Below are 55,595 nucleotides of genomic sequence, written 5' to 3' on the forward strand. Positions count from 1 at the left end.
GAACAGGCCGCGGATGCCGTGCAGACCCTCGTCCAAGCAGGCATGGCCAAAGCCGTCTCCATTACCGTTGAGCCCTAGACATCCCCCGAAGCACCTCGGAGAGAGACTGTGAACCCCGACGACCTCATTCTGATCAGCGTTGACGACCACATCGCCGAGCCGGCGGACATGTTCGAGGCCCATGTGCCCGAGAAGTACAAGGAGCACGCCCCCAAGGTGGTCACCGACGAGCACGGGCGTGAGCAGTGGTATTACGGCAAGCTGCCTGGCCGGAACCTGGGCTTGAACGCGGTAGCGGGCAAGCCCCGGGAGCACTACAACATCGACGCCAGCCGCTACGACGAGATGCGACCCGGCTGCTACGACGTACACGAGCGGGTGCGGGACATGAACGCCGGCGGGCAGTTGGCCGGGCTGAACTTCCCCAACTGGACAGGGTTCTCCGGTCAAGTGCTCAACGAGGGGCCCGATCCCGATCTCAACGAGATCATGATCAAGGCCTACAACGACTGGCACGTCGACGAGTGGGTGGGGGCCTACCCGGACCGGTTCATCCCCTGCGGCATCCTGCCCCTATTCGACGTCGACCGGGCAGTGGCCGAGGTGAAGCGCCTAGCCAGCAAGGGCTGCCACGCGGTGACCTTCTCAGAGAACCCGGCGATGCTGGGCATGCCGTCGATCCACTCCGGGGCATGGGATCCGCTGTTCGCGGCGTGCAGCGACTTGGGCACCGTGCTGTGCTGCCACCTGGGTTCATCGTCTCGCTCGGTGGGCGCCTCGGCCGACGCTCCTCCCAGCGTGCCCATGACCCTGTCGTCGGCGCTCACCATCTCCACGCTGGTGGAGCTGGTGTGGGCCGAGTTCTGGGACCGCTTCCCCGACCTCAAGTTCTCGCTCACCGAGGGCGACATCGGCTGGATCCCCTACTTCCTGTGGCGGGCCGAGCACGTGCAAGACCGCCACTCGGGCTGGACCAAGCACGAATTCGGCATCGACGGCAGCCCCACCGGCGTGTTCCGCAACCACATCCTGTGCTGCTTCATCAACGACCGCATCGGGGTGAAGCTGCTGGACGAGTTCAACGTGGACAACCTGTGCTGGGAGTCGGACTACCCCCACTCTGATGGCACCTGGCCCCAGGCTCCCGAATACGTGGCCAAGCTGATGGGCGAACTGCCCGAAGACGTGGTGGCCAAGATCACCCACCAGAACGCCATGCGCCACTACCGATTCGACCCCTTCGCCCACCGCCCGCCGGAGAAGTGCACCGCCGCCGCGCTGCGGGCCGAATCCCCCGACGTGGACGTGGTGACCCATGTGGGCCGCCCGGCCGACGAACGCGACGCCGCATTTTGGAACCAGATTCAGTCGGGCGGCTGGAAGCGCGAGTAGCCAGCCTCAGCAGCTAGGCCAGCGGAAGGGCAAAAAACGCAATAGCCACGTAGTGGATGGCTACCGCGGCAATTACCAACAGATGGAAGATCTCGTGGTAGCCGAACCAGCGCGGCCATGGATCAGGACGGCGGAAGGCATAGATGAGGGCGCCCAGGGTGTACAGGCCTCCGCCGATGAACAGCAGCGTTGACCCGGCTACGCCCATGTTGCGCCAGATGTCGCCAATGACCAGCAGCGCGGCCCACCCGACGATCGGGTAGGGGGCGACCAACACCCAACGGGGAGCGTGGAGCCACATCAACCTACCGAAGACGCCGAGGGCGGCGCCCGACCACACCACGCTCAGGACAAGGGTTGCTGAACCGGTTCCAAGCGCAAAGAAGCCCACCGGGGTGTAGCTGGCCGCGATGAACACGAAGATCATCGAGTGGTCCAGGCGGCGAAATGTCTCTTTCACCCTTGGGGTCCAGGTGCCTGCGTGGTAGGCCGCGCTCACTCCGAAGATGAAGACCACGGCGATGGCATAAACCGCTACAACCGCCCGGTCGGCGCCGCCCGGACCCAAGGCGACGACAATGGGACAGAGGACCGTGGCGGCCACCGCGGCCAGCGCGTGAGACCAGCCCCGGAAAACCGGCTTGAGAATAAAAGATCTGGCAACCGTCAGACGGCCACCCTACACGGGTGCCGCCCCGAATAGAGCTAGCTGCCTAGTTCAGCAGCCTCGTACTCCAATAGACGGCCGAACAAATCCCGCAGCTCAGACCGCCGAGAGCGGTCGTTGGCCAGGTTTACCAGTTCGTGGGGGTCGTCGGCCAGGGAATACCACTCGTGGTCGTGGTCGTCGAAGTCGGCGTCGGTGTCGAACAGCTTCGGCTCAGGGGCGGGGTTGCCGGTGCGGTCGATGCCGCCGCCCACGCCGTAGTAGCGGGCGTACTTGGTCTCGCCGTCGAAGAAGCCCCGCACCGCGTAGCGGCTGTGGCGCAGCAGCTCCGACTGGGCGCTGTCCTGGCTGAACAGCACGTAGTCGCGCACCGACGTCGACGGGTCGGCCAGCGACGGCCTGAGGTCTTTGCCCGACAGGGTGGGCGAACTGTCGATGTCCACCCCGCCGAGCGCGGCGATGGTAGCGGCCAGATCCACGTGGGTGGCCAGCGCATCGGTGGCCTGGCCCTGCGGGGTGAGCCCGGGCGCTTTGACGATGAGCGGCACCCCCATGACCTCCTCGTACACGCAGGGCAGCTTGGCCCGCAGCCCGTGCGATCCGCAGGCATCGCCGTGGTCGGAGGTGTAGATGACGACAGTGTCGTCGTAGGCCCCGATGTCGTCGAGCGCCCCCAGAACCGAGGTGATGCTGTGGTCGAGTAGTTCATGGAGCCAGGCGTAGTAGTCGAGCTGGCGCAGCCAGGAGTCGACATCGTCGAGGGTCATGTGGCCCACCATGTGCTCTCGGTTGCGAACATGCCGCCAAGCCCGCTGGACCTCGGGCTTGGTGTGGAGGTCGTCGTCGAAGTTGTCGGGCAGCTTGGTGAAACGGCGAGGGTAGATCTCTTCTAGGGGTTCAAGATCGACCTTGCCGCCCAGCATGTGCTCGTGGAGGAAGTTGAACAGGGGTACCAAGTCGGGATGGGCCTCTTGGTATGTCGGATGGTCGAGGGGATACCACATGATGTCGTGGGGGTTCACCAGCGCCACGGTGAGGAACCACGGGCCGGCTGATGGGTCGGCACCATGGGTTCGCAGCCAGTCCACCGCTTGGTCGGCGATTACCGGGTCGAAATGCCGCCCGGTCCACGGTCCGCCGATGTAGTGGCGGTCGTCGCCCTGCCAGCCGCTGTAGCCGAAGGCTTCCATGTCGGGCATCGGCTCGTGGGTGAGGTGGTATTTGCCCAGGTAGGCCGATTCGTAGCCCACGTCTCGCATCAGCCGTCCCACCGTGGGAATGGCCGGGTCGAGCGCGGTGTGGGCCGGGAAGCTCACGTTGTCCACCACGCCGTGCTCGGCCAGGTAGCTGCCGGTGTACAGGCTGGCCCGAGAAGGCGAGCACGGTGAGGAGTGGGTGTAGTAGCGGTTGAAGTCCAGGCCGTCGCGGCGCAGCCGGTCGTGGGCGGGCATGTCCACCACCCCGTCCAGCCACGGGTTGCGCCGCTCCTCGTCGGACACGATCAACAAGATGTTGGGCTGTGCAGTTGACATGGCAGTTACCCTCCGTAGGTCTCCCGGAGCTCCTTTTTGAGCACCTTGCCCACCGGGTTGCGGGGCAGTTCGTCGACGATCTCGAGTTGCTCGGGGATCTTTTGGTTCATCAGCCCGACTTCCTTGCAGTGCTCAACCATCTCGCCGAAGCCGAATGACTGGCCGGCCATGGGCGCCACCACCGCGCAGCACCGCTCCCCCGAGACCGCATCGGGCAGGCCGATGACGGCCACATCAGCCACCTTGGGATGGGAGAACAGCACGTCCTCCACCTCTTTGGCCGAGATGTTCTCCCCCTTGCGGATGATCACATCCTTCTTGCGGCCGACGATGGTCACGAACCCCTCATCATCGACTTCAGCCAGGTCGCCGGTGAAGAAGAACCCGTCGTCGTCGAAAGCGGTCTCGTTCAGCGCCTCATCCAGATAGCCCCGGCACAGCGTCGGACCCTTCAGCAGCAGTTCTCCGCCGATCAGCTTCCAGTCGGTGTCGTCGAGGATCCGCCCTTCGGTGCTGGCCAGCTTGTCGTCGGGATCATCGAGGAAGCAGTAGGTGACGATGGGGCATTCGGTGAGCCCGTAGCTGGAGATGATGCCCACGCCGCCCATCTCGTTCTTGACCTCCATGTGCAGCCCGGCCGGCTTGGGGGCGCCCCCGCCGATGGCCGCCCGCATCTTGGGGAAGATGGGCTGGTCGGGGGTCTTGCGCTGCTCGGCCAGAAAGGCGATGAAGAACGGGGTGCCCGAACCGGCCAGAGTCAGGCCGTGCTCTCGGAAGAAGCGGGTGTCGGCTTCGGGGTTGAAGCTCTCCACCATCAACATGGGAGTGCCGCACACCAGGGTGGCGATGAGCAGGCTGATGCCGCCGATGTGGGTGTAGGGAAAGGCCAGGGGCCACACGTCGTCGGCCCGCAGTTCCAGGTTCTCCCACACGTGGCGGGCGGCGGCGATCACCGAGTCGTCGCCGTGCTTGGCCCCTTTGGGGTCGGCGGTGGTGCCCGACGTGTAGTAGATCCACCGCACTGGGAGCCGTCCCTCGTCGTCCAAGGGCGCCTCGAACGGGGCCAGCGTGGCGGGGTCCCCTTCGGGAAGGTCGCCGTCGCACACCAGCACGTCGCAGTTATCGGTGGTGGCCACCACGGTGTTGGCCATGGCCTGGTAGTCGAAGCCCCGCCACACCGACGGCACCACCAGGAGCCGGGCCCCGGTTTGGCGGACCACAAAGCCCACCTCCCGCTCCCGGTAGATCGGGATGATCGGGTTCTGGACGGCTCCCAGCCGGGCCAGAGCGGCCGACAAGATGAGCGACGCCCGCCCGTTGGGAAGCTGCCACGACACCCGGGTGTCGGCGGCAATGCCCAGGGCAGCCAGCCCCGCGGCGGCCCTTTCAGCGGAATCCCGGAACCCGGCGAAGGTCATCACCGTGCCGTCGGGCTCGATGGTGAGCGGGGCATCGGGGGTGGCGGCAGCCCGGGCCTCAATCGCCTCCCAATAGGTTCTGGGATTTCCTATCACCGGGTCATTCTCCCAGGTCGGTGGTCGGGGTCTCGAAGCCCACCAGCAACTCCACCAGCTGTCCGGCGGGGGTGCGAATCATCACCGCCACGTCCCATAGGCGGGTGTCTTCCAGCACCTCGCCGCCGTGGGCTTTCACCCGCTCCAGCGCAGCATCCATGTTGGCGACGTTCAGAGAGAGGTGGGTGAGTCCGGGTTCGTTCACCACCCGGGCCGGCCGCTCCACCAGGCCAGCGCCGCGGAAATTCAGCAGCTCGAGCACGAAGTCGCCCTTGCGCAGATACACCGCCCGCAACCCTGGTCTCTCCATCCGCAAGAGCTGGCCGGTCGACGCGTCGTCGGCATCCAGCGCCCCAACCCGCTCAAAATCCAGCGCCCCAGTCCAGAAATCAACCTCGGCTTCCAAGTCGGCCACTGCCAGCCCCACGTGGTTGACCTTCTCGCTCATCGAGGCTCACCCCCCATCGGCCATGCAGCGTAGGCTGGCAGCAGGTCGCCCGACGAGAAGAACGAACGCAGTGCTATCGCTAGTCGCGGTCGAGGCCGTAGGCGGCGGCTGAGACTCTCTCGTACTGGTAGGGGGCCCACTGGGTGGTGTCGAATGCCGGCTCGGGGTTGTCGCCCAGGATGGTGACCCGGCTGATGGCCCGGGCGCCGTCGAAGTCGTTTACCGCGAAGTGCTGGGTGGCCCGGTTGTCCCAGATGCCGATGGTTCCCTCACTCCAGCTATAGCGGCAGGTGAAGTCGGTCTTGCAGGCGTGAGCGGTGAGCAGGTCCAGCAGCGACTCGGACTCATCCCGGCTGAGTTGGGGGATGCGCCGGGTGAACTGCTTGTTCACGTATAGCGACGGGCGGCCGGTGCGGGGGTGGCGGCGCACCACCGGGTGCTCGGCCTTATGGTCGGGCTGCCCATAGTTGGCCGCGGTGTGGATGGCGGTGAGCCCGTTGATCATCTGCTTCATGGGCTCGGCCAAGGTCTCGTAGGCCTTGTACATGTTCGACCACATGGTGTCGCCACCCGCAGGGGGCATCACCATGGCATTGAGCACCGAGCAGATGGGCGGAGAGTCCTCGAACGTGCAGTCGGTGTGCCACACGTCGGCCACATAGCCCGACTCCCCCTTCAGCACCACGATCTCGGGATGGTCCTCATCCAGCTTGGGGATGTAGGGGTGGATCTCCGGCTCGCCAAAACGGACGGCGAACGCCCGATGCTCGTCGGGGCTGAGGTGCTGGTCGGGGAAGAACAGCACCAAGTGCTCGTCCAAGAGCTCTTGGATGAGGGCGAACTCTTCATCCGACACCGAGGCCAGCGACAACCCCCGAACTTCGGCGCCCAGCGCGCCCGCTACCCGGCGCACATCCAGATCAACAGCATCGATGACAGCCATAGCCGCAGCCTACTCTAGAGAAATGTCTGATCGAGATGCCCTGGCCGACCTCGCCGCTGATTACGCCCGCTGTGTGGACCGGGGCGATCCCGAGGGGGTTGCCGCCTGTTTCGCCCCCGACGGGGTGCTACGCCGGGTCGATCTGGCCGCCGGAGGGAAGCTGCTCAGCGAGCGTACGGGCCGAGAGGAGATCGCCAAGGCCATCTCCCGGATGACTTACAACGCCACCTTTCACTTCGTGGGCCAGCAACAAGCAGAGATCGACGGCGACACCGCCACCGGCGAGACCTACTGCCTGGCCCACCACCTGACGGTGCCCGACGACGGCAGCCCGGCCACCGACTTCATCATGTTCATCCGCTACCAGGACCAGTTCGTGCGCCTCGACGAGGGCTGGCGCTTCGCCGCTCGCGAGTTGCACATCGACTGGACCGAGAACCGCCTGGTCGAGAGCGTGTAGGAACCGATGGACGACGTAACCCGCTTGCTGGCCTATGAGGAGATCCGGCAATTGGCCGCCCGGTATGCGGTGGCGATTGACCGCCGAGACGTGGACTCATTGGTCGCGCTGTTCATCGACGACGTGCGGGTGGGACGGGACAGCTATGGCCGGGACGCTCTGCGGGCCAACTTCGAGGAGTCGCTGGGAGCCATTGGGCCATCAGTCTTGAACATCGGCACTCACCAGATCGACCTCATCGACGACGACCACGCCACCGGCCACGTGTACTGCAAGGGCGAGATCGCCGACGGCGACCGGTGGATCCACCAGGCCATCCGCTACGACGACACCTACGAGCGCCGCGACGGCCACTGGTACTTCGTGCGCCGCCTCCACAAGCTGTTCTACGGCGCCGAGGTGGGAATAAACCCGCTGGGCCTCCCGCCGGCCAACTGGCCCGAAAACCCCGACGGCCTCGGCACCCTCCCCTACGAAGAGCCCACCTGGCAGGCCTTCAACGACGGCTAGCCCGCAGGGCGGAATCCCAGCAGGGTGGTGTCGTCCACATCTTCGTAGGCAGCCTCCACGGCCATCCCCACGGTGATGTCGCCCACGTCGCAGTCCATGATGTTGCCCACTAGGCGGGGCCCTTCGTCGAGGTCCACCAGGGCGATGGCAAAGGGGATGCGGCTGGCCAGGGCAGGATCGTGGCCGGCCCGGTCAATGGTGAAGGAGTACACCGTGCCCCGTCCGCTCAACTCCTCCCACTCCCAGTCGTCGCCCAGGCAAACTGGGCACCGGCCTCGGGGGTAGAAGAAGTACCCGTGGCGGGGACAGCGCTGGAGAACCAGCCGATGCTCCCGCAGCCCCTCAAAATACGGCGCAGTGATCGGGGTGGGGGTGGGTAGGGGTCGGCCGTCAGTGGAGAAGTGAACCATCAGGCCCCCTCCAGGATGAGGGCCACCTGCTCGGCCAGCATTCCCCCGGTGCCGTTGGCGTAGGCGATGTTGCAGTCGGGCACTTGGCGTTCGCCAGCTCGGCCCTGCACCTGGCGCACCGCCTCGGTGATGTGGCTCATGCCTCCGCCCAGCCCGGCCTGGCCCATGCCCAGCTGGCCGCCGTGGGTGTTGAGGGGCCAGTCGCCGTCGTAGCGCAGGCTGTGCTCGTCGATGAACCGCCCGCCTTCGCCCTTGGGGCAGAACCCGGCATCCTCGATGGTCAACAGCACGGTGATGGTGTAGCAGTCGTACATGGAGGCCATGTCCACCGCGTCGCGCGACACCCCGGCCATGGCGAACGCCCGGTCGGCGGCCAGCCTGATGGGGGTGTCGACGATGTCGGGGGCGTAGGTAATGCTCTTGTGGGTGAGGTGCTCGCCGTAGCCGCTCACATACACCGGCCGGTGCGGGCCTCGGGCGGCCCGCTCGGCGCTGGTCACCAGCACCGCGGAGCCGCCGTAGCACGGCATGACGATCTCCAATAGTTTCAGCGGATCGGCCACGTAGCGGGAGCTCATCACGTCGTCGATGGTGATTGGCTTGCCGTAGAACACGGCCATGGGATTGGCCTGGGCGTTGTAGCGGGAGTCCACCGCCACCTTGGCCAAGGTCTCCTCGCTCACCCCGTAGGCGGCCATGTAGCGCTGGGCGGCCATGGCGAAGCTGGGGGTGGCTGCCACCAGCCCGGCGGGAATCTCGAACTGCCCCTGGGGGGAGCCCCACACCTCGCCGCCCAGGTAGGCCCCCATCTGCATCTTCATCGGGCCGCCGTTGGCCCCCGGCTGGGGCGGGGCGGGCACCGACGGGGTGAACACCAGCACCGTCTCGCAAATCCCCACCTCGATGGCGGCCGCCGCCCGCCACACCATGCCCGCCGGGGTGGCCCCGCCGAGGTCGACCACCTCGTTGAAGTTGCTGCGGACGCCCAGGAACTCGGCCAGCGCCGAGGGGGCGAACAACGGCGACTCCCGCAGGCCGTTGATCACCAGCCCGTCCACCTCGCCCTTGTCCACCTCGGCATCGGCCAGCACCTCAGCGGCCAGCCGGGCACACGCCTCCATGGTGAACATGGGCTCGTCCCACACCCGTTTCGGCGCCCACTCGGTGAGCCCCGCAATCGCCGCCGCTCTCTTTCCCATGTACCTCACCCTAGTGAGCAGCCTGCCAGCAGCTTTGGTCGACCAACCGCGTCAGGTGCAGAGCGGTTCGAAGCGGTAGCCCCGGCTGGACAATTCGCTGAGCGCAATGTCGAGGCCGATTACCGTTTGCGACCGGTCGCCGCCTCCGTCGTGAAGCAGCATGACCACGCCGTCTCGGGCGTAGTCCACCAGGTGTTGGGCAATCTCCTGCGCTGAGATCTGGAGCCAGTCTTTGGGGCTCGTGTCCCATGTGACCACGGTCAATCCGTGCCCGGCCGCCCAGTCCCGAGTGAACGCATTCATCGACGCAAAGGGGGGCCTCAAACAGTCGGTGCCCCGAGCACCGAGCAATGCCTGGGTCCTGCCGACCGTTTCATCGAACTCCTCGCGGGTCAGATCGCCGAGAGCCTCGTGGTTCCAAGTGTGGTTGCCGAGGGTGTGCCCTTCGTCAACGATGCGCTGGGTGGTGTTGGGATAGGCCTCGACCAGCGATCCGACAACGAAGAACGTGGCCCGAGCCCCATAGCGGGCCAGCACATCGAGCACCTGCGGGGTATAGACGGGATGAGGACCGTCGTCGAACGTGAGGTACATGACCGGAGCAGACTCGTCGAGAATCGGCGGCGGGGGCGGGCTCGGAGTTGCGGTCGGGGAAGGGGTCGGAGAAGGAGACGGCGAAGGAGACGGCGAAGGGGTCGGAGACGAAGTTGGGTCCTGGGTCGGAGACGGCGACGGAGTCGGGGCCAGAGTTGGGTCCTGGGTCGGAGACGGCGACGGAGTCGGGGCCAGAGTTGGGTCCTGGGTCGGAGACGGCGACTCGGTGGGCACCGGCGTGGCCGAGGCAGTGGCTGACGGGGCTCCTGAAGTAGGAATCGACGGCGAGGAAGCGGGCAACGAAGGGGTGTCTTGACCGCACCCGGCGAGGAACACGAACAGAGCGAGCACCGCGGCCGCACTCTGGAACATGCATCTATTCAACTAGTCGACATCGGCAGTTGGGGGGACCCTTCGCTCCAGCAGTGCGTCGTAGCGCACCTGGAGTTGGTTGGCGTAGCTGGGCTTGGTTGGGATGAGGAAATCGCCGGCCCGGATCCCCGCCATGACCGGCCCGACCACGTCGGCCGGAGAGATCCCGGACGCTGTCATCTTCGACAGCGACTCCACCACGAAGGCATTGTCCTCGCTCTCGTCGGTGCCGTAGCGGTCACCTCGCACTCGGGCGGTGTGGGCAATGGCGGTGTCGATGGCGCTGGGGGTCAGCACCGAGGCGCCAATCTTGGCCCCCACCCCCGCCAGATCCAGCGCCAGGCACTCGGTGAGCGAGAAGGCGGCGCACTTGGACACCACGTAGGGGCTGGAGAATCCGCCGGCCACGAAAGCGGCCACCGAGGCGGTGTTCACGATGTGCCCCTCGGTGTCCTGGGCGATCATCCGGGGCACGAATGCGGCCACTCCGTTGATGATGCCGTACACGTTCACCCCGAGCACCCAGTCCCAGTCGGCCTGGCTGCGCTCCCACATGAGGCCGGCCTGGAACACGCCGGCGTTGTTGAAGAGCAAGTCGACCTGTCCGAAGGCATCCCACGCGGCGTCGACCAGCGCCTCGACCGATCCCCGATCGGCAACGTCCACCTCGACGGCTACGGCATTGGCCCCGATGGCATCGGCGGTGGCGGTAGCTCCCGCGATATCAATGTCCGCGGCCACCACCTTGGCGCCCTCAGCACTGAACCCGGCAGCCAATCCCGCTCCGATCCCGCTCGCCGCCCCGGTTATCACTGCCACCTTGTCGTTGAAGTCCTGCATAGTCCCATGCTGGCATGACTCCGACTCAGATGTCGGAGCGGAGGAACTTTGCGGTCCGCGCTTTATCCCGCTTCTGGCCAGATCTCAGGGTCGTGGACGCCGTCGCCTTCCCGTCCGCAGAAGTGCTCGCGATCTTCGGCCACAAAGGCGTAGATCCGGCAGGCAGCCAGCGACACCCATTGATTGGTCAGGTCGAAGAACTCCCCCCGAGCGCTCATGATTGCCATAGCAAACCAACTGCCGTCAGGAAGCACGATGATTCCGGCGTCGATCATCTGCCGATACTCCGCGGGGCAGCAGTTCGGTCGAAGCCAACCCGCCTTGTGCAGCGACGATTCAGCCACTTGCGAAGGCAGCCGATCAAGCAGAACCCCGTCGAGATCTCTGGGAGAAGTCAGCGAATGCGAAGTATCCAGCAGCCACTGCTGAAGGGCAGCGTTCTCGTCGGGATCCAGCAGCTCACCCTTGTAGAGTCGGGCAAAGAACAGGGCCATGTCAGCCATGGTGGTGCGGTTGCCCAGGGGATTCTCGGGCTGGAAATTGCTGGCCACCCGATTGGGGTCTTGGAAACGCCAGGCCTCCAGCCGGGTGTCGTCCAGTCCGGCCACGTTCCAGGTCCAGGCGTTCACTGCGTCCACCCCTCCGGCCAAATCGATCAACCTTCCCCCGGCCAGGTTGTCGGACAGGATCAACGCGGAATAGGCGATGGGCCTCGCCGCCTCCACCCCGGCCGCATCGAGAGCGGCTGCCGCCCACAGTGGCTTGACCGCGCTGGCTGAGATCCGCGACTCAGTGGCTTGGTACCCGTGGAGTGTTTCGTCGGGAAGCACCACCGCCATCGAGATTCGAGAGTCGGGATTCCATTCTGCTGAGATCTCGGCCAAGAACTCGAACTCCTCGGCCAGCACGAAGTGGAACTCATCGGCCAGGGAAGCCAGGAACTCCTCAGCGGAGCGATCGGGGGTGGGGGTTGGCTCAACCGTTGCTTCGGGGGTTGCTGCCGGCGGCACCTCGGTAGTCGGAATTGGGGTGGGAGGCGGTGTCTGAGGCGGCTGCGTGGGCACCGAAGTCGCGACCTCGGTGGACGTGGCCTCAAGCTCCACTGTGCTCACTTCCAGCACCGTCTCGGGGTCGCCATCACAGCCCGCAGCTCCCACCAGCACTCCGATGGCTAGCAGTGCCAACAGCAGCCGCCGTGAAGCACCCAGCACCCTCATCCGCACTCAACATCGTTGGGGGGCAGAATCAGGTCAATGAGGTAGTTGTCCACCACTTGATCCACGCACGGGTGTCGGCCGTAGCTTGTGTGGCCCTGGCCGTTGTAGGTCAACAACACTCCATTTTCCAGCGCCTCGGCCACGGCCACCGCCCACTCATAGGGCGTGGCGTTGTCGCCTCGGTTGCCAACAACCAGCACTGCCGAAGCCTCGGGCGCTCGGATCGGGCCGACGGGCAGCGGATCGGTATCAGCCCAGTACACGCACGGCCGGGCTGACGACGCCGATGAGCGCCCGAAGTCTCCGGCTTCATTTCCCAGCCGCTGTATCAGCCGATCCAGCTCGGCCTGGCTTATTCGCCCCGCGTCGGTACACCCGATGCTGATAAACGAGCCGGAATCGGTGGATTCCAAGTAGAAATTGGCCAGCCGCTGCAACATCTCCCCATCTCCCTCCAGCGCCGAGGCCAGGCCCTGATGGAAGAACGTCCAGACGTCAGGTGCATAGGCTGCCGTGACCAAGGACAACACCAGTTCGGCCGGGCCGAGCACCACGTTTCCGCCGGCATCGACCAGCGGAGCGCCCTCCACCTGCTGGGCCAAACGGTCATAGGCCTCGGCAGGATCGCCGGGAATCGGGCACGCTGTGTCCTGTCGGCAGGCATCGAACAGATCCTGAATCACCCGGGCGAAACCCCTGATCTGGCCAACTGACTGCTCCTCGTAGTCCAAGGCAGGGTCGACGACCCCGTCGACCACCACCGCTCGAGCGTTGGGGCCGAACTGATCGGCGTAGAGCAGGCCGAGCAGCGAGCCGTAGCTGAAGCCGAGATAGTTGATCTGCTCCTCACCGAGTGCCTGGCGGATGAGGTCCATGTCGGCCACCGTCTGCTCAGTGCCAATCAGGTGGACGCTCTCGCCCAAGCCGCCCAAACAGGCCTCAGCCATCTCTCGGGCCGCTTCGTCCAGCGCAGCATCTTCCTCGTCGGTGTCAGGAATCGGATCGAGCAGCATGAGATGCTCGGCCTCCTCCCGGCAGCCGTGAGGAACGCTGCCCATCACCCCCCGAGGGTTCCACCCCACCACGTCGAACCGCTCCAATAGCCGATCTGACAGCCCCGCGCCGTAGTCCAGAAAGCTGTTCATATCGCCACCGGGACCGCCGGGATTCACCAGCAGAGCGCCGATCCTGCGGTCGGAATCGCCCGCAGGAAGCATCCCCAGTTCCAGGGTCACTGTTCCAGCATCGGGATTGCCGTGGTCGGCGGGCACCTCAAGCTCAGCGCACTGGTAAGCCTGCCCGCAGTCCCGGAAGGCCAGCGCCGCTGGCGCAGCGGGTTCTGCTGACGGACTCGGAGACGGCCCGGATAGACCGCCCCGTGACGGGTCGCTTTCACTGCACGCTGAAGCCAAGAGCCCGGCCACAGTCAATAGCGCGACTACGCGAAAAAACACACTGCAAACTACCCGCTCTGGCACAGAATCCGTGGGCAACCCTGGCTTGCTCAGCGGGTGTCGTTGACCCAGGTCATGTTGGTGCTCTCGCCGGCTTCCAGTAGAGGAGCGTCGTAGTTGGGGGAAGTCATGACCGAGGCGTCGCGGCGGTAGTTGATGAAATGGACGCCGTCGTCGCCGCTGTAGAGCTTGTAGCGGCGGTCGGCGGCCACCCACAGGGTGTCTCCCTCGCCGACTACTCGACGCCCCACGCGGATCTCCCCCCGCAGCACGTGGATCAGCTCGTCTTGGGAGTGGCTGTGAGCCGACGACTCAAAGTACTGGGGGCGGTCGGTGGCCAACAGCCACAGCCGGTTGGTGGGTGCCGAGGCGTCGGAGAAGAACCGGGTGCGCTGGGTGTCGTCCACCGTGGCCCAGATCCCATCGGGGCCGACAATCCGAAAACCCCGGCCCTCGGATTCGGCCGGGCCCCTCAGCCCATTGGCCGGCGGAGCGGATTCGGCTGGTCCCACATGCACGATCCTGGTGTCGGATTCCGCAGTCACGGTGGCGGATACGCCCGCCTCAACGACTATCGCCCCATCGGCGGGGCAGACCCGCCCGTCAACAACCAGACTGCCGGAGCGCACATACACCGCCTCGTCACCGTGCTCGGTCCCCCACCGCATCTCGGTGCCCGCGGCCAAGTCCGCGGCCACCAGCCACAGCGTCGCCCCGTCAGGGCTCACCAATCGAGCGGTGCAGCCGCCGATGATCTCGACCGTGGGCCTCGGATAGCCCGCGGCCGCCTCGATCTCAACAGCGTGAATGACATCGACTGCGCTCACAGCACCTCATCATCGCGCCTAGTGCGTTGGCGGCGACGGACGCGGCGGGTTGACGCCAGTTCGACGGCTTGGTCCATGGCCGTTTGCATGGCCTCCCGCAAGCGGATGGTGAACTCGTGGCGTTGGTCGGATGACAATCGGCCGTTCTCCAAATCGGGAGGCAGCAGCGGTTCGGCCACCACGATGGTTATCGGCACCCGTCGGGGGAACTTGGCCCCTGGCGGCATGGCCTCTTCGGTGCCGGCGATGCCCACCGGGAGAATCGGCACCCCCGAGCGGGCCGCGAGGAACGCGGCACCGCCGAAGATTTCCCCGATGTGGCCGCCCGACTGCCGAGTGCCCTCGGGGAACACCAACAACGGCTCTCCCCGCTTCATCAAGTCAGCGGCGGCCTGGAGTGAACGGCGGTCTCCCACCCCCCGGTGCACCGGGAACGCGCCCAACATGGCGCTGACCCAGGTACCGACCCCGGCGGGAAACATCTCCTTTTTGGCCAGCGACCGCACGATCCGAGGGCACCGGGAGTTCACCAGCGGAGCATCCAGGTTGGACCGGTGAACCGGGGCGATGATGAATGCTCCCTTTGCCTTCAAGCGCTCGGCACCGACCACCTTGGTCCGCAGCCAGATGAGTCCGATCAGCCAAACCAGCCGGCTCAGCAACCGGAACAGCACTCGGGCCCGACGGGTCTGCCAAATGGCCAGCACCCGCTCTTCCAAATGCTGTTCAGACATGGCGGTGTATGGCCTTCCACACTCGCTCGGGTGACAGCGGCATGTCCAGATGAGTGATGCCGTAGGGCGTTAGCGCGTCGATCACCGCATTTTGCACTGCGGCTGTGGCTCCGACCGTGCCCGACTCGCCGACGCCCTTGGCCCCGAGCAGGTTCCGGTCGGTGGGGGTCTCGGAGCGAACCAGCTCGAAGCTGGGCAGCTCGGCCGCCGAAATCACCAAGTAATCGGCGAAATTGGTGGTGAGCGGGATGGCGTCGGCGTCGTAGGCCACCTCCTCCATCAGAGCCTGGGCGATGCCGCCGGCGATGCCCCCATGGATCTGGCCGTCGAAGATCAGCGGATTCAACACGGTGCCGGCGTCGTCCACCGCCACCAGACGCACCAACTCTGTCCGGCCGGTCTCGGCATCCACTTCCACCACCGCCACATGGGCGCCGAATGGGAAGGTCTGGCCCCCAGACTCGAATTCCGACTCCACGACCAGCGGGCCATCCAGGGCGGCGGCCACCGCATCCCATCCCACCGACACCGCCGGGGTTCCGGCCACATGAAAGCACCCCGCCTCCTGGTCGTGGATTACATCGTTGGCCGCGGCCTCCAAAAGATCGGCTGCCGTCGGCCGCGCCTGCTCCACTAGCCGCTGGGAGGCATCGACCAGCATCGACCCCACGATCTGGGCCGATCGGGATCCCCCGGTGACCTGCCCTCGGGGGATGCAGTCGGTGTTACCGCCGACCGCCACCACCCGACTCATTTCGATGCCCAGCACATCGGCCACGATCATCGGCCACACCGTCTCGTGGCCTTGGCCGTGGGGGGTGGAGCTGGTCACCGCTCTCACCGTGCCGTCAGTGTCCAGCTCCACCGAAGCGAAATCCCCCGCTCCAGTGGTGGCGGTGACCTCCACATAGGTGGACAGGCCAATGCCCAGCAAGGACTCCGACCCGTTGGCCCGACGGGCAGCCTGCTCGGCCCGCAAGTCGCCGTACCCGGCCGCCTCCAGCGCGAGATCTAATGCCCGGCCGTAGTCGCCAGAGTCGTAGCTCATACCCGACACCGTGATGTGGGGGAAGGCCTCGGGATCGAGGAAGTTGCGGCGGCGCACTTCCGCGGGGTCCATTTCGATCTCGGCGGCGAACAGGTCAACGGCCCGTTCGATGGCCGAGGACGCCTCGGGCCGGCCAGCGCCTCGGAATGCCCCGTTCGGAGTGGTGGAGGTGGGCACCGAGACCGCTTGGTACCCGGCTCTAGCGATGTCGTAGACGCCGGTGAACATGGCCATGGTCATCCGGGGCAAGAATCCGGCGATCAGCGGATAGGCCCCACTGTCTTGGATCACGTCGAGCTGGTAGGCGGTGATACGACCGTCCCGGCTCCCGCCCACCACCACATCTTGGATCTGGCCCCGGCCGCTGCCCAGCCCGGTCATCGACTGGGTGCGGGTCTCAACCCAAGCACACGGACGGCCCAAGCGGCGGGCCAGCCATCCCAAGAGCGCCTCTTCGGGGTAGCAGCGGAACTTGGCCCCGAAGCTGCCGCCCACGTCGGGGGTGATCACCAGCACCTGCTCGGGATTCAGCCCGTAGATGGCCATCAGCGCCGTCTTCACGTTGTGGCTGCCCTGGGTGGCGGTGTGGTGGATCAGCCGGTCTCCCTCCCAGTAGGAGAAGCCCGTCCGAGCCTCGATGGGCGCAGCCGACACGCGCTGGTTGTGGAACCGGGTCCGCACCACCACCTCGCACTCCTCGAAATCGGGCGCCTGGCCCACCCCACACCGGTACACCGTCTGATCGTCAATGCCCTCGAACAGCGCCACATCGCCCCGCAGCGAGGCCTCCAAGTCGACCAGCGGGGGCCGCGGCCCGTAGTCCACCGCCACCATGTCGGCGGCATCCGCGGCAAGCTCCGGCTCATCGGCAACCACCGCAGCGATCGGCTCGCCCACGTATCGGACCACCTCGCCAGCCAGCATGGTCCGGGTCATCTGATCGTTCATGCCCGGAAACGGCGGAGGGTACACCACCACTTCGGGGTCGATGTCGGCCGCGGTGAACACCCCGAGCACACCGGGAGCTGTTGCGGCGGCCTCCACATCCACAGACAACAGCCGGGCGTGGGGCTCGATGGAGGTCACATAGGCAACGTGGGCGGCTTCGGATGGGATCAGGTTGGCCACATACGCGCCCTTGCCGGTGAGAAAACGAGGATCTTCCCGCCGCAGAACCGGGTGGCCGAGAATCGAGGGCATAAGTCCTATTTGGTCCGGGCGCGGACCCCCGTCACTCGAACAGGGCGACGTCGGTGAACTCGATGAGGTTCCCGTCAGGATCCCGGGCGAAGGCCGAACGCACCGCCACGCCGAAGTCGTCCCTCTCGTTCGGCTCGATGAAGAACTCCACCCCCCGCTCGGCCAGCTCTGCCATCGTGGCGTCGAACTCGTCGGCGGGAATGTAGAGGGCGAAGTGGGACATAACCCCGGCGGAGTCGGGCATCTCGTCCACCTTGCTCAGATGGAGCTGCGAAGGACCCAACCGCAGCCACGACCCTTCAAACCCCCCGAAATCGGGCCGGGGGAGCTTTTCCAGCCCCAGCTTTTTGATGTAGAAGGCATCGGCGGCCTCCACATCGGTCACTGGGATGTTTACGTGGGCGTAGGCAACCAAACCCTTGACAGCAGTGCTCATCCCCGTGACTCTATTTCAACGCGGGGGCCGGCATGCCCCCGGGCTGGGTGCAGCGCACTCCCAGCACCGCAGTCACCGCGCCCCCGGCAGCCAGCATGATGTAGCTGGTGCCGAGGTTGCCGATCTGGCCCACGGCCAAAGTGGTGCCAATAATGGTCACCGCGATTGCCACCCCGAAGGCGTTGCCCACCCGCATCATGGTCTGAGACACGCTAGAACCCGAGGCCAGGAAGTCGCTAGGCAGGTCGGCCACCATGACCGCGAATAACGATCCCCACACCAATCCCGATCCGATGCCAGCCAGCGTCACGCTGAGCACCCACACCACCAGGTCCTCCTCACCGCCCAGCGTGGCCCACTGCCACACCATGCCCCCGGTCCACATGATGCTCCCGGCCACCACGAATCTGGCTGGTCCCCACCTATCGGCCCACCGACCCGACAAAGCCGACAGCAGTCCGGTGAACACGAACACCGGGGTCAGCAGCATTCCGGCCTCGAAGATGGTCAGCTCCCACACGATGGTGAGGTAGTTCACCCCCACCAACTGGTGCCCGAAGAAGGCGATAGAGAACACCAGCATCCCGTAGTTGCCCAGCCGGAAGCTCTTGAATCGGAACAGGCTGGGGTCGATCACCGGCAGCCGATGGCGCATAGACCGCCAGGCCAGCAGCACAAGCACCAGCGGCCCTCCGATCAAGGCCGCCAGCACCACCGGATCGGCCCATGACCACTCCCGGCTCTGCACTAAGGCGAACACCACCCCGCCGACGCCGGCCAACACCATGAGCGCTCCCAGCCGATCGGGCAGCTCCGGGGTCTGTGCACTGCGGTGCTCTTGGATCACTTTGCCGATGAAGGCCAGGGCGATCACCCCGAAGGGCACGTTCAGCCAGAACGCCCACCGCCAGTCGCCCACATGCACCAGCAGGGCGCCCACCGAGGGTCCCATGGCCGCGGCCACCGCGCCGTTGGCCGACCATGCGCCCACCCCGGTTCCCCGGCGGGCTACCGGGAATGCCTCGATCACGATGGCCGCCCCCATGGGCAGGCTCAGCGACGCTCCGAATCCTTGGAGAGCTCGGGCCACGATGAGCACGCCGGTGCTGGGGGCCAGCGCGGCCCCCGCCGATGCCAGGGTGAACACCGCGACGCCGGCCATCAGAGTTCGTCGCCGTCCCCACCGCTCGCCCAGGACCCCGCCGATAACCAGGGTGGCCGCTCCAACGATGGTGAAGGAGTTGATGACCCACGACAGCTCGGCCTCGCTGGCGTTGGGGAAGGACTCCTTCAGGTCGGCGTAGACCACGAAGATGATCGACAGCGCCATGGCTGTCTGGAAGCTGGCCAAGCTCACCACCACCAGCACCAGCCAGGCCCGGCGCATCACCGCCGGGTCCACGGCTGCTTGCTGCATCACCAGGTGACTGTAACCCCCTGGCCTCCCGCCAAACGGATGGCAGCAGGGGCAGGGGCGATAGCTAGCCTTCTGGCGTGGTTTCGTTCTATGACACTCGGCTTCGGCAGATCGTGCCGTTCGAGCCGCTGGTCGACGGCCGGGTGTCGATGTATGTGTGCGGGCCCACTGTGTACGACGACCCCCACGTGGGCCACGCCCGTACCGCGCTCACTTTCGACATGATCCGCCGCTACCTCCAGTGGCGGGGGTTCGAGGTCACCTTCGTCTCCAACATCACCGACATCGACGACAACATCATCAACCGGGCGCTTGAGACGGGAACCTCCGAACCCGAGCTTGCCGCCCGCTACGAGCAGGTCTATATCGACCAGATGGACCGGTTCGGCATCGCCCGGCCCGACCACCGTCCCCACGCCACCGAATACATAGCCGAGATGCTCGACTTCATCAGCGATCTGGTGGACCGGGGCGCGGCCTATCCCATCGAGGGCAAGGGCGTGTATTTCTCGGTGGCCGCCCACGAACGCTACGGCGATCTGATCGGGCGCACCCCCGAGGAGCTGCGAGAAGGCGCCGGCGCCCGGGTGGAAGTGGACGTCGAAAAGGCCGATCCGCTGGACTTCGCCCTCTGGAAGGCGGCCAAACCGGGCGAGCCAGTGTGGGACTCCCCGTGGGGACCGGGCCGACCCGGCTGGCACATCGAATGCGTGGCCATGGCGACGGACTTGTTGGGCGAGACCTTCGATATCCACGGCGGGGGCGACGACCTGGCCTTTCCCCATCATCAAAACGAAGTGGCCGAAGCCGAGGGCGCAGAGTTGGAATTCGCCCGTCATTGGGTCCATGGGGCCATGCTGAACGTGAACGGCGAGAAGATGGCCAAGTCGCTGGGCAACTTCACCACCATGTCTGATCTGCTCGATGTTTACGAGCCTCAGGTGCTGCGGCTGCTGATGCTGCAAACCCACTACCGAACGGTCATGGAGCTGAGCGACGACGCTTTGACCGGGGCAGCCGGAGCGCTAGAACGGCTACGGGCCTGGCACCGCCGGGCAGATGCCGCCGGGTTGGACCCCTCGGCGGACCCCGACCCCGACGCGTTGGCCCGGTTCACCGCGGCGATGGATGACGACTTCAGCACCCCCGCCGGATTGGCGGTGGTGTTCGACCTGGTCCGGGAGGCCAACGCCGCGCTGGACGCCGGAGACACCGACCGCGCGGCCGCGGCCCACGCCACGGTGGGCGACCTGGCTGGGGCCTTGGGCCTCACCTTGGTGAGCGACGACCAAGCGGGCGATGACGCATTGGCTGCTGAGGTGGAGAAGCTGTTGGCCGAGCGGGACGAGGCCCGCAAGTCCAAGGACTTCGCTACCGCCGACCGCATCCGCGATGAGCTGGCCGCCCGGGGAATCGTGTTGGAAGACACCCCCGGCGGCACGATCTGGAGAACATCCTGAGGAAGTACACGAGTCAGTTGCTCGGTCGACCTGTAGTGGGGATCGAGATCCTCAACGTCCAGTCGGGCACCACGCGAAGAACCCGGGCTCGGCTGCACTTGGACGGTGGCAAAGAACTGGCAGTGTTCGTCAAGCAACCATCCCGCTCGCTGGCCGCTCGGGCGTTTGTCGCCATACCTCGGCTGAGTCGGGCCGAAGTCAGGTTCTACACCGAATTGCGCGACCAGGTTCCCATCGCCACTCCCCGCTGCTACGGCGCCGGCCACTTCCGGCGCGGCTTCATCGTGATCCTGGAGGACTTGGTTGACACCGGCGCGACCCTGCGGAAATCCGCCGACACCCTGAGCGCCGATGAGGCCGCGTCGCTACTGGCGTCATTGGCCGACTTACACCGCCAATGGTGGGGACGCACTGAGTCGCATCCGTGGCTCGCTCTCAACCCCCGACGAGAACTGATGCTGGGCGCATTGCTGAGCCCTTCGCTGTGCCGCCTGGGGTTCTGGCGGGTTGGCTCGGCGGTTCCCGAGACGCTGCACCAGCCCATCGCCCGGTACGCCCGCACCCGCCGGGCGGCTCAGGAGGTGATGTCGGCCGGACCGACGACTTTGATCCACAACGACTGCCACCCGGGGAACCAATTTGTCACTGCCGACGGCCGCCCCGGGCTCATCGATTGGCAACTTTGCCGGGCCGGGCCGTGGGCCCGAGACGTGGCCTATCTGCTGGCCACCTCGCTAGATCCGGAGACGCGCCGAAGCGCCGAGAAGGACCTGCTGGCTGACTATCTGGGCCAACTCGGCCCGGTCGCCCCGGACTTCGACGAAGCCTGGCTGGCCTATCGCCGCAATGTTGTCTATGCGGTCGAGGCCATGCTGGTGACCGCCGCGGTGGGGGTGATGATGCCCAAGTCCACCTCCCTGGTCCTGGTCAGCCGAGCCGCGACGGCCGCAGCCGACCTAGATTCATTCGGCGCGCTATGACCGAGTCGTTCCCCCGCCAACAGGCCCGCACCAGGGGTTTCACCCTGGGAGCGCCCCGCAGCTTCACCGTCTCCGACGACGGAGGTCGGGTGGCCTTTCTGCGCAGCTCGTCGGGCGATGATCCGGTGAACCGGCTCTGGTTACTGGATACCGCTACCGGCGAGGAACGTGTGGTGGCCGATCCGGTCGAACTCTTGGCCGACCCCGGCGAGGAGAACCTGCCGCCAGCCGAGCGGGCCCGCCGGGAGCGAGCCCGGGAAAGCGGCGGGGGGATCGTGGCCTATGCCGGCGATCCTGGATTGACCAGGATCGCCTTCACGCTGGACGGGCAGGTTTTTCTGGCGGATGTCGATGACGGCTCAGTCGAATCGCTGCCCGCCGTACCCGGCGCATTCGATCCCCGCCCCTCACCCGACGGACAGTGGGTGGCCTATGTGTCCGGCTCCGGCCTACGAGTGGTGGACGCCGCGGCCAAAGGTTTCGACCGGATGGTCATCGATGAGCCGGGCGACACCGTGAGCTGGGGGTCGGCCGAGTTCATCGCCGCCGAGGAGATGGGCCGCAGCCGGGGATTCTGGTGGTCTCCCGACAGCCAGCGTCTGCTGGTGGCCCGAGTGGACACCGCCGAGGTGCCCACTTGGTACATCCCCTCCCCCGCTGATCCAAGCGCCGCGCCCGTGTCCATGGCCTACCCCGCCGCGGGTACGGTCAATGCCGACGTCTCTTTGGCCGTCGTCGGGCTGGACGGCAGCCGAGTCGACGTGGCCTGGGATCGTGACGCCTCCGAATACCTGGCTCGGGCCGCGTGGGCACCCCGGTCGAACCCGGTCATCACCGTGCAGAGCCGCGACCAGCGCACGGTGGCGATCTTGGTGGTCGACCCCGATACCGGTGCCACCACCGAAATGGCCCGCCAGAGCGACGAGCACTGGGTGGAACTGGTGCCCGGCACCCCCGCGTGGATGGGCGAGCGGCTGGTGACCGCCGAGGACCGGGGCTCGGCCCGGCGCTTGGTGCTCGACGGCGTGGACGCCACGCCCGACAACCTGCAAGTCCGCAGCGTGGTGGTCGCCGATGAGCACCGGGTGGTGTTCACCGCGTCGGACGACCCTACCGAGGTTCATGTTTGGCAGCTCGGCAGTGAAGGCGAACTGGACCGGCTCAGCGAACAGCCTGGCGTGCATAGCTCGGCCGCCGGAGGCGACACCGTCGTGACGGCACGGGCCGCGGGAACCGACCGAGAGGCAGCGGTAGAAGTGGTCACCCCTACCGAGCGCATCCCCATCGCCTCGGTGGCTGCCACCCCATCGTTATCTCCAGCACCCCGGTTCTCCGTCGTCGGCAGCCGAGACCTGCTCACTGCGGTGCTGTATCCGTCGGATGACGAAGGAACCGAAGGCCGTCCGCTGCCGGTGCTGCTCGACCCCTATGGCGGTCCCCACGCCCAGCGAGTGCTCAAGGCCCGATCGCCGTTCCTCGTGTCGCAGTGGTTCGCCGACCAGGGGTTCGCGGTGGTCATCACCGATGGCCGGGGCACCCCCGCTCGCAGCCCGGCCTGGGAGCGCGCCGTGGCCGGCGATCTGGCTCACCCGGTGCTGGAAGACCAGATCGACGCCCTTGATGCATTGGCCGAGCACTATCCCCGCTTGGATCTCAACCGGGTGGCCATCCGGGGCTGGTCGTTCGGCGGCTATCTGGCTGCGCTGGCGGTATTGGCCCGGCCCGACCGGTTTCACGCCGCCATCGCCGGCGCGCCGGTCACTGACTGGCGCCTGTACGACACCCACTACACCGAGCGCTATCTGGGCCATCCCAGCCACAGCCTCGACGCCTACACCCGCACCAGCCTCCTGGAATTGGCCGACCAACTCACCCGCCCACTCCTGCTGATCTGCGGCCTGGCCGACGACAACGTGTTCGCGGCCCACACCCTCCAACTCTCCCAAGCCCTGTTCGAGGCCGGCCGCCCTCACCAGGTGCTACCCCTGCCCGGCGTCACCCACATGACCCCCCAAGAGCAGGTGGCCGAAAACCTGCTCCTGCTCCAACGAACCTTCCTCTTCGACAGCCTCGGCCTTCACCCACCACAATGACCCCATGGCGCGCATAACTGCCGACGGCGAGATCCTCTACGGGATCCAGTTGCCGATTCAGACCCTCAACGAGCGAATCTGCCAGCCGTGGGAACCAACTGCCACCGTGGGCGACCTGTTGGCCATCACCCAGGCCGCCGAGGCCGCTGGGTTCGGGTTTGTGGGGGTGTGCGACCACATCGCCATCCCGAACAACGAATACGCCGCCCACATGTCCACCACCTGGTACGACCCGATCGCCACGCTCAGCTTCCTAGGAGCAGCCACCAGTACCATCCGGCTGCTGTCGGAGGTGTACGTCCTCCCCTATCGCCATCCCCTGACCACCGCGAATTCGTTCTGCACCCTCGACCATCTCACCGGGGGGCGGGCCTTAATGGGGGTGGGCGCCGGCCACGTCGAGGCCGAGTTCGAAGCCCTGGGATTGAGCTTCGCCGACCGGGGGCGAATGACCGACGAGGCCATCGACGCGGTGCGGGTCGCCGTTGAGGCCGCCGGAGGGTTCTGCGAGTTCAGCGGGGAGTTCTACAACTTCAAGGATGTAGGAGTGGGCCCCGCCGCCGCGCAGGACACCATTCCCGTCTGGATCGGGGGCAGCACCGGCCCGGCCCTGCGCCGGGTGGTGGAGCGGGGAGACGGCTGGATTCCCCAGGGCACGCCCCGGGAGGCCATGGCCGAGCAGATCGACTACATGCGGGCCCATGCCGACGTGGTGGGCCGCGACCTCGATGAAGTGGACCTCGGCTGGTTGGCCGGGACCATTTACATCGGCGACCCGCCGGATGGTCTTTTTCCGCCGGGATGGCCGTATATCGGCGGCTCTCCCGACCAGATTGCGGAATCGCTCCGCTACGCCCACGATCTGGGGACCTCGGTGGTGTTTCTGTTCTTCCGATCCCGCGACGCAGCCGAGTACGCCGACCAAGTCGCCCGCTTCGGCGCCGAAATCCTGCCCCTGCTGGACGCCCGATCATGAGCGGCGTGCTGGCCGGAATGCGGGTGGTAGAGGGATCGGCGTTTGTGGCCTGTCCTTCAGGCGGAATGACCTTGGCGCAACACGGCGCCGACGTGATCCGCTTCGACGCCATCGGCGGCGGCATCGACTACCAGCGGTGGCCGCTCACCCCCGATGGCCAGTCGCTGTACTGGCAGGGTCTCAACAAGGGGAAGCGGTCGATCCAGATCGACCTCCGCTCCCCCGAGGGTCGAGAGCTGATCACTGCCCTGGCCACCGCACCCGGCCCTGACGCCGGCATTTTCACCACCAACTTCCCCGCCGTCGGCTGGCTGTCGTACGACAGCCTCCGCCAACACCGCGACGATCTCATCATGGTGGCCATCACCGGAAACCACGACGGCTCAACCGCGGTGGACTACACCGTGAACTGCGCCATGGGCTACCCCTGGCTCACCGGCGACGATGGCACCGTCAACCACGTGCTGCCCGCCTGGGACATCATCTGCGGCCAAACCGCCGCGGTGGGAGTGCTGGCCGCCGAGCGACAGCGTTCCCGCACCGGTGAGGGCAGCCTGGTGAACCTGGCCCTGTCCGATGTGGCGCTGGCCGCGGTGTCGATGCTGGGCCACGTGGCCCAAGCTCAACTCCTGGACACCCAGCGGCCCCGGATCGGCAACAACGTCTACGGTGCCTTCGGCCGGGACTTTGAGTTGGCCGACGGCGAGCGGATCTATATCGCGGGGGTCAGCGGCCGAGAGTGGCAGGGCGTCGTGGCCGCCTGCGGCATCGCCGATGAGGTGTCTGCGCTGGAGGCGGAAACCGGCCTGGACTTCACCCGGGTGGACGGAGACCGTTTTTTGGCCCAGGATCGCCTCAATCCACTGGTGGACCAGTGGTGTGCAACCCGCACCCTGGCCGAGGCGTCGGCCGCCCTCGACGCCCAAGGGGTGTGCTGGGGCCGATACCAGTCGATGCTGGAGCTGGTGGCCAATGACCCCCGCTGCTCCACCAAGAACCCGCTGTTTGCCCAGGTGGACCACCCCGATACTGGGCAATATCTCACTCCTGGCTCCCCACTCCGCTTCTCTGAGGAGCATCTGGCCGATCCCGGCCCCGCCCCCCGGCTGGGCCAGCACACCGATGAAGTGCTGGCCGACGTGCTCGGCCTGTCGGGCACCGAGATCGCCCGCCTGCACGACAGCCAGATCGTCGCCTGACCATCTCTCTGCCGCTAGCGGGCCGCTACGTTGACGGCATGACCATGGATATCGGCCGCGTCGGCGTCTGGACCCGCACCGACAGCTTCTCAACCAGCGAGGCCATCGAATTCGCCCAGCGGGTTGAGGAGTTGGGATACGGCGCCCTGTGGATCCCCGATGCTTTCGGGCGCGACCCGTTCGCCCACGCCTCGCTGCTGCTCAACCACACCTCCACTCTGGTGCTGGCCACCGGCGTGGTCAACATCCACCTGCGGGAGGCCCAGGCCACCTCCTGCGCCCAGAAGGAATTACACGACCAGTCGGGTGGCCGTTTTCTGCTGGGCCTCGGGGTGTCGCACCAAGCTCCAGTGGAGCGGTTGCAGGGCAAGCCCTATCCCAAGCCGATCCCGTCGATGCGGGAGTACCTCGACAAGATGGAAAGCTCCATGTGGTGGGGACCGCAACTCGACGGCGAGCCGCCCATGGTGCTGGCCGCCCTCGGCCCGCTCATGTTGAAGCTGGCCGCCGAGCGCACCATGGGTGCCCACCCCTACTTCGCGCCGCCGGAGAACTCTCGGCGATCCCGGGAGATCATGGGTCCCGACGCGTGGATCTGCCCGGAGCAGAAGGTGATGCTGGAAACCGATCCAGTGAGGGCCAGGGAGCGGGCCCGAGCATCCATGGCCGGGCCGATAACCATGCCCAACTACCGGAACAACCTCATGCGCTGCGGCTTCGAGGAGAGCGCACTCGACGACGGCGGCAGCGATGAAGTGGTCGACGCGGTGGTGGCCTGGGGCGACGAGAACGCCCTGGCCGAGCGGGTGCGCCAACACCACGAGGCCGGCGCCACCCACGTTTGCATCCAGCCGCTCGACCCGGTGGACAAGACCCGCCCCAGCCTCGAAACCCTTGAGACTCTCGCCCCCCTCTTGAACGGAATGTGATCCGCCATGTCCAATGAGTTCCAAGACAGGGTCGCCCTGGTCACTGGCGCTGCAGACAGAATCGGCCTGGGATTCGCCCACGCCAGCTACTTGGCCGAGCGGGGCGCCAAGATCGTGCTCAACGACCTCGGCAGCGGCACCCTGGGCCTGGTCGAACAAGGCTTCAAGCCCGACATTGCCGAGGAGGCCGCGCAACGCATTCGCGACGCCGGTGGCGAGGCCATCGCCAACAACGGCGACGTCGGCGACCCAGCCACGGCTCAGGCGATGGTGTCAAGCGCCCTTGAGGCGTGGGGCCGGGTAGACATCCTCATCAACAACGCCGGGGTCGCCAGTTCGGCCTTCTTCCCCGACATCGACGCCGATGAGATGCACCGCCATGTGGGGGTGACCCTGCTGGGATGCCTCAACACCGCCAAGGCGGCGTGGCCCCACATGGTGGAGCGAGGCTACGGACGAATCATCAACACCGGCTCCCCGGCATGCTTCGGCAACCCCATCGCCTCCTATGCGGCCACCAAGTCGGGGCTGTTCGGCTTCACCCGCACCGAGGCCATGTTCGGCCAAGCCCACAACATCACCGCCAACCTGCTGTTGCCCGCGGCCATCTCCCGGCTGACCGAAGGCCTGCCCGAGTCGCCCTTCAAGACGCACCTGCGGGATCACTTCGGCGCCGAGAAGGTGGCCCCGGTGGTGGCCCATCTGGTGAGCGACCAATGCACGGTGACCGGCGAGGCATTCACCGTCGGCGGCGGCAAGTTTGCCCGCATCGTTTACGCGGCATCTCCGGCCCAAGAGATCGACCTGACCATGGAATCAGTGGCCTCGGGCTTGACCTACGCCATGGACACCTCCGACTGGACCCCCCAGGGCTCCACCGCCGAGAGCATGGTCCACCTCGGCATGCCCCCCGAGTTGGAGCAGATGTAAGGATTGTCTCTATGGCACTGGTGAGCGACAAGGAGATTGAGGCCTTCTGGCGCGACGGAGTGGTGGTGATCCGGGGAGTGCTCTCCGACGAGACCCTGGCCTCCATGGCCAAGCCGGTAGACCGAGCACTGGGGTCGGAAGAAATGAACAACATGACCGAGATGGGCACCATGGTGGTACCGCCCAGCGGCGGCACCGTGCTCAACGACCCCGCAGCGGCCAAGACAGGCACCCCCCGCGGCCAGTTCCATGGCGGCACCGACCACTGGTGGAACGACCCCGACTTCGAGCATTTCGCCACCCAGTCGCCTCTGCCGCAGGTGGCCGCCGAACTGATGCGAAGCCAGGAGTTGTGGTTCTACGAGGACAGCGTGCTGGTGAAGGAGCCGCACACCGAGGAGCCCACGTCCATCCACCAGGACATGGCCTACTTCCAGCTGGAAGGCGACAAGGTTTGCACCACTTGGTGCCCGCTCGATCCCATCTCCAAGGCCACCGGGGCCACCGTCTACGTGAAGGGCTCGCACCGCTGGGAGCGGAACTTCCGGCCCAACTGGTTCGTGAGCCAGCTGTCGATGCCCGACACCGACGGCGAGGAGGTCCCCGACTACGACCGGGACGACTCCGAGCACCTGCTCTGCTTCGACATGGCACCAGGAGATGTGGCCGTCCACCACGCCATGACCCTCCACGGCGCCCACGCCAACGTCACCGACCAATGGCGCCGAGCCATCTCAGTGCGCTACTGCGGCGACGGCACCGTCTACCGCTTCAAACGGGGCACCCCCCTAAAGCCCCACCACGCCGAGGTATCCGAAGGCGACCCCGTAAACCACCCCCGCTGCCCCCAAGTCTGGCCCCGCTAGCCCAACTCGGGGCCGAGGATGGAGACGAAGGAGACCATTTCGCCGGGGTAGCCGCCGAGGTTGTGGATTAGGCCGAGGTTGCGGGTGGACAGGTCGATCTGGCGGTCGTCGCCGGCTTTGTTGCGGAGTTGAAGCCAGCACTCGTAGTGCATGCGCAGGCCGGAGGCCCCTACCGGGTGGCCGAACGCTTTGAGGCCGCCGTCGGTGTTGACGGGCATGTCGCCGGTGCGCTCGAAGGTTCCGGCCAGCACCTCTTTCCACGCGGTGCCCCGCTCGCAGAAGCTGAGGTCTTCCATGAGGACCATCTCGGTGGGGGTGAAGCAGTCGTGCACCTCGGCCATGGCCAGCGCGGAGCGGGGATCGTCGATCCCCGCTTGGCGGTAGGCGTCGGCTCCGGCCATCTCGCACTCGGGGAAAGTGGTGTAGTCGTAGTCGGGGTCGATGAGCCCGCCGCCGGTGCCCGACACGAACGACAGCGCCTTGATGTACAGCGGATCATCGCAGTACTTGTGGGCGTCTTCCGCCCGCACCACGATGGCCGCCGCTGAGCCGTCGGCCACGCCGGAGCAGTCGAACACCGACAGCCGCCCGGCCACCGAGGCCATCTCGCAGATCTTCTCCGCTGGCATCTCCCGGCGGAATTGGGCCAGCGGGTTCAGCGCCCCATTCCGGTGGTTCTTCTCGGCAATCTTGGCCACCACCATGCGCAGCTCGTCCTCGTCCACCCCATAGCGGGCGGCATAGGCCGGCAGCACCAGGCTGTACATGGCCGCGGCGGTCAGGTTCCGCTTGGTGCCGTCGTGGGGGGCGGGCGCCGCGTTCAGCCCCTGGTAGCCGGAGTCCTTGATCTTCTCCACGCCGATGGCCATGGCCATGTCGTAGGCACCGCTGGCCACCGCGTAGGAGGCTTGGCGAAGTGCCTCGGACCCGGTGGCGCAGAAGTTCTCCACCCGGGTGACCGGCTTGCCCTCCAGCTTCAGCGGCTGACTCAGCGTCAAACCGCTCATCCCGCTGGAGGCCGTGCCCAGCCAGAAGGCATCCACGTCGTCTTTGCTCACTCCCGCGGAGTCGAACGCGGCGGTGGCCGAGTCGATCAGCAGGTCGTCGACTCCTTTGTCCCAGTGCTCCCGGAACTGGGTACACCCCATTCCGATGATCGCTACCTGGTCTTTGATGCCATGACTGGCCATCGGTCGCCTCCCCCTTAGTCCGACGTTGATCCCGACCGCGCCGGGCGGGCCTTCCAGAAATAGTTGATGATGCCCTCGGCCGCGTACAGCCGCCGGAAGGTCATCTCCACCCGCTGGCCGATGCGGACCGCGTCGGGCTCTACGTCGGTCAGCTCCACTGGGAGCCGGCCGCCTCCGTCGAAGTCCACCACTGCGAACACCACCGGCGGGCTCACCGAGTACACCAGCCGATCGATAGTGAAGGTCACCACCGTGGCCCCGATATCGGCCATGGGCGCGGGGTCCATGGCATCGAGCTCATCCTCGGGGCGGATGGACACCCGGGCCGGCGGCAAGTGCAAAGTGCCGCTCTCGGTGCCCCGGCTGCCCACGAAGCCGTACTTCCAATCTTGGGCTCGGGCCGCAGCCGACGAGGACGGGCGGGTTGGCTCGGGCCGATTTGGGGGCTGCACCTGGATCATCTCCCGCCACTGCAAGAACGTGGCGTAGCTCACCTCAGCGCCGTCAGCGATCTGGTCGGCCACCGGCAAGCCCGGTGTGAATTCGGCCAGCGCCTCGGTGGTCCGCAGGATCAGCACCTCCACCCCGTCGGCCAGCATCACCACCGCGATGGTCTGACCAGGCTCGGCCTGCTCCAGCTCGTTGGCCAGCACCAGACCGGGGTGAGGGGTGCCGGTATTGCCCACCGCCGCAGAAAGATCGTCGGCCACTCGAGCCACCCCGAGCTGGCCCGCCACCCGCTTGACCGCTCGGCTGTGGGACCCGGTCACCACCGCCACATCCACATCGGCCGCTTCGACCCCGGCCGCGTCCAGCGCCTCCTTCCAAGCCTGGGTCGTCAGCGGGCCGTAGCGGGTCTCGCCGAAGCGCTCCTCCCATTGGCCGGTGCTGGGCGACCCCGGCTGGCGCCAGCGGTCCACAAATTCCTCAGTGGCCGACGCCGACCCCAGCAACTCGGCCACCACTGGCCCGTCGTCCTCTGTGCCGATCAAGAATGCGGCAGCACCGTCGCCACCAGCGGCTTCGTCAGCGCCGGTGGGCAGTCCGCCCCTGATGTCGGCGGTCACCACCATTGTGGGCCCCTTGGCATCCAAGGCGGTCCGCAGCGCCCCGATACCAGAGCGCACTGCGCCGCCGAAGTCCAGCGCTCCCACCGAGGTGTCCAACCGCAGCGCGGCATGGATGGCGGTGGCGTTGGTTTTCTCCAGATAGGCGGGGTCGGCAGTGGCGAACCAGAGCGCCCGGGGCTCAGCCTCAACCGGGCGCAGGGCCAACCGAGCGGCCTCCACCCCCATCGTGGTGGTGTCCTCGTCGTAGGACGCCACCGATCGGGTACCCCGACCGCCCCCTTTACCCATCACCGCCGCAATGGCCGAGCGGTCCAGGCGCCGGTACGGCACGTAGCCCCCGAAGCTGATGATGCCTCGCATGATTCCGAAGTGTACGCCTGACACCGCAATTCACTGGGGTCGTAGTCTGTCCCCCATGAGCTTTGAGCCCAGCGCCGAGGTGCGGCGCATACGCGACGCCATCGACCACCCCATCATCGACTCCGACGGCCACATCATTGAGTTCCTGCCCGAGGTTCACGACATCATGGCCACCGTCGGCGGCCCGGAGTTGGTGGACAAGTTCAAGGTGGTCGAGTACGGGGCCAGGAAGTCCATCGATCTGTCGCTGGAGCAGCGCCGCGCCGCCGGGATGATGCGCTCGGCATGGTGGGGACTCCCGGCCCGCAACACCCTCGACCGGGCCACCGCCCTGCTGCCCAAGCTGCTGTACGAGCGCCTGGACGAGATCGGAATCGACCTGGCCGTGCTCTACCCCACCTACGGGCTCACCTGCATGGGCCTCGAAGACGAGGATCTGCGCCTCGGCGCAGCCAGGGCGTTCAACCTCTACTTCCACCAGGCCTACGAGCCCTACTCCGACCGCCTCATGCCGGTGGCCATCATCCCGATGTTCACCCCCGATGAGGCCATTGCCGAGCTGGACTTCGCGGTGGGTGAGCTGGGTATGCGCCCGGTGATGATGACCGGGCTGGTGCCTCGGCCGGTGGACCCGGAGAACACCAGCCACCGCCATGCCCGCCGCATGGACACCCTGGGCATGGACTCCCCCCATGACTACGACCCGGTGTGGCGGCGCTGCACCGAGCTGGGCGTGTCGCCCACCTTCCACTCCGCGGGCATGGGCTGGGGCAGCCGCACCTCGGAGACCAACTACGTGTACAACCACCTGGGCAACTTCGCCGCCGCGGGCGAGGCCCTGTGCCGGGCGGTGTTCATGGGCGGGGTGGCCCACCGCTTCCCCGAACTGCGCTGGGCCTTCCTGGAGGGGGGCGTGGCCTGGGGGGTGAACCTGCTTTCGGATGTGATCGGACACTGGGAGAAGCGCAACCGCGACGCCATCGGCCATTACGACCCTGCCGCGGTGGATATGGACGAGCTGGGCAAGCTGTTCGACGCCTACGGCACGCCGGTGGCCAACAGCCATCGGGACCGCCTCCAAGAGGCGCTCCACATGTTGAGCGAACCCGATGAAGACCCGGCCACCATCGACGAGTTCGCCCTCAGCGGGGTGGACACCGTGGACGACATTCTGGCCATCTGGGACCGCTTCCACTTCGGCTGCGAGGCCGACGACCCCATGACCGCCATCGGGTTCAACCGGTCGGTGACCCCGAAAGGCCAGGTGGTGAAGGGCATCTTCGCCTCCGACGTGGGCCACTGGGACGTCCCCGACGTGCGCGAGGTACTGCCCGAGGCCTACGAGCTGGTGGACGACGGCATCCTCGACGAGGCCGACTTCCGGGCCTTCACCTTCGAGCACCCAATGTCGCTGTGGGCCGGCACCAACTCTGATTTCTTCAAGGGCACCGTCATCGAAGAAGCGCTGTAAAGACCACGGTTCGTGAGCACTTGGGAAGGCCGGGTCGAAGACTTCGACCTGCTGACCGGACAAGCCCGCTTCGGCGGCGACCTCAACGTTGATGGCGCTCTCTGGTTGGGGTTCGTTCGATCCCCGATAGCTCGGGCCACCATTGCCGCCTTTGACACGTCCGAGGCCGAGGCACTCGACGGCGTGGTCGGGGTGTTCACCGCCGATGACCTTGACCTGATCACCCAACCGGAAGTGGATGGCGTAACCCCCGCGGAGATCAGCCGCCCTCCGCTGGCCAAGGGATCGGTGGCCTATGTCGGCGAGGCGGTGGCTGCGGTGGTGGCGTCCAGCGAAGCGGTTGCTGCTGATGCCTGCGAGCTGGTGGAAGTGGATTACAAGAGTCTTCCCCCGATATCCGATCTAGACGCGGCCACGGCGAGAAAAGCCCCTCTTGTCCATCAGTCTCATGGAACCAACACCGTGCTGTCCGTCCATTCGGGGGACGTCGTCGCGGCACTGAAGGAGATGGCTATCACTGACGTGTTGGCTCTTGCTGCCCAGCACTATCCCCGAGTTGCCTGCTCCCCCATCGAAGGGGTCGCCGGCTTGGTAGTTCCCGATGGCGAACGGGTGACGATCCACATCAACGCCCAAATGCCGTCCCTGACCCACAGTGGGCTGGCTGCCACCCTCGGCGTCGACGATGACCAGATCAGCCTGGTCGTCCCCCCTATCGGCGGCGGTTTCGGGGGCAAATGCGACGGTGAGAACGGCTTATTCGCAGTAGCCGCCCGCTTGGCCCTGCGCTTGAACCGCCCCCTGCGCCTAGTACAAAGCCGCCCCGAGAACCTGCTGTCGATGCAAGCCCGAGACCAAGACCAGGAAATCACGTTGGCCGCCAGTAGAGACGGCATCGTCACCGCTCTCTATGCCAAGGTGAGCGGCGACGTGGGCGGCTACGCCGGGATGGGTGCCTTCGAGCCCCTGCAAACCCAGCGGCTCATCCCCGGCCCCTACCGGATCGACAAGGTAGCGGTAACCGCCTCCGCAGTGATGACCAACACAGTTCCCACCGGTCCCTATCGGGGACCAGGTCGAGCCGAAGCCATCGGCCTGGTCGAGCGAGCCATGGACAAACTGGCCCGCGACCTAGATCTGGACCCCGCCGAGGTCCGCCGCCGCAACCTGCTACGCCCCGCGGACTTCCCCCGAGAGATGCCCAGCGGACTGGTGATGGACGAGGCCGACCACCTCGGCGCCCTAGAACAGGCCCTGTCGGAGATCGGCTACCAACAACTGCGGGAAGAACAATCTGCCCGCCGAGCCGCCGGGGATCAACGGCTGCTCGGCATCGGCATAAGCTGCTGGGCCGACTTCACCGGCCGCCATGAGCCCTGCCAACCAGCCGCAGCCCGTGTGACCGACGACGGCTGTATCGAGATCGACGCCGGCATTGCCCCGATAGGCCAGGGAATGCAGAGCGTCATCGCTCAACTGGCCGCAGAGACGCTCGGTCTCAACCCCGACACAATCACCGCAGCAACCCCCGATACCGGCCGCTTCCGATCGGCGCTAGGCAGCTTCGGTTCCCGTTCGGCATCGCTGGCCGGCAGCTCAGCCGTCGAGGTGTCGGTCCGCCTGCTCGACAAGCTCAAAGAGCGGGCTGCCGAGCGACTAGAAGCCGCCAAAGATGACATAGAGCTGCGACTCGCCACCCCGCTGAAAGCACCGAGGACACCCGGCGAGGCCCAAGACGCCGTCTTGGGCGTGCGGGGCACCCCCACCGCCAGCATCGCGCTGGCTGATCTGGCCGGAACCGAAGTCACCGCCGCCTTCGACCAAGGCCAACCCACCTTCCCCGGCGGCACCCACGTGGCAGTCGTCGAGGTCGACACCGAAACCGGCAACGTAGACCTGCTCCGCCATGTAACAGTCACCGACTGCGGCCGGGTCCTCGATGAGACGATGGCATCAGGCCAAGTCCAAGGCGGAGCTGTACAGGGCATCGCCATCGCGCTCTTCGAGGAGATGCGCTACGACGCCGACGCCAACCCCCTCACCACCAGCCTGGCCGACTACCTCGTACCCGCGGCCAGCGACGTCCCCGAAGTAGAAACCGTCTTCCTGGAAACCCCCACCGACCGCAACCCCCTCGGTGCCAAAGGAGTAGGCGAAAGCGGCACTATCGCCGCTCCCCCCGCCGTGCAGAACGCCATCATCGACGCCCTCTCCCCCCTAGGAGTCACCCACATCGACATGCCCTGCACCCCCGAAAGAGTCTGGCGCGCGCTCAAGGCCAACCAGGGCTGACGGGTCCGGCGGGTCTTCCTACTCCTGCCAAACCGCATTTCGGATTCCGTTGGCCAAGACATTGAACGTCCCATCGGCCAGATCCAGAACGCCCATCTGGCCGTCAACCAGGGTGACCAGCAACCACCCCCGTACCAGATCCATGTCGGCGATCGGGTCCTTAACATCGACTTCATAGAGCGGTACCAGCGTCCCAGAGTCGACCACCACAACTTTTGCCGGCAACCCGATGCAGTCCGACGCAAATGGCAGGTATCGGCCACATTCCTGCTCGGCGACCACGAGGTTCCCCAATCGGTCGCCTCTGGGCAGCATCCATCCAGAACCGCGAGCGTTCGATGCCGCGGCCCCTCCACCTGGACTGATCTTTGCAACCCAGGAGTACCAGCCAAGGTCGCTCATGATGGTTTGAAGCCCCACCACGATGTCGTCCTCACCCATCCACGTTGATCGGTCAACGCTCCACCGCAGACGAGAAGCAGCGCCTTCCTCCAGAACTAAGTGATCGTAGGAGACATCTCCCAATAGCCGATAGTAGGGATGATCAGGGTCGGATGAGTCGTAGCTAACTCGAAAGGAAACGGTGCCAAAAGACACGATCGCATCACCAACACCTGGACCGCTGAACAAGAACGTGCCGCGATTGTCGATCCATGGTGAGTAACCGTTCAGAGCCAACCAAATTGGCTGGTCGTCCTCCTTTGAGTCCAAGAGCTCAAACCTGCCCGCCCCTGGCTCGCAGCACATGCTCATCAAGACATAATTGGGGTCAGCCCACTCCAAGTCTTCTATGTAGCCCGGGGCGATTTCTTCTGTGCCTTCGTACTCCCGATATTCAGATCCCTGGTCGCTACAGTCCAGAGATCGATAGTCGCTCTTGCCGTAGTCCCACAGGACAACGGTCTCAGCCGTCTGGGAGTCAATTGTGACTATGTTGCATTGATCCGTCGACGCAACGATCGCCGCGGGCATGGCCCCAGACGGTGCAAACGGCTGCCCCTCCAAACTGGAATCAGCCGCCAAGGGGGTGCCAACCGAGGGTACGTAATGGATCAAGCCCCCAAAATCTCCAAATGAATCTGCGGCCTCAGTCGGCACTGGCGTCTCACTTGCTCTTGGCCACTCGGTCGGCACTGGCCCCTCAGTAAGCGCCGGTGTCTGAGCATTTCTCGTTGGATCCGTCGTAGTACGGGGAGGTGCCGTCGGCATTGCAGGAACCGAAGGCGAAGTAGATCCAGTCACTAGAGCTTCCTCGCTGGGCACTGGGGTTCCAGGGTCGAGCGCTTCTTCCAGAATCGACGGGTCCGACTGACAGCTGATCGCTCCCAACAACGCGAAGACTGCCAACAGCAGAACTGATCCTCTCCGGGCATGAAGCACAGGCACCATCAAATCATGGCAATGGATCCGGTGGAGGTCGGAGGCGGCGCGTGGGCGGCGGCTTAAGCGGAGGTTTGTTGTTGGCGGGAGGTCGGAGAGTCCGCTCAGGCGGCGGTTCGTTGTTCAGCGGGCGGCGGGTGAGTTGTGGGGCTAGGCCGAGGTGGGGGTTGGAGGCGGTATCGGCCGGTCTGGGGGTCGTGTTGGATGGTGTGGTGGTGTTTGTGGACTTTGGTGTGGCAGCGGGGGCATAGCAGCACGAGGTTGGTGATGTCGGTGGGGCCGTTTTGGTCCCAGGACACTATGTGGTGGGCGTCGCAGATCTGTGGTCGGAGACCGCAGCCCACACAGCCGCGGTCTCTGCGGTAAAGGGCCAGCCTTTGGGCTTTAGTCGGTGCTCGTTGGGCTTTGCCCACATAGAGGGGCTGCCCGTCGTTTCCGAAGATCATCGGGACGATGTCCGCGTCGCAAGCCAGGCGGCGCAGCTCATCGAGGTCGATGGGCGTTCCGTCGATGAGCCCGGCGTTCTTCAGCCGGCTTTCGATGGCGTCGTAGTCGGCGGACACCACCAGCACCGTTTTCTGAGGGCGGGTGCCGCAGTCCGGTACGCCCGCCAAGGGATTGGAGTTGGGGTTGGCGCTGTCGGCGGGCTGTTGGGTGACAAGCGCGACGAGTGCGTCGGCGTTGCGCTGCTCGAAGGTGCGAATGGGGTCGTAGGCGATGTCGTCGCCCAGCATCTTGTCGCTCATCGCGCCAAGAGCGATCTTGAACCGATCGCCCGATACCTGGTCGAGCTCGGCGTGCACAACGACCATGCCGCCGGTGCCGTCGAACACCTTGAGGTATCGGCGGTTCCTCTGGCGCTCGGTTCGGCTCATGCCGTCTTTGGCGCGACGCTGGTCCTCGCGGGCGGCGACGGTTTTCTTGAAGTCGTCGTGGCCCTGCCAGCCGCCCAACTCCAACAGCTCTTGTTGGTCTTGTTCGCTCATCGGCGTCCGCTTGTGCGACTCCGCCACCATCCCGCCCTGATCCGCCGAGATGCGGCCGTCGCGCACCGCGCCCAAAACCTCGGGCATGGCCGCGACACCCTGGGCCGTTCTGGCCAGTTGGCGGGCCCGATAGGCGCTGATGCCGAACTGGTGGCACACCGTGGCAGCCGCGCCCGGCCCCTCCAGCTCGCCGTAGCGCACAACTAGCCCGACCAGATACCCCTCGGCCCGGCGGCGCAGCAGATCAACCTGACCCATCAACCCCAACAACTCCGAAGCACCCGCCTCAGAGAAATCCGGGAACCCGAAACCCCCGCCAACACCGGTATCAGCGCCGTTTGTGCTGGGATTCGATGTAAATTCCATACCTGAAATTATACCGACCCCAGTGACACATTCCCCTCGAAAACCCCAGGTAAACCCAACTTTTATCTCCCAATCCTGAACCTCATCGACATGCCCTGCACTCCCGAGAAGGTGTGGCAGGCCCTCCGCAATTCCGGGCGGTGATCGCGCAGTCTCCAACTAGCAAGTGGCCATTGCTCACTTCGGGTTTGGCGGGCACCACAGCGAGCTCAGGGGAAGGGCCCACACTCGGTCGGCGACTTGGAAGGGCACTGGGGCGCTGCTCAAGATCGCGCCTGCGGCGAAGTCGTCGCCAAGTCGGTCTCTCAACCACAAGAGCCCCCTAGCGTCATCCCGACTGACAACACTTGAAGACTTGACTTCGACTCCGACGACTTTGCCCTGGCTTTCGAGCACGATGTCTACTTCTTTCCCATCGCGGTCTCGCAGGTGGAACATCTGGGTCTCTTCCTTTGCGGTCTCGATATGCGCCAGCAACTCGGTTGCCGCGAAGGTCTCGAACATCTGGCCCACCAAGTTCGGGTCTCGACCCAGGGACGCGGCGTCAACGTTGAGGATGTGAGCGGCCATACCAGTGTCGGTCAAGTAGACCCTGGGAGACCGGTTCAGCCGGTTCAGCCGCTTGGTGTGCCACGCCGGGACACGGCTGATCACGCAGAGGCCTTCGAGCATGGCCAGATGGACGTCCGCGGTCTTGAAGTCCACACCGGCGTCTCTCGCGGTGGCCTGCTTGTTTAGCTCGAGGCCGGTTCGAGCAGCACACGACCCCAGCACGGCTCGCAACTTCCCCCCTTGAGGTGAGCGATTGGACACTTGCGGCGCATCCCTGTCGACAAGCTGTTCGACATAGGCGCTGTACCACCGGCGCCGATTCCGGCCACTCAGCTCCACCGCCACGGGAAACCGCCCGCCCGCAATCGCTTCGAGATAGTCATCGCGGCTCCACTCGGACTGTCCGAACTGCACCCGTTCAAGGTCAAAAAGACCATCGACCGGGTTGTACCGCTCGGAGCGCTCCATCTCAGCCCGGGTCAAACCGTGCATCCTGACTCGGATGAGGCGCCCGGTACCCGGCCATGTGGCCGCCTGTCGGGCGGCCCGCACAGAACCCGTGACGATGAACCTTCCCGGCCGGTTTGATAGGTCTGCATCCACGGACCGCTTGATCGCCCCGAGGATCTCAGGTGCTTCTTGCCATTCGTCGATTAGGAGCGTGCCGTCTGTAGCGGCCAATACGCCGTCGGGGTCTTCTCTCGCCGCTAGCCGGGCACCAGGTCTGGACAAGTCCAACGTGCTGTCGGCAAAGCGGCTCATCGATGTCGATTTGCCACAGCCACGAGGTCCGACCACCAGCAGGGCTGAAAACACTGGCAACAGCTCCTCAGCCACCAGCCACTCAACGGCCCGGGGATAGAGCTCTCCAGCTCCCAGCCTCGGCTCCTCTGGCATGCCCATGACAGAATCCTACATCTGCCGAGCATAAATTCCCAATATTGCCGGAGATAAATTCCTGATTCTGCCGTACTTTAATTCCCAATTTTGCCGACCTAGAGGCCCAACTGCGGCGTGAAAACGTGCAAGAACAGAGGTGTGAATTTGTACAGGAATTAAGGGTCCCCAAGTAGCTTGGGGCCGAAATTGAGCTAAACGGTCAGCCCGTAGAGCTCGGCGCAGTTGTCGCGGAGGACTCGGTCGATTTGGTGGTCGCTCATGTGGGTGGTTTGCTCGGTGAGCATTTCTTGCGACCAGGGCCAGGTGGCGTCTGAGTGGGGGTGGTCGTTGGCCCACATCACCCGGTTCACGTTCATCAGATCGAGCAGCTTGAACGCCACCCAGTCGTCCTGGAACGTGAGGTACACGTTCTCCCGGAAGTAGTCGCTGGGCTTCTTGGACAGCTCGGCGCTCTCCAGCCAGTTGCGATGCCGGTTGTAGGCGTGGTCGGCCCGGTACATCCAGTGGGGCGCCCACCCGGCATCGGCCTCCACGCACACCACCCGCAGGTCGGGATGGCGCTCGAACACGCCGCCGAAGATCAGCGTGCCGATGATGTCCTGGTTGCCCCGGATGATCCCCAGGAACGAGTTGATCTTGGGCCCCCGGAACTGGGCGGCCATGGGATGGTCGTTGCCCGAGGTGAGGATGTGGAACGACAGCGGCATGCCCATCGCCACCGACGCCTCCCAGAAGGCGTCGAAGTCGGGGGCGTCGTAATCGATCCCCAAAGCCGGATAGCCGGGCAGCATGACGCCCTTGAGCCCGAGAGCCTTCATGGCCTCCAAGTCGGCGATGGCCTCGTCCACTGAGCGCACCGCGGTCTGGCCCAAGCCGATCAACCGCTCAGGGGCGTGGGAGTTGAACTCGGCAATCCAGCGGTTGTAGGCGTCGAAGCACGCCTTCTTGTAGTCGCCGTCGGGGTGGTTGCAGATGGTCATGCCCACCGACGGGTAGATCACCTCGGCCACCACCCCGTCGCGGTCCTGTTCGTCGAGCCGGGCCACCGGGTCGTACCCGCCGGGGTGCAGATCCTCCCAGCGGGTACCGCTCGAAAGGCTGATCTCGTGCCAGCTCTTGCCCGCCGCCGCGATCATTCCATAGGGCATCCGATTGCGGCCGTTGTCGATCGACATGAACGCCCCCATGCTGTCGTCCCAATCCACTCGGGGGGCCCGATCCCGGAACTTGGGGTCGATGTAGTCGATGTAGGTGTTGTCGGGCTCGGTGACGTGGGAGTCAGCCGAGATGCAAGAACGAACGGGGGTGACGGTGCTCATGATTTGAACCTTCTCAATCGGGTGTCGCTGAGACAACCACTAACGGTAGTAGCTAGCGTTGCCGCCATGAGCAGCCAGCGATCCGCCGCCGACATCCGAGCCGACCTCGGCCATCCCGTCATCGACGCCGACGGGCACGTGTTCGAGCACTACCCGGCCCTCCACCAGTACTGCCTCGACGAGGGGCTTGAGGGAGGGCTGTACCCCCAGATGGCCAACTGCTCGTTCAACGGAGAGCCCAACTGGTCGGGCCTTTCCCCTGATGAGCGCCTGGCCCGGCGATCCTTCCGGGGACCGTGGTGGGCGCTGCCGCTGGGCAACACCCGGGACTTCGCCACCGCGGTGTCTCCGGCGATGTTCCACGACCGCATCGAGGAGCTGGGCATGGATTTCGCGGTGTGCTACCCCAGCATCGGCCTCAACTTCCCGGCCTACCGCGACGACGAAATCCGCAACAAGCTCTGCCGGGCGCTCAACCGCTACCTGGCCGACAGCTACCAGGGCCTGCAAGACCGCCTCACCCCGGTGGCGGCCATTCCCACCCAAACCCCCGAAGAGGCCATCGAGCAGCTCGACTTCGCCGTCACCGAGTTGGGCTTCAAAGCAGTGATGATCGGCGGATTCGCTCTCCGCCAGGTGCCGGCCGGCGGCGAGATGGCCACGTGGATCGACTCGCTGGGCCTCGACTCCGCCTACGACTACGACCCGCTATGGCAGAGGCTGGTTGAGCTGCAAACCCCGGCCAGCCTCCACTCCGGTTCGATGGGCTGGGACGGCCGGCGCTCAATCAGCAATTTCACCTACAACCACATGGGCAACTTCGGCACCGCCAGCGAGACCGCCGCCAAGTCGATCTTCTTCGGCGGGGTCACCCATCGCTTCCCCGATCTGCGCCTCGGCTTCCTGGAAGGCGGGGTCACCTGGGGCGCCCAGATGGTGTGCGACCTCCTCAGCCACTGGGAAAAGCGCGGCCCCGAGGGCCTCAAGGCCTACGACCCGGCCCTCTTCGAGCCCGATTACTTCGAATCGCTGCTGGCCGAGGCCAACGACCCCATCAATCTGCCCGCCGGCTTCGGCAAAGTGATGCAGAAAGGCATCAGCTCTGATCAGGTCGTCCACGACTTCGAGGCCGCGGGCATCACCTGCCCCGAAGACATCCTCGAGCAGATCGACCGGTCCTACTGGTTCGGCTGCGAAGCCGACGACCCGCTGGTGCGGCTGGCCTTCGACGGCGCCCTGCCCGAAGGCGCAACCCTCAACGCCATCTTCTCCTCCGACGTGGGTCACTGGGATGTTCCCGACATGTCCGAGGTGCTCCCCGAGGTGTGGGAGCAGGTGGAGCACGGCTGGCTCAACGAAGACCAATTCCGGGCCTTCACCTTCGGCAACGCCCACCGCTTCTTCTCCGAAGCCCGCCCCGACTTCTTCAAGAACACGGTTTTGGAGAGTGCCACCGTCTAGAACTAAGGGGCCATGACCGTCCCCGCCCAAGCACCTCCAAAGTTCACCCTTCTGGCCCAGCTCGGGATCTACTGCGACCCCGCCGCCCGGCCCGGCTACGGAAAGCTCCGGGTGTTCGACGAGCAGTGCCACGGCGGCCAGGTACGGGCCTCAGTGCTGATGCTGATCGCCGACATCACGGGGGGCATGATCGGCGAGAAGGAAGATCCCGAATGCTGGCACTTCACCACTGATTTCCAGCTCCGCACCGCAGATGTCCCCCTGCCTGACCAGATCGACGTTTACGCCGAGGTGCTGCGGGCCGGGGCCAGCACGCTGACCTGCGAGTGCCGCTTTAACATCCCCGACGGCACCGAGGTGGGCTACGCACAGATCGGTTTCGGGCGCCACCACCAACGTCCCGGCGACCCGGCCAAACCCATCCACGACCCTCCCCGGCCCGATCTCATGGGGCTTCCCGACATCGACCGGCCCCTGGCCGAAGTGGCCGGCATCGAGGTGGTGGACGCCTCCGTCGGCCATGTGGAGGTGGAGCTCACCCCACAGCTGCTCAACCCCGCGGGCATCATGCAAGGCGCCATGGTCACCCTGGTAGGCGAAGTGGGAGCCGAGACCTTTGCCGAGCATCAATTCGGCACGCCCCATGCGGTGGCCGACATGGACATCCGCTATCTGCTGGGGGGAAAGATCGGCCCGGTGTACAGCACCTGTCGCTGGATGGGCGACCCATCCTCGGGCTGGGTGGTGGCCGAGATCAGGGACCTGGGAAAGGGCGACCGCCTGATCGCCACCATGATGCTCCGGGTCCGACCGGCTCGCTGAACCATCTGCCGGAGTAGCTTGGCGGGATGAACCGCCAGTGGATCTATGCCGTGCGGCCCGACGGGCCGGTGGGCGTGGATAACTTCGAATACCGGGAAACCGACATTCCCGAACCGAGCGAAGGCCAAGCGCTCGCCCGGCTGTGCTATCTCAGCTTCGAGCCGGCCATGCGCACGTGGTTGGAGGACTTCATCACCTACATGCCGCCAGTGCCGCTGGGCACGCCCATGCTGGCGCCGGGGGTCTCCCAGGTGGTGGCGTCCAACACCCCGGCGCTCAAAGAGGGCGACCTGGTCAGCGGGATGATGAGCTGGCAGGACTACCAAGTGGTGGGTGAACAGGCCAGGGTGGTGCCACCGGGCACCCCTATCCCGGTGATGCTCGGACCGCTGGGCGGGACGGGGCTGACGGCCTACATCGGCCTGTTCGACATCGGCCGCGCCAGGCCCACCGACACCGTGCTGACATCGGGAGCGGCCGGGGCCACTGGGTCGGTGGCCGCCCAGATCGCCCGGGTCAAGGGCTGCCGGTCGGTGGGCATCGCCGGGGGCACCGAGAAATGCCGGTGGCTCTTGGAAGAGGCCCGGCTGGACGGAGCGATCGACTACAAGAACGAGGATGTGGATGCCCGGCTGCGCGAACTCTGCCCCGATGGCGTGGACGTGTACTTCGACAATGTGGGCGGCGACATGCTGGAGACGGTGATGAACCACATGGCCCAAGGGGGGCGCATCGCCAGCTGCGGGGCCATCTCCACCTACAACCAGGGCATGCGCCGACCGGGGCCGTCCAACATGTTCCAGATCATCGAGAAGCGCCTCACCATCCAAGGCTTTGTGATGTTCGACCACATGGATCGGGTGCCCGACGCCATCGAGGATCTCGGTCGATGGGTGGCCGAAGAGGAGATCGCTTTCCAAACTGACATCCAAGAGGGATTCGAGAACATCCCCACCACCTTCCTGCGGCTGTTTTCCGGAGCCAACCAAGGCAAACAGCTTCTGAAGGTCAGAGAACCCGAATAGGAAGCGGCGCAATGAGCCTGGCGATTTACGAAACCGAGGGCCGAGTAGCGGTCATCACCATGAACCGGCCGGAGTCCCGCAACGCCATGAGCCCGGAACTGTCCGCCGCCCTGGGCGAGGCGTTCGACCAGTTCGACGCCGACGATGGTGTGTGGGTGGCCATTCTGGCCGGCAACGGCCGAGTGTTCTGCGCCGGGGCCGACTTGAAGGCACTCTCCGAGGGGCGTACCGCGGGAATCATGCACCCGGAGCACGGTTTTGGCCACTTCTCCCGCCGACGGCGCACCAAGCCGGTCATTGCCGCGGTGGATCGTCCCGCGGTGGCCGGGGGCTTCGAGATGGTCTTGGCCTGTGATCTGGTGGTGGCCTCGACCGAAGCCGTGTTCGGCATCCCCGAAGTCAAGAGATCGCTGATCGCATCCGAGGGCGGCGTCAGCCGACTGCCCCGCCGCATACCGGTGAACATCGCCATGGAGATGGCGCTGGTCGGCGACACCATCGACGTCCATCGGGCCCATTCGCTCGGCCTGGTGAATGTGGTGTGCGAACCGGGCCAAGCACTGGCCGAAGCCCGGGCGCTGGCCGAGCGCATCATCGCCAATCCGCCATTGGCGGTCAGGGGAGCCCGTCAGGCACTGCTCGACGGGCTGGAGACCACCGAGGCCGAGGCATTCAAGATCGCCACCCGAGCCGGCCAGGCGCTGTTCGGGACCGAGGACTTCAAAGAGGGACCTCGGGCGTTCGTAGAGAAACGGCCTCCCAACTGGAAAGGCCGGTGAGCGGTGTCGAACCGGCCAGTCAGGCAGAGTCGATGAACTCGCCCGCCTCCGGGGAGCGGGAGCTGATGCTCACCGGGATCGGCGGCCAAGGAGTGCAGTTGGCCGCCCAGGTCATCGCCCAAGGGGCGACCGCCGATGGCAAAGAGGTGCTGGTTTTTGGCAGCTACGGCGGCATGATGCGGGGCGGCAACACCGACAGCACGGTGGTGATTAGCGACCAGCCCATCGAGGCACCCCCGGTGCTGTCGACCACCTGGTCGGCCATCTTGATGCACCACCAGTACTGGGTGCCGATGCGGGACCGCATCCGAGACGACGGCTTGGTGCTGGTGAACACCTCGGTGTTCGAGGACGAGCTGGACCGGGACCGCTACCAGGTGATCGACGTTCCCGCCACCGACGTGGCCACCGATCTGGGCAACCCGCTGCTGGCCGCCATGGTCATGGCCGGGGTGTACGGGCGGAGGTCCGGGCTGGTGAGCTTGGACGGCCTGGTGGAAGGCATGCGCCGCTCGGTGCCGCCCTATCGCAGCCAGCTCATCGAGGCCAACGAGGGGGCGCTGGCCGCCGGCTGGGAGATGGCAGCATGAGCACTGTCACTGTCCGGGGCACGGTGGTCATCGATGTCGAAGCCTGCAAGGGGTGCGATCTCTGCATTGACGCCTGTCCGCCCCGGGTGCTGGAAATGACCACCCACGAAGTGAACATCAAGGGCTACCGATATCCCCGCCTGCTGGCCGGTTGCACCGGTTGCCAGGCCTGCGCCCAGATCTGTCCCGACTTCGTGTTCCAGGTGTACAAGTACGACACTCCCCAGGAATTGCCGCTTGACGAGAGCGGCGAACGGTGAGCGACCGGGCGCTGCTCGAGGGCTCGGAGGCCATGGCCCGAGCCGCCGTGGCCGCCGGCTGCCGGTTCTTCTCCGGCTATCCCATGACCCCGTTCACCGAGCTGCTCGAGCACATGGCCTCCCTGCTGCCCGAGGTCAACGGCGTGTGCATGAACGCCGAGAGCGAACTCGAGGCGGTGGGCATGGCCTGGGGGGCGGCCACCACCGGGCATCTGGCGGCCACCGGGTCCACCGGCCAGGGGCTGTCGCTCATGCAGGAGTCGCTGTCGGAGATCACCAACGCCCGCCTTCCCCTGGTGGTGTTCAACATGGCCCGGGGCCAGGGCGACTACTTCCAAGCCACCCGAGGCGGCGGCCACGGCGACTACCGCCACATTGTGCTTGCCCCGATGGATATCCCCGAGGCGGTAGAGCTGACCCGGCTGGCGTTCGAGTTGGCCAGTCAGTGGCGAACCCCGGTGATGGTGCTGGGCGACTACTACCTGGCCCACACCTACCAAGCAGTGTCCGTGCCTGCCATCGACGCCGCGGTCCCAACGCTCCCCGACTGGGCTCTGAACGGATCTTCCGGCGGCTCGGGGGCAGCCAAGATCATCTCCCCGCTGGGCGGCGGTGTCGAGGGCGAGGAAGGGTTCGACTTGGGTGCCCACTACGCCGCCTGTGCCGCCCACATCCAGGCCATGGCCACCGGCGTTGAGCCGCTGATCGACGCCGGATTCTGCGATGACGCCGAGCTGGTGGTAGCCGCCTACGGCTCGGTGGGCAAGTTCGTGCGCTACGCCTGCCTGCGGCTGCGCGACGCCGGGCACCGGGTGGGCTATGTCCGCCCCATCACGCTGTGGCCATTCCCATCGGAGGCAGTACACACCGCGGTAGCCGGTGCTGCCAAAGTGGCGGTGTACGAGCAGAACATGGGCCAGATGGTCGAAGACGTGCGACTGGCTACGCTGGGGGCGGTGCCAGTGGAGTTCATCGGGGGCCCCAGTTGGGACCACTCCGGCTTCGGGATCGGACCCGACATCAACGTGCCCGATATCTCCGAGCGCATCTTGGAGGCCCTGACATGACAGAGGAGCGGATTTACCTTTCCACTGATTCGCCGCCCACTGAGCCCGCCGCGCTGGTAGACGACTTCACCCCATCGCTAATAACCCAGGCCAACCACCACCTCTGCCCGGGCTGTGGTGAGCCCATAGCCATCCGGGCCGCCATGGAGGCCATCGAAGAACTGGAACTGGCCCAGTCCACGATCACGGTGTTCGGCATCGGGTGCTACACCGCCTTCGCCCACAACCTCGACGTGGAGGTGGTGCAAGCCCTGCACGGTCGAGCCCCATCGGTGGCTACCGGAATCAAGCGGATGCTGCCCGAAGGATTCGTGATGACCGTCCAAGGCGACGGCGACATGGTCAACGAGGGCCTCCAAGAAGTGCTCCACGCCGCGGCCCGGGGAGAGAACATCACCTGTCTGCTTTTGAACAACGGGGTGTTCGGGGAGACCGGCGGTCAGATGACCACCACCACCACCCTCGGCCAGCGCACCAAGACCTCGATTGAAGGGCGCGACCCCCACCAGCACGGCCACCCCATCCTGCTCTCCGACCTTGCCGCCACTTTGGACGGCGCGGCCTATGTCGCCCGTTGCGCGGTCAACAACGCCGGAAACGTGGCCCGCACCAAGCGCTACATCACCAAGGCATACGAGTCCCAGATGGCCGGGGCCGGATTCAGCCTGGTGGAGATCCTCACCATGTGCCCCACCGGCTGGTTCGTCGACACCCTCGAGGGTCCCGACTACCTCCAAGACACTCTCGCCCCCGTCCACAACATCGGCGAACTGAGGACTCCCTAATCCAGCAGCAGCTCTCGCAAGGCCTGCCGATGGCCGTTGTCAAGGCCTAGGCCGTCGGTCCAGTACCGGTCGAAGCCGCCCCACGAGTCCGCCAGCACTTGCATCTGATCGGCGAAATAGTCCTCGTGTACGGACATAAGCGGCATCATCAAGTCGCCATATCGGCCGGGAACCACGTGCTGGTTGGTCTCCATGTAGTGGTCCACCACTTGCTGTTCAGGAACCCCCACGGCCAACAGCAGCAGGCTGGCCGCCCAGCCGGTGCGGTCCTTGCCGGCGCTGCAATTGAACAGCACAGGAACCGCTTCCGGCGCCAGCAGACCTCGTACGAACTCGCCGAATTGGCCTGTCCGCACTGGGTCGCTCACCGACCTACCCGACGCCTCCTTCATCCACTGGAAGGCCTTTCCATTGCCGAAACGCTCTTCTAGTTCCTCGGCGCTCAGTTTGGAATAGTCGGTCCGAAGCCCTGACTGGTTCGCCGGGTCGACCATCGGCAGCGAGATCTGCGCCACCCCATCAGGCAGTCGGTTGGGACCCTCAACGGCAAGGTCACCTGGGTTGCGGAAGTCGAACACCGTGCGAATACCCAGCCCGACCAGCGATTCCAAATCGGAATCAGATGCTTCGGCCAAGTGGGCCGACCGATACACCAGGCCCGAACGCACCCGGCGGCCCTCAACGGTGCTCTGGCCTCCCAGCGAGCGGAAATTTCGAATGGATTCCACATCGGGCACCCTATCGGCAGAGCCGCAAAACCCCTGCACTGAGAGCGGGGCTTCGAATAGGTGACACGAACGAATCAACAGGCTAAAGTCTCGCGTCAATATCGGAGTAAGGGCTGGCCGACCTTCGGCGTGGTCCAAGGAGATACAACTATGACCAAGACCAAGTTGATTTTTATCGGGCTGGCTTTGGCCCTGGTCGGCTTCTTGTTCGCCGGGAGCGCCTCGGCTCAGGACCGGACCATGACCGCTGATCCGGCCTCTGTGTCGGAAGCTGGCACCTATGACATCGCCATTGAGGCTTCCGGTTTCACCATCTCGTCGGCGAACCTCGCCGTTTGCAGCACCGGCGATTCGTCATTGCTCACTGGCGCTGCCGAGTTGATGCAGTACTGCGGTGGCTTCGGCAACGCAGTCTCGCTGGATGACGGCTCATACAGCACCACGTTGGAAGGTGTTGAAGTCACTGATGCTGGTGTCACCATTCTCCTGTTCGAGTTGACGGCAGACGGCGAGAGTGCAGCCGTTTCCGTGAACGTCGGCATGGATGACATGGGCGACGACATGCTGGCTGATACTGGTGTGGAAACGTCAGTGCTAGTAATCATCGGTGCGGGCATCGCCCTCGCCGGTCTGATGGTGTTCGGCCTCAGCCGTCGGCTGCGTAGCCTGTAACACCACTTCCTGAACGGAACACTCGGTGCCCCGGGCCTTCGGGTCCGGGGCACCGGTCGTTATAGGGTCAGGTCATGTCCTACGAGCTGATCCTGATCGATGATCCTGCGCCGCATGTGCGGCGCATCACGCTGAACCGGCCGGAGAAGCGCAACGCCATCAGCACGCCGATGCGCAAGGAACTGCTGGCTGCCCTGCAATCGGCCGATGTCGACGACGACGTACGGGTTTCGATCATTCGAGGGGCGGGGCCGTGCTTCTCCTCGGGCTACGACCTATCTGACTCGCTCATGGACGATCCGCCCCATTACACCGCGGGCGGCGATGGGCAGTGGTCCCGTCATGTGACCGACAGCTGGCTGGCGATTTGGGAGCTGGCCAAGCCGGTCATCGCCCAGATCCACGGCTACGCCCTGGCCGGAGCATCAGAGCTGGCCGCGGCCTGCGACCTGGTCTACGTGGCCGACAACGCCGATATCGGCCATCCGGTGGTGCGGGTGTTGAGCCCCCCCGATTTCAACTACCACCCCTGGCTGGTGGGGTTCCGCAACGCCATGGAGATGATGCTCACCGGCGATTCCTACTCTGGCGCCGAGGCCGCGGCCATGGGCTTCGCCAACCGGGCCTACCCCGAGGCCGAGTTGGAGGAGCGGGTGTTGGAGATGGCCCAGCGGGTGGCTCGGGTTCCGTCCGACCTCCAGCAGATCAACAAGCGCAGCGTTCACCGGGGCATGGAGGCCATGGGCACCCGCAACGCCATCCGCACCATGTCGGAATACCAGGCCCTGGCCGGCAATGTGCCGTCGGTGCAAGATTTCAAACAGCGGGCCTTAGAGAGCATCAAGTCGGTGGTGGACCGCCCCGCCGCGGCCGGTTCAAGTGCCGACACCAAGGGAAGCTGATGCGGATTTGGCAACAACATGAGCTGGGCGACCCGGTCGAGTTTCTCCAATTAGAGCAAGTCGACCCCCCGGAGTCAGCACCCGGCCAAGTCGTGGTGGATGTTGAAGCCGTGGGGCTGACGTTTGTGGACTGCCTCATGGCTCGGGGCCTCTACCAAATGGAGACCAAGCTGCCGTGGTCGCCGTGTACCGAGGTGGTGGGCCGGGTACGGGAACTCGGCGATGGGGTTGACCACTTGGCCGTCGGTGACCGAGTGGTGGGCATCGGCGGTGGGTCACTCGCCGAGCAGACTGCGCTGCGGGCCAGCGGCGTTCACAAGCTGGCCGAAGGGGTAACGGCCGGAGCAGCCGCCGCGGCGCTAGTGAACTACGGCACATCGTGGTTCGCCCTCCACGACCGGGGACGCCTGGCCGAAGGTGAGACGATATTGGTTCATGCCGGAATGGGGGGCGTCGGGTCGGCCGCCGTGCAGCTTGGCCAGATTGCGGGCGCCAGGATCATCGCCACCGCTGGTGGGGCCGAGAAAACCGCCCTGCTCAAAGAGATGGGAGTGGAACTGGCCATCGACTACCGGGAAACCCCCGATTTCGTCGACTTGGTGCGAGCCCACACCGACGGCCGAGGAGTGGACGTGTGCTTCGACCCGGTGGGGGGCGACGTGTTCGACCGGTCCCGGAGGTGCATGGCCTGGGACGGGCGGCTATTGGTGATCGGCTTCACCAGCGGCCGAATCGCCGACGCCCCCACCAACCACATTCTGCTGAAGAACTACTCGGTGGTCGGCGTCCACTGGGGCGCCTCAGTGGGCCGCAACCCCGAGCCGTCAGAACGAGCCCGACAGGAGATATTCACCCTCCTCGAAGAAGGCCGACTCGATCCCCCGGTATTTCCCCCCTATGCCTTTGAGGATGTCCCCGCCGCCCTCGATGCCATCTACAACCGCCGAACCTGGGGCAAAGCCATCGTGGAGTTGTAGATCGACTTGCAAAAAATATTTGTGACATTATTGTCATATCCATATAGCATTACTCCATCATCAATGTGGAGCTTGAACGCAGTGAAGCCTTGGAGCTTCTGGCGCTGGTTATGGTGCATATCAACGCCGCCGCGATTGCTGGAGAGGTCTCGCCTCGACTAGCCATGCTCTACCAAGTTCGCGACCGATTGATCAACGCCCTAGAGAAAGGCTGACCGGTGACAGACCCGGCACCAGACATCATTATCCGAACCGACAGCGCCGAGATGGCGATTGAGATGCTCAACCACCACCGGCCTAGCGACGACGCATTGGGCGCTGTGCTCGCATGCGTCGCCCTCCACGCCGAGCGCCTCGATCACGAGCAGGCCATTCGCGACAGCCTGATTCGCATTGCCCACCAAGAGGGTGCCTCCTATCGTCAGATCGCCCAGAGTGCCCGACTCGACCAGCGCACCGTAGCCACCATCGCGAAATCGGGTTAGAGATTAAGCAGGGGAACCCCCGTCAAAGTTCAGGCAAGCCAGTAGCAGCTACGTCGCCAGGTCGGGGCGGACGATTACTACGGGGCAGCTGCCGTGTTGGGCGATCTGCTGGCTGACCGATCCCAGTAGCAGGCCCCGGAAACCGCCTCGGCCCCGGGAGCCGACCACAAGCATGGCCGCATTGTCCGACTCGGCGATCAGGGTGTCGGCCGCCCGCCCCCGCACCATGCGACGCCTGATCTCCACCCCTTCGACGTCTACCTCGGCCAGTACCTCGTCGATGATGCTGTCCTGCATCCGCTTGACTTCAGCCTCCAGGTCGATGGGATCCAACGGCACATAGTTGAAGTCTGGCGAGGCTGGCACGTAGGTAGTGGAGTAAGCGGTTACCACATCGACAAATGCATTCCGATGTCGAGCTTCCTTGATGGCCCAGCGGAGCGCGGCTCGGGCTCCGCCCGATCCTTCCACCCCGACGACGATCCGATTCTCCGGCTCGCTCATGTCATCCGCCATAGGCACATTGTAACTACATCGGGTCGTACGGGAAGTCGGCGTCCACGCCCCCGTCTACCACCAGAGTGCGGCCCGAAATGAATCCGGAGATCGGAGCGGAGAGGAACAGCACTGCCCCTGCGATGTCTGATGGCACCCCCATGTGTCCCATCGGCACGGCGGCGTTGTTGATCGCCTTTCGCTCCTCGTCGAACAGCGCCTCCATCCGGGGGGTCAGGATCGTGCCCGGTGCCACGCAGTTGGCCCGGATGCCGTAGGGGGCCAATTCGATGGCCACCGATTGCATCCACGCCATCAGCCCGGCCTTGGCTGCTCCGTAGTGGGCGTGGTTGGGGGCCGCAGTCAGGCCGCTCACCGAGGCGATGAACACCATCGTGCCGCCGCCGGTCTCCTTCATGGCCCGACCAGCAGTCTGGGAGATGAGGAAGGCGTGGCGCAGCACCATGTCGAACTGCCAGTCCCACTCGGCATCGTCGATGTCCAGCACTCCAGACCACCCGGAGACACCCACGATGTCCACAATCCCGTCGATTGATCCCATGGTCTGTCCGGCCTCATCCACCAGAGCTTGAACCTCTTCCCGCTTGGTGATGTCGGCCACCCAGGGAGTGCCATCGACTTCGTTGGCTACCTGCTCGGCCCGGTCCTGTTCGAGGTCCACGCAGAAGACCTTGGCCCCCATCTGGGCCAGAGCATGCGAGGACTGGCGCCCCATGCCCTGCCCGGCTCCGAGCACGATGAAGCCCTTGTCGTCGAGCCGCATGAGCCCGGCATAGTCGGGGACGGGTGAGGTATCGGCCATGGTCAAGCCTCCGGTTCGGATCGCTGTTCGGATTGTGCCGCCGCAACTTTACGGAGGTGTCGAACCACTTCGGCAAAGTCGGAGTAGCCCCATTGCTCGGTGATCTTGCCGTCGGCGAGGCGCACCATCTCGATCATGCCCCATTGGACGGCCTCGCCGGTGGGGTCGATGCCCAGCAGTGGGCCATCGTGGGTGCCGCGAGCCGAGATCTTGAGCACCACCAAGTCGTCTTCGGCCACCATCTCTTCGATGTGGTCTTGCCAGTCGGGAAAGGCGGTGCGCCACGTGGCGATCAGCCGGCGCATTCCTTCGGGGCCAGAAGGCCCGGGGCCCACGCCATGGGCAACAAAGTCATCGGCCAGCACCTCATCCAAAAGGTCCACCTGCCCGCCGTTCACGATGTCGCGCACCAAGCGCTCTACGACTGCCTTGTTCGTTGCCTCGGGGCTGTCGGTCATGCCCACCGGGCCACGATGTCGTCCACGGTGAGCATCGTGGTGAGAAAGGCCATGGTGTTGTGCATTACCGCGTCGCCGTAGTCAGCCGGTATACCTGCCACCGCATCACCGGCCAGTACCACCTGGTAGCCCAAGTCAACGGCGTTGATCACCAGCCCCATCACGCCCACATTCAGCGATACCCCAGCGGCCACCACAGTGGTGACTCCCAGGTTGCGCAGGGTTTGGTCGAGCGATGTCCCGATGAACGGGGACATGCCGTGCCAGCGGGCGATTTCGATGTCGGATGGCTGAGGGTCGAATTCCTGAATGACCTCGGCCGACTCCGATCCGATCAGCAGCCCCCCGTTCTGCTCGCTCATCTTGGCCGACGCCGCCAGCATTCGGCAGTTGGCAACGCTCCCCGCCCGGTCGGCTCGGAAGTGGGCCAAACAGTGCACCACCGGCACTTCCGCGTCCCTGGCACCGGCGCACAGCCGAGCACCGGCGTCGATCGCCCCTCGGTCCAGCATCACATCCCGCAAGCCCCCCATGGAGGCCATGTCGCCGATCACCCCTCGCTGGCACTCCATGGTGACAACTGCGGTGTGCGATGGGGCGAGCAGCTCGTCCAAGTCCACTGGCATCGCATGAGACTAGCCCCATCCCACGCTCCCGCCCCTACACCGGACCGCTAGAAGGTAGGGCAGGGCGGGGTGGGGAGGGGGTTGCGGTCGATTTCGGCCAGGAAGCCGGCAATCTCGTCTCGGTCAAGGGCGTAACTCTGGTCCCGCTCGCCTCGGGCCACCGCGTAGACCATGCCCACCACTTCGCCGTCAACGTTCACCAGCGCGGCACCCGAGTCGCCAGCGGAAAGCAGCGAGCGGAGCTCCAACATATAGCCGAGCTCCACCTCCTCGAGGTAGATGTTCTTGCCAACAACCGGGACCCTGCGCTTCACGTGGTAGGGCACAAACTCTAAGCCCAGATCGCGATGTACCGTGCCCACATCGCCCTCATCGGCGGCAGTGGCGACGGCTGGAGACAACGCAACCGGGGATACCTCCAGGCCCGACACCGATATGGCCGCAATGTCGCGATCTGGGTCGAACCCCACCAGAACGCCGACAACTGAGTTGCCCGCGAGAGACCTCACCTCGATCTCCTCCACGCCGGCCACCACGTGGGAGCTGGTGAGCACGAGGCCGGACTCGACGGCGAATCCGCTCCCCTCGCTGAACTGGCCGCAAGCCGCACCGCTGATGTGTACGGCGGCTGCCCGGATGTTGTCGCGCTCGGCCAGCACCGCTCGCTGCGGAGCGTCAAAGGCCCAGGTGAGCGTCCAGCCCAGCAGCAGCCCCAGGGCAGGCAGCCACAGCAGCCACCGCCGCCATTTCTTCAACCGTTCAAACAGCACGCAGATCGTCAAGCGAGTAGAACGCCCGCAACGAGGTCAGCAGACCGTCGTCGTTGAACTCGGCCACGTCCACCACATCGAGCTCGTAATTCACCCCGTCGAAGCACACACGGGCCACCATCGGGGCGGCTGCCTCTCGGCCCGCCACCCGCACTGGCCCGGTCAGTACCAGAGTTTCGGCTAGCTCGTTGCCCTCATAGAACGCCCGAACGGCGTCGATACCCTCGCACACCGGCCCGCCGACCGGCACTTGGCACGAACCGTTGGGGGCGTAGAACGACAAGATCGCCTCTACTTCCCCGGCAGACACCGCGGCGGCGTACTGCTCCATCACCTTGCGCATGTGCTGAGCCTCAACCATTGGCGCTCCCTTTTTGTTGCTGGCTTTCAGTTGCGGGGGATCTCGCTCCACGGGGTGTTCTTGTCGACACCGGGCTCTTTGGGCAGGCCAAGCACCCGCTCGCCCAGGATGTTGCGCATCACCTCGGAGGTGCCCCCTTCGATGGTGTTGGCCCGCGACCGCAAGAAACCCTTCACCGGTGGGGTATTCCGATGCGAAGCCACTTCAGACTGATCAGGCCTTGACATCGGGTAGCCCTGGGGGAACAGCATGGCCTCCGATCCCACAACGTCCATCAGGCACTCATAGATGCGCTGGTTCAGCTCGGCCGAAACTGCCTTGCCCACCGACCCCTCCGGACCGGGCGTGCCCGCCGATGCCAGCGTCCGCGCCCGCCAGTTGGTCAGCCGCAATACCTCGGCCTCGGACCACAGCCGGACCACTCGATCTCGCAGCACTCGGCGGCGGATGGCCTCAGACCCCTCCCGGCCGCCAGCCTGGCCTTGGAGCCGCTCCCAGGCCGAGACCAAGATGGCGATGAGGCCGCTGCCCCGGTCGGGCACCCCGCCGCCCAGGGCCACCCGCTCGTTCATCAGCGTGGTGATGGCCACGTTCCATCCCTGACCCGGCTCCCCCAGCCGCATGGAGTCGGGAATGCGCACATCATTGAAGAAAACCTCGTTGAACTCGGCCTCACCGGTGATCTGGTACAGGGGCCGCACCTCGACTCCGGGAAGGGTCATGTCCAACACGAAATAGGTCAGGCCCCGGTGCTTGGGGGCGTCGGGCTCGGAGCGGGCCACCAACATCCCCCAGCGGGCGCGGTGAGCCAGCGAGGTCCAAACCTTTTGGCCGTTGACCACCCATTCTTCGCCGTCGAGCTCGGCTCGGGACGCCAAGCCGGCCACATCGGAGCCCGCGCCGGGCTCGCTGAACATCTGGCACCAGACCTCCTCGCCGGTGAACAAAGGCCGGAGCAAGCGGTGATGCATCTCCT

Annotated in this window: 58 protein-coding genes (2 of these 58 cut by a window edge); 28 read left to right on the forward strand and 30 right to left on the reverse strand. The window is 65.6% G+C overall.

The features are described from left to right. Both ACOGI7_RS10530 and ACOGI7_RS10535 read left to right on the forward strand, forming a co-directional pair. Positions 1-78, forward strand: partial view of a zinc-dependent alcohol dehydrogenase gene (locus tag ACOGI7_RS10530; RefSeq protein WP_419848716.1) — the 3' end only. The gene continues 1,002 nt to the left of window position 1, outside the view; 78 of the gene's 1,080 nt are visible here — the last part of the coding sequence; its start codon lies beyond the left edge, outside the window; the stop codon is at positions 76-78. 30 nt (positions 79-108) lie between these two features. Next, complete coding sequence (locus ACOGI7_RS10535; protein ID WP_419848717.1) at positions 109-1,392, forward strand: amidohydrolase family protein; 1,284 nt, start codon at positions 109-111, stop codon at positions 1,390-1,392. Positions 1,393-1,405: 13 nt separating this feature from the next. Here the strand turns inward: ACOGI7_RS10535 and trhA are convergent, their stop codons facing one another. From trhA to ACOGI7_RS10560, 5 genes are all read right to left on the reverse strand, one after another. Further along, positions 1,406-2,062, reverse strand: a complete 657-nt coding sequence (gene trhA, locus ACOGI7_RS10540) for a PAQR family membrane homeostasis protein TrhA (RefSeq protein WP_419851498.1) — start codon at positions 2,060-2,062, stop codon at positions 1,406-1,408. Positions 2,063-2,097: 35 nt separating this feature from the next. Continuing rightward, positions 2,098-3,591 (reverse strand): sulfatase-like hydrolase/transferase, encoded by a 1,494-nt coding sequence (locus ACOGI7_RS10545; protein ID WP_419848718.1) that lies wholly within the window; start codon positions 3,589-3,591, stop codon positions 2,098-2,100. 5 nt (positions 3,592-3,596) lie between these two features. After that, positions 3,597-5,105, reverse strand: a complete 1,509-nt coding sequence (locus ACOGI7_RS10550; protein WP_419848719.1) for an AMP-binding protein — start codon at positions 5,103-5,105, stop codon at positions 3,597-3,599. Between the two features lie 4 nt (positions 5,106-5,109). Then, positions 5,110-5,553 (reverse strand): VOC family protein, encoded by a 444-nt coding sequence (locus tag ACOGI7_RS10555; protein ID WP_419848720.1) that lies wholly within the window; start codon positions 5,551-5,553, stop codon positions 5,110-5,112. Positions 5,554-5,632: 79 nt separating this feature from the next. Continuing rightward, positions 5,633-6,496, reverse strand: coding sequence for a TauD/TfdA dioxygenase family protein (locus tag ACOGI7_RS10560; protein WP_419848721.1), 864 nt, complete (start codon positions 6,494-6,496; stop codon positions 5,633-5,635). Between the two features lie 22 nt (positions 6,497-6,518). Between ACOGI7_RS10560 and ACOGI7_RS10565 the strand changes: the two genes are divergently transcribed. After that, complete coding sequence (locus ACOGI7_RS10565) at positions 6,519-6,956, forward strand: nuclear transport factor 2 family protein (RefSeq protein ID WP_419848722.1); 438 nt, start codon at positions 6,519-6,521, stop codon at positions 6,954-6,956. A 6-nt stretch (positions 6,957-6,962) separates the two neighbouring features. After that, positions 6,963-7,466, forward strand: a complete 504-nt coding sequence (locus tag ACOGI7_RS10570) for a nuclear transport factor 2 family protein (protein ID WP_419848723.1) — start codon at positions 6,963-6,965, stop codon at positions 7,464-7,466. Here ACOGI7_RS10570 and ACOGI7_RS10575 read toward each other — a convergent pair. Genes ACOGI7_RS10575 through ACOGI7_RS10585 form a run of 3 tightly spaced genes read right to left on the reverse strand, consistent with a single transcriptional unit; the run spans position 7,463 to position 9,669 of the window. After that, positions 7,463-7,876: a Zn-ribbon domain-containing OB-fold protein gene (locus ACOGI7_RS10575; protein ID WP_419848724.1), complete on the reverse strand. Its 414-nt coding sequence runs from the start codon at positions 7,874-7,876 to the stop codon at positions 7,463-7,465. The genes ACOGI7_RS10570 and ACOGI7_RS10575 overlap by 4 nt on opposite strands. Then, positions 7,876-9,075, reverse strand: a complete 1,200-nt coding sequence (locus tag ACOGI7_RS10580; protein ID WP_419848725.1) for a thiolase family protein — start codon at positions 9,073-9,075, stop codon at positions 7,876-7,878. Before ACOGI7_RS10580 ends, ACOGI7_RS10575 begins: the two co-directional genes overlap by 1 nt. A gap of 51 nt (positions 9,076-9,126) precedes the next feature. Beyond that, on the reverse strand, positions 9,127-9,669 hold the full coding sequence (locus ACOGI7_RS10585; RefSeq protein ID WP_419848726.1) for a polysaccharide deacetylase family protein: 543 nt from the start codon (positions 9,667-9,669) through the stop codon (positions 9,127-9,129). Between ACOGI7_RS10585 and ACOGI7_RS10590 the strand changes: the two genes are divergently transcribed. Beyond that, complete coding sequence (locus ACOGI7_RS10590) at positions 9,668-9,985, forward strand: hypothetical protein (protein WP_419848727.1); 318 nt, start codon at positions 9,668-9,670, stop codon at positions 9,983-9,985. The two genes, ACOGI7_RS10585 and ACOGI7_RS10590, sit on opposite strands and share 2 nt — an antisense overlap. Before the next feature lie 68 nt (positions 9,986-10,053). Here the strand turns inward: ACOGI7_RS10590 and ACOGI7_RS10595 are convergent, their stop codons facing one another. The 8 genes from ACOGI7_RS10595 to ACOGI7_RS10630 all read right to left on the reverse strand — a co-directional run bounded on the left by ACOGI7_RS10595 (position 10,054) and on the right by ACOGI7_RS10630 (position 19,214). Beyond that, positions 10,054-10,881 carry an SDR family NAD(P)-dependent oxidoreductase gene (locus ACOGI7_RS10595; protein WP_419848728.1) on the reverse strand — a complete coding sequence of 276 codons (828 nt, stop codon included), beginning with the start codon at positions 10,879-10,881 and terminating at the stop codon, positions 10,054-10,056. Between the two features lie 62 nt (positions 10,882-10,943). Then, the gene (locus ACOGI7_RS10600) at positions 10,944-12,098 is read right to left on the reverse strand and encodes a serine hydrolase (RefSeq protein ID WP_419851499.1); all 1,155 of its coding nucleotides are present in this window, start codon (positions 12,096-12,098) and stop codon (positions 10,944-10,946) included. Continuing rightward, complete coding sequence (locus ACOGI7_RS10605) at positions 12,095-13,369, reverse strand: alpha/beta hydrolase (protein ID WP_419848729.1); 1,275 nt, start codon at positions 13,367-13,369, stop codon at positions 12,095-12,097. Before ACOGI7_RS10605 ends, ACOGI7_RS10600 begins: the two co-directional genes overlap by 4 nt. 233 nt (positions 13,370-13,602) lie before the next feature. After that, positions 13,603-14,379, reverse strand: coding sequence for a hypothetical protein (locus ACOGI7_RS10610; RefSeq protein WP_419848730.1), 777 nt, complete (start codon positions 14,377-14,379; stop codon positions 13,603-13,605). Next, positions 14,376-15,113 (reverse strand): lysophospholipid acyltransferase family protein, encoded by a 738-nt coding sequence (locus ACOGI7_RS10615; RefSeq protein ID WP_419848731.1) that lies wholly within the window; start codon positions 15,111-15,113, stop codon positions 14,376-14,378. The genes ACOGI7_RS10610 and ACOGI7_RS10615 overlap by 4 nt, the downstream gene beginning before the upstream one ends. After that, positions 15,106-17,361: a xanthine dehydrogenase family protein molybdopterin-binding subunit gene (locus tag ACOGI7_RS10620; RefSeq protein WP_419848732.1), complete on the reverse strand. Its 2,256-nt coding sequence runs from the start codon at positions 17,359-17,361 to the stop codon at positions 15,106-15,108. The genes ACOGI7_RS10615 and ACOGI7_RS10620 overlap by 8 nt, the downstream gene beginning before the upstream one ends. A 31-nt stretch (positions 17,362-17,392) precedes the next feature. After that, the gene (locus ACOGI7_RS10625) at positions 17,393-17,797 is read right to left on the reverse strand and encodes a VOC family protein (protein WP_419848733.1); all 405 of its coding nucleotides are present in this window, start codon (positions 17,795-17,797) and stop codon (positions 17,393-17,395) included. A 10-nt stretch (positions 17,798-17,807) separates the two neighbouring features. Continuing rightward, positions 17,808-19,214 (reverse strand): MFS transporter, encoded by a 1,407-nt coding sequence (locus ACOGI7_RS10630; RefSeq protein WP_419848734.1) that lies wholly within the window; start codon positions 19,212-19,214, stop codon positions 17,808-17,810. Positions 19,215-19,291: 77 nt separating this feature from the next. On the opposite strand from ACOGI7_RS10630, the gene cysS reads away from it, so the two are divergent. Genes cysS through ACOGI7_RS10670 form a run of 8 tightly spaced genes read left to right on the forward strand, consistent with a single transcriptional unit; the run spans position 19,292 to position 28,647 of the window. Beyond that, the gene (gene cysS, locus ACOGI7_RS10635) at positions 19,292-20,674 is read left to right on the forward strand and encodes a cysteine--tRNA ligase (protein ID WP_419848735.1); all 1,383 of its coding nucleotides are present in this window, start codon (positions 19,292-19,294) and stop codon (positions 20,672-20,674) included. Between the two features lie 17 nt (positions 20,675-20,691). Then, the gene (locus ACOGI7_RS10640; RefSeq protein ID WP_419848736.1) at positions 20,692-21,654 is read left to right on the forward strand and encodes an aminoglycoside phosphotransferase family protein; all 963 of its coding nucleotides are present in this window, start codon (positions 20,692-20,694) and stop codon (positions 21,652-21,654) included. Further along, a complete protein-coding gene (locus ACOGI7_RS10645) occupies positions 21,651-23,747 on the forward strand; it encodes a prolyl oligopeptidase family serine peptidase (protein WP_419848737.1) in 2,097 nt (698 codons plus the stop codon). Before ACOGI7_RS10640 ends, ACOGI7_RS10645 begins: the two co-directional genes overlap by 4 nt. A gap of 4 nt (positions 23,748-23,751) precedes the next feature. After that, entirely contained in the window at positions 23,752-24,723 is a 972-nt protein-coding gene (locus ACOGI7_RS10650) for a TIGR03619 family F420-dependent LLM class oxidoreductase (protein WP_419848738.1), read from the forward strand. Next, the gene (locus ACOGI7_RS10655; protein ID WP_419848739.1) at positions 24,720-25,922 is read left to right on the forward strand and encodes a CoA transferase; all 1,203 of its coding nucleotides are present in this window, start codon (positions 24,720-24,722) and stop codon (positions 25,920-25,922) included. The genes ACOGI7_RS10650 and ACOGI7_RS10655 overlap by 4 nt, the downstream gene beginning before the upstream one ends. Positions 25,923-25,960: 38 nt before the next feature. Beyond that, positions 25,961-26,851 carry a TIGR03620 family F420-dependent LLM class oxidoreductase gene (locus tag ACOGI7_RS10660; RefSeq protein WP_419848740.1) on the forward strand — a complete coding sequence of 297 codons (891 nt, stop codon included), beginning with the start codon at positions 25,961-25,963 and terminating at the stop codon, positions 26,849-26,851. 6 nt (positions 26,852-26,857) lie between these two features. Beyond that, on the forward strand, positions 26,858-27,781 hold the full coding sequence (locus tag ACOGI7_RS10665) for an SDR family NAD(P)-dependent oxidoreductase (RefSeq protein ID WP_419848741.1): 924 nt from the start codon (positions 26,858-26,860) through the stop codon (positions 27,779-27,781). Positions 27,782-27,792: 11 nt separating this feature from the next. After that, the gene (locus tag ACOGI7_RS10670; protein ID WP_419848742.1) at positions 27,793-28,647 is read left to right on the forward strand and encodes a phytanoyl-CoA dioxygenase family protein; all 855 of its coding nucleotides are present in this window, start codon (positions 27,793-27,795) and stop codon (positions 28,645-28,647) included. On the opposite strand, the gene ACOGI7_RS10675 is transcribed toward ACOGI7_RS10670, so the two are convergent. Further along, the gene (locus tag ACOGI7_RS10675) at positions 28,644-29,837 is read right to left on the reverse strand and encodes an acetyl-CoA acetyltransferase (RefSeq protein WP_419848743.1); all 1,194 of its coding nucleotides are present in this window, start codon (positions 29,835-29,837) and stop codon (positions 28,644-28,646) included. The genes ACOGI7_RS10670 and ACOGI7_RS10675 overlap by 4 nt on opposite strands. Before the next feature lie 14 nt (positions 29,838-29,851). Then, a complete protein-coding gene (locus tag ACOGI7_RS10680; protein ID WP_419848744.1) occupies positions 29,852-31,267 on the reverse strand; it encodes an OB-fold domain-containing protein in 1,416 nt (471 codons plus the stop codon). 55 nt (positions 31,268-31,322) lie between these two features. On the opposite strand from ACOGI7_RS10680, the gene ACOGI7_RS10685 reads away from it, so the two are divergent. Both ACOGI7_RS10685 and ACOGI7_RS10690 read left to right on the forward strand, forming a co-directional pair. Beyond that, on the forward strand, positions 31,323-32,738 hold the full coding sequence (locus ACOGI7_RS10685) for an amidohydrolase family protein (protein ID WP_419848745.1): 1,416 nt from the start codon (positions 31,323-31,325) through the stop codon (positions 32,736-32,738). A gap of 12 nt (positions 32,739-32,750) precedes the next feature. After that, positions 32,751-35,030, forward strand: coding sequence for a xanthine dehydrogenase family protein molybdopterin-binding subunit (locus ACOGI7_RS10690; RefSeq protein WP_419848746.1), 2,280 nt, complete (start codon positions 32,751-32,753; stop codon positions 35,028-35,030). Between the two features lie 18 nt (positions 35,031-35,048). On the opposite strand, the gene ACOGI7_RS10695 is transcribed toward ACOGI7_RS10690, so the two are convergent. From ACOGI7_RS10695 to ACOGI7_RS10710, 4 genes are all read right to left on the reverse strand, one after another. Then, positions 35,049-36,002, reverse strand: a complete 954-nt coding sequence (locus ACOGI7_RS10695; RefSeq protein WP_419848747.1) for a hypothetical protein — start codon at positions 36,000-36,002, stop codon at positions 35,049-35,051. Between the two features lie 512 nt (positions 36,003-36,514). Then, the gene (locus tag ACOGI7_RS10700; RefSeq protein ID WP_419848748.1) at positions 36,515-37,762 is read right to left on the reverse strand and encodes a DUF222 domain-containing protein; all 1,248 of its coding nucleotides are present in this window, start codon (positions 37,760-37,762) and stop codon (positions 36,515-36,517) included. 177 nt (positions 37,763-37,939) lie between these two features. After that, positions 37,940-39,217, reverse strand: coding sequence for an ATP-binding protein (locus tag ACOGI7_RS10705; protein ID WP_419848749.1), 1,278 nt, complete (start codon positions 39,215-39,217; stop codon positions 37,940-37,942). 188 nt (positions 39,218-39,405) lie between these two features. Next, on the reverse strand, positions 39,406-40,533 hold the full coding sequence (locus tag ACOGI7_RS10710) for an amidohydrolase family protein (protein ID WP_419848750.1): 1,128 nt from the start codon (positions 40,531-40,533) through the stop codon (positions 39,406-39,408). A 66-nt stretch (positions 40,534-40,599) separates the two neighbouring features. On the opposite strand from ACOGI7_RS10710, the gene ACOGI7_RS10715 reads away from it, so the two are divergent. From ACOGI7_RS10715 to ACOGI7_RS10750, 8 genes are read left to right on the forward strand one after another with little or no spacing between them, the layout of a single operon-like run. Further along, positions 40,600-41,994, forward strand: a complete 1,395-nt coding sequence (locus ACOGI7_RS10715) for an amidohydrolase family protein (RefSeq protein WP_419848751.1) — start codon at positions 40,600-40,602, stop codon at positions 41,992-41,994. A 12-nt stretch (positions 41,995-42,006) separates the two neighbouring features. Further along, positions 42,007-42,816 carry a PaaI family thioesterase gene (locus ACOGI7_RS10720; protein ID WP_419848752.1) on the forward strand — a complete coding sequence of 270 codons (810 nt, stop codon included), beginning with the start codon at positions 42,007-42,009 and terminating at the stop codon, positions 42,814-42,816. Between the two features lie 26 nt (positions 42,817-42,842). Continuing rightward, entirely contained in the window at positions 42,843-43,841 is a 999-nt protein-coding gene (locus tag ACOGI7_RS10725) for an NADP-dependent oxidoreductase (protein ID WP_419848753.1), read from the forward strand. An 11-nt stretch (positions 43,842-43,852) separates the two neighbouring features. After that, positions 43,853-44,620: a crotonase/enoyl-CoA hydratase family protein gene (locus ACOGI7_RS10730; protein ID WP_419848754.1), complete on the forward strand. Its 768-nt coding sequence runs from the start codon at positions 43,853-43,855 to the stop codon at positions 44,618-44,620. A gap of 32 nt (positions 44,621-44,652) precedes the next feature. Further along, positions 44,653-45,210: a 2-oxoacid:acceptor oxidoreductase family protein gene (locus ACOGI7_RS10735; RefSeq protein WP_419848755.1), complete on the forward strand. Its 558-nt coding sequence runs from the start codon at positions 44,653-44,655 to the stop codon at positions 45,208-45,210. Further along, positions 45,207-45,470 carry a 4Fe-4S dicluster domain-containing protein gene (locus tag ACOGI7_RS10740; protein ID WP_419848756.1) on the forward strand — a complete coding sequence of 88 codons (264 nt, stop codon included), beginning with the start codon at positions 45,207-45,209 and terminating at the stop codon, positions 45,468-45,470. Before ACOGI7_RS10735 ends, ACOGI7_RS10740 begins: the two co-directional genes overlap by 4 nt. Further along, on the forward strand, positions 45,467-46,537 hold the full coding sequence (locus tag ACOGI7_RS10745; protein WP_419848757.1) for a hypothetical protein: 1,071 nt from the start codon (positions 45,467-45,469) through the stop codon (positions 46,535-46,537). Before ACOGI7_RS10740 ends, ACOGI7_RS10745 begins: the two co-directional genes overlap by 4 nt. Further along, on the forward strand, positions 46,534-47,322 hold the full coding sequence (locus tag ACOGI7_RS10750; RefSeq protein ID WP_419848758.1) for a thiamine pyrophosphate-dependent enzyme: 789 nt from the start codon (positions 46,534-46,536) through the stop codon (positions 47,320-47,322). The genes ACOGI7_RS10745 and ACOGI7_RS10750 overlap by 4 nt, the downstream gene beginning before the upstream one ends. On the opposite strand, the gene ACOGI7_RS10755 is transcribed toward ACOGI7_RS10750, so the two are convergent. After that, on the reverse strand, positions 47,319-48,050 hold the full coding sequence (locus tag ACOGI7_RS10755; RefSeq protein ID WP_419848759.1) for a tyrosine-protein phosphatase: 732 nt from the start codon (positions 48,048-48,050) through the stop codon (positions 47,319-47,321). The two genes, ACOGI7_RS10750 and ACOGI7_RS10755, sit on opposite strands and share 4 nt — an antisense overlap. A 150-nt stretch (positions 48,051-48,200) precedes the next feature. Here ACOGI7_RS10755 and ACOGI7_RS10760 point away from each other — a divergent pair, with 150 nt between their 5' ends. The 5 genes from ACOGI7_RS10760 (at position 48,201) to ACOGI7_RS10780 (ending at position 51,086) form a co-directional block, all read left to right on the forward strand. Next, entirely contained in the window at positions 48,201-48,722 is a 522-nt protein-coding gene (locus ACOGI7_RS10760) for a hypothetical protein (RefSeq protein ID WP_419848760.1), read from the forward strand. A gap of 74 nt (positions 48,723-48,796) precedes the next feature. Next, positions 48,797-49,624 (forward strand): enoyl-CoA hydratase/isomerase family protein, encoded by an 828-nt coding sequence (locus ACOGI7_RS10765; protein WP_419848761.1) that lies wholly within the window; start codon positions 48,797-48,799, stop codon positions 49,622-49,624. Continuing rightward, positions 49,624-50,601: an NADPH:quinone oxidoreductase family protein gene (locus ACOGI7_RS10770; protein ID WP_419848762.1), complete on the forward strand. Its 978-nt coding sequence runs from the start codon at positions 49,624-49,626 to the stop codon at positions 50,599-50,601. The genes ACOGI7_RS10765 and ACOGI7_RS10770 overlap by 1 nt, the downstream gene beginning before the upstream one ends. Before the next feature lie 65 nt (positions 50,602-50,666). After that, complete coding sequence (locus tag ACOGI7_RS10775) at positions 50,667-50,816, forward strand: hypothetical protein (protein WP_419848763.1); 150 nt, start codon at positions 50,667-50,669, stop codon at positions 50,814-50,816. A gap of 3 nt (positions 50,817-50,819) precedes the next feature. Beyond that, the gene (locus tag ACOGI7_RS10780) at positions 50,820-51,086 is read left to right on the forward strand and encodes a hypothetical protein (RefSeq protein ID WP_419848764.1); all 267 of its coding nucleotides are present in this window, start codon (positions 50,820-50,822) and stop codon (positions 51,084-51,086) included. A gap of 48 nt (positions 51,087-51,134) precedes the next feature. On the opposite strand, the gene ACOGI7_RS10785 is transcribed toward ACOGI7_RS10780, so the two are convergent. The 7 genes in view from ACOGI7_RS10785 to ACOGI7_RS10815 are tightly spaced (at most 47 nt apart) and all read right to left on the reverse strand, a layout consistent with a single transcriptional unit that may run on beyond the window. Then, positions 51,135-51,602 carry a universal stress protein gene (locus ACOGI7_RS10785; RefSeq protein WP_419848765.1) on the reverse strand — a complete coding sequence of 156 codons (468 nt, stop codon included), beginning with the start codon at positions 51,600-51,602 and terminating at the stop codon, positions 51,135-51,137. A 13-nt stretch (positions 51,603-51,615) separates the two neighbouring features. Further along, positions 51,616-52,404 (reverse strand): SDR family NAD(P)-dependent oxidoreductase, encoded by a 789-nt coding sequence (locus tag ACOGI7_RS10790; protein ID WP_419848766.1) that lies wholly within the window; start codon positions 52,402-52,404, stop codon positions 51,616-51,618. Positions 52,405-52,406: 2 nt separating this feature from the next. Next, a complete protein-coding gene (locus ACOGI7_RS10795) occupies positions 52,407-52,862 on the reverse strand; it encodes an ester cyclase (protein WP_419851500.1) in 456 nt (151 codons plus the stop codon). Continuing rightward, complete coding sequence (locus ACOGI7_RS10800; RefSeq protein ID WP_419848767.1) at positions 52,859-53,488, reverse strand: cysteine hydrolase; 630 nt, start codon at positions 53,486-53,488, stop codon at positions 52,859-52,861. The genes ACOGI7_RS10795 and ACOGI7_RS10800 overlap by 4 nt, the downstream gene beginning before the upstream one ends. Positions 53,489-53,535: 47 nt before the next feature. Next, entirely contained in the window at positions 53,536-54,258 is a 723-nt protein-coding gene (locus tag ACOGI7_RS10805) for a trypsin-like peptidase domain-containing protein (RefSeq protein ID WP_419848768.1), read from the reverse strand. After that, entirely contained in the window at positions 54,248-54,619 is a 372-nt protein-coding gene (locus tag ACOGI7_RS10810) for a nuclear transport factor 2 family protein (RefSeq protein WP_419848769.1), read from the reverse strand. The genes ACOGI7_RS10805 and ACOGI7_RS10810 overlap by 11 nt, the downstream gene beginning before the upstream one ends. A 26-nt stretch (positions 54,620-54,645) precedes the next feature. Further along, positions 54,646-55,595, reverse strand: the 3' portion of a protein-coding gene (locus ACOGI7_RS10815; protein ID WP_419848770.1) for an acyl-CoA dehydrogenase family protein. The gene runs 283 nt beyond the window's last position; 950 of the gene's 1,233 nt are visible here — the last part of the coding sequence; its start codon lies beyond the right edge, outside the window — the gene reads right to left on this strand; it ends in the stop codon at positions 54,646-54,648.

The sequence above is a fragment of the Candidatus Poriferisocius sp. genome, from assembly GCF_965204145.1.
In the GTDB taxonomy this organism is placed as follows: domain Bacteria; phylum Actinomycetota; class Acidimicrobiia; order Acidimicrobiales; family Bin134; genus Poriferisocius.

Coding starts and splice junctions, on each gene's coding strand:
- ACOGI7_RS10545 (WP_419848718.1), bottom strand. CDS start 3,591: ATGTCAACTGCACAGCCCAACATCTTGTTGATCGTGTCCGACGAGGAG.
- ACOGI7_RS10555 (WP_419848720.1), bottom strand. CDS start 5,553: ATGAGCGAGAAGGTCAACCACGTGGGGCTGGCAGTGGCCGACTTGGAA.
- ACOGI7_RS10560 (WP_419848721.1), bottom strand. CDS start 6,496: ATGGCTGTCATCGATGCTGTTGATCTGGATGTGCGCCGGGTAGCGGGC.
- ACOGI7_RS10565 (WP_419848722.1), top strand. CDS start 6,519: ATGTCTGATCGAGATGCCCTGGCCGACCTCGCCGCTGATTACGCCCGC.
- ACOGI7_RS10570 (WP_419848723.1), top strand. CDS start 6,963: ATGGACGACGTAACCCGCTTGCTGGCCTATGAGGAGATCCGGCAATTG.
- ACOGI7_RS10575 (WP_419848724.1), bottom strand. CDS start 7,876: ATGGTTCACTTCTCCACTGACGGCCGACCCCTACCCACCCCCACCCCG.
- ACOGI7_RS10580 (WP_419848725.1), bottom strand. CDS start 9,075: ATGGGAAAGAGAGCGGCGGCGATTGCGGGGCTCACCGAGTGGGCGCCG.
- ACOGI7_RS10590 (WP_419848727.1), top strand. CDS start 9,668: ATGACCGGAGCAGACTCGTCGAGAATCGGCGGCGGGGGCGGGCTCGGA.
- ACOGI7_RS10585 (WP_419848726.1), bottom strand. CDS start 9,669: ATGTACCTCACGTTCGACGACGGTCCTCATCCCGTCTATACCCCGCAG.
- ACOGI7_RS10595 (WP_419848728.1), bottom strand. CDS start 10,881: ATGCAGGACTTCAACGACAAGGTGGCAGTGATAACCGGGGCGGCGAGC.
- ACOGI7_RS10600 (WP_419851499.1), bottom strand. CDS start 12,098: ATGAGGGTGCTGGGTGCTTCACGGCGGCTGCTGTTGGCACTGCTAGCC.
- ACOGI7_RS10615 (WP_419848731.1), bottom strand. CDS start 15,113: ATGTCTGAACAGCATTTGGAAGAGCGGGTGCTGGCCATTTGGCAGACC.
- ACOGI7_RS10620 (WP_419848732.1), bottom strand. CDS start 17,361: ATGCCCTCGATTCTCGGCCACCCGGTTCTGCGGCGGGAAGATCCTCGT.
- ACOGI7_RS10625 (WP_419848733.1), bottom strand. CDS start 17,797: ATGAGCACTGCTGTCAAGGGTTTGGTTGCCTACGCCCACGTAAACATC.
- ACOGI7_RS10630 (WP_419848734.1), bottom strand. CDS start 19,214: ATGCAGCAAGCAGCCGTGGACCCGGCGGTGATGCGCCGGGCCTGGCTG.
- ACOGI7_RS10645 (WP_419848737.1), top strand. CDS start 21,651: ATGACCGAGTCGTTCCCCCGCCAACAGGCCCGCACCAGGGGTTTCACC.
- ACOGI7_RS10650 (WP_419848738.1), top strand. CDS start 23,752: ATGGCGCGCATAACTGCCGACGGCGAGATCCTCTACGGGATCCAGTTG.
- ACOGI7_RS10655 (WP_419848739.1), top strand. CDS start 24,720: ATGAGCGGCGTGCTGGCCGGAATGCGGGTGGTAGAGGGATCGGCGTTT.
- ACOGI7_RS10660 (WP_419848740.1), top strand. CDS start 25,961: ATGACCATGGATATCGGCCGCGTCGGCGTCTGGACCCGCACCGACAGC.
- ACOGI7_RS10665 (WP_419848741.1), top strand. CDS start 26,858: ATGTCCAATGAGTTCCAAGACAGGGTCGCCCTGGTCACTGGCGCTGCA.
- ACOGI7_RS10670 (WP_419848742.1), top strand. CDS start 27,793: ATGGCACTGGTGAGCGACAAGGAGATTGAGGCCTTCTGGCGCGACGGA.
- ACOGI7_RS10675 (WP_419848743.1), bottom strand. CDS start 29,837: ATGGCCAGTCATGGCATCAAAGACCAGGTAGCGATCATCGGAATGGGG.
- ACOGI7_RS10680 (WP_419848744.1), bottom strand. CDS start 31,267: ATGCGAGGCATCATCAGCTTCGGGGGCTACGTGCCGTACCGGCGCCTG.
- ACOGI7_RS10685 (WP_419848745.1), top strand. CDS start 31,323: ATGAGCTTTGAGCCCAGCGCCGAGGTGCGGCGCATACGCGACGCCATC.
- ACOGI7_RS10695 (WP_419848747.1), bottom strand. CDS start 36,002: ATGCCCGCGGCGATCGTTGCGTCGACGGATCAATGCAACATAGTCACA.
- ACOGI7_RS10700 (WP_419848748.1), bottom strand. CDS start 37,762: ATGGAATTTACATCGAATCCCAGCACAAACGGCGCTGATACCGGTGTT.
- ACOGI7_RS10705 (WP_419848749.1), bottom strand. CDS start 39,217: ATGGGCATGCCAGAGGAGCCGAGGCTGGGAGCTGGAGAGCTCTATCCC.
- ACOGI7_RS10710 (WP_419848750.1), bottom strand. CDS start 40,533: ATGAGCACCGTCACCCCCGTTCGTTCTTGCATCTCGGCTGACTCCCAC.
- ACOGI7_RS10715 (WP_419848751.1), top strand. CDS start 40,600: ATGAGCAGCCAGCGATCCGCCGCCGACATCCGAGCCGACCTCGGCCAT.
- ACOGI7_RS10720 (WP_419848752.1), top strand. CDS start 42,007: ATGACCGTCCCCGCCCAAGCACCTCCAAAGTTCACCCTTCTGGCCCAG.
- ACOGI7_RS10725 (WP_419848753.1), top strand. CDS start 42,843: ATGAACCGCCAGTGGATCTATGCCGTGCGGCCCGACGGGCCGGTGGGC.
- ACOGI7_RS10730 (WP_419848754.1), top strand. CDS start 43,853: ATGAGCCTGGCGATTTACGAAACCGAGGGCCGAGTAGCGGTCATCACC.
- ACOGI7_RS10735 (WP_419848755.1), top strand. CDS start 44,653: ATGAACTCGCCCGCCTCCGGGGAGCGGGAGCTGATGCTCACCGGGATC.
- ACOGI7_RS10740 (WP_419848756.1), top strand. CDS start 45,207: ATGAGCACTGTCACTGTCCGGGGCACGGTGGTCATCGATGTCGAAGCC.
- ACOGI7_RS10750 (WP_419848758.1), top strand. CDS start 46,534: ATGACAGAGGAGCGGATTTACCTTTCCACTGATTCGCCGCCCACTGAG.
- ACOGI7_RS10760 (WP_419848760.1), top strand. CDS start 48,201: ATGACCAAGACCAAGTTGATTTTTATCGGGCTGGCTTTGGCCCTGGTC.
- ACOGI7_RS10765 (WP_419848761.1), top strand. CDS start 48,797: ATGTCCTACGAGCTGATCCTGATCGATGATCCTGCGCCGCATGTGCGG.
- ACOGI7_RS10770 (WP_419848762.1), top strand. CDS start 49,624: ATGCGGATTTGGCAACAACATGAGCTGGGCGACCCGGTCGAGTTTCTC.
- ACOGI7_RS10785 (WP_419848765.1), bottom strand. CDS start 51,602: ATGGCGGATGACATGAGCGAGCCGGAGAATCGGATCGTCGTCGGGGTG.
- ACOGI7_RS10790 (WP_419848766.1), bottom strand. CDS start 52,404: ATGGCCGATACCTCACCCGTCCCCGACTATGCCGGGCTCATGCGGCTC.
- ACOGI7_RS10795 (WP_419851500.1), bottom strand. CDS start 52,862: ATGACCGACAGCCCCGAGGCAACGAACAAGGCAGTCGTAGAGCGCTTG.
- ACOGI7_RS10800 (WP_419848767.1), bottom strand. CDS start 53,488: ATGCCAGTGGACTTGGACGAGCTGCTCGCCCCATCGCACACCGCAGTT.
- ACOGI7_RS10810 (WP_419848769.1), bottom strand. CDS start 54,619: ATGGTTGAGGCTCAGCACATGCGCAAGGTGATGGAGCAGTACGCCGCC.